The organism is Polynucleobacter sp. AP-Nickl1-40-C4 (genome assembly GCF_035012665.1).
Classification (GTDB): domain Bacteria; phylum Pseudomonadota; class Gammaproteobacteria; order Burkholderiales; family Burkholderiaceae; genus Polynucleobacter.
In genome coordinates this window covers 112,454-170,124 of the sequence record NZ_JAYGQR010000004.1, presented here as the reverse complement: position 1 = coordinate 170,124, position 57,671 = coordinate 112,454, and the positions used below count along the sequence as shown (strand labels likewise).

Here is a 57,671-nt window from a genome sequence, read left to right as displayed (position 1 = left end):
GTGTAGTGCAGGCCTTGTTAGAGGAGGCTAAAACATGCTCTTAATGTTGGCGCAATGGTTGCAAGATGATTTCGGATTCTTCCGGGTATTTAACTACATCACTTTTAGAGCGGTGATGGCAACGGTTACTGCATTATTGATTGGTTTAGCTGCGGGACCTTGGGTGATTCGTAAATTAAGCGCCCTGAAAATGGGTCAAGCAGTCCGCACTGATGGGCCACAAACCCATTTAGTGAAATCAGGCACCCCAACTATGGGTGGTGTTTTGATTTTGATCGGTATCTTTATCTCATGCATGTTGTGGGCCGATCTCAGCAATCGATTTATTTGGATTGTGATGATTGTGACTTTTGGTTTTGGTTTAGTTGGCTGGGTAGATGACTATCGCAAAGTAGTCTACAAAGATCCTAAAGGAATGGCTTCAAGAGAGAAGTTCTTCTGGCAAACACTAATTGGTTTATTTGCCGCTATCTATCTTGCATTCTCCGTTTCTGAAGTAAATAACCTAAAAGTATTGCAATTATTTTATGAATGGTTAAGAAGTGGATTTGCTTTAGATCTGCCTGCAAAAACCAACTTGCTGTTGCCCTTTATGAAAGAAGTGAGCTATCCATTGGGTGTGATGGGCTTCATTATTTTGAGTTACTTAGTAATCGTAGGCAGTAGTAATGCAGTGAACTTAACCGATGGTCTAGATGGCCTTGTCATCATGCCAGTGATCTTGGTAGGGGCTGCTTTGGGTGCTTTTGCTTATGTGATGGGTAATGCGATTTATGCAAAGTATCTCCTCTTCCCTTACATACCAGGCGCTGGTGAACTCATGATTTTCTGTGGAGCTATGGGCGGTGCTGGCTTAGCCTTCCTTTGGTTTAACACACACCCAGCACAAGTATTTATGGGTGATGTGGGCGCGCTCGCTTTGGGCGGAGCCCTTGGCACTATCGCTGTGATTGTTCGTCAAGAAATCGTGTTGTTTGTGATGGGCGGCATCTTTGTTGCTGAGACTGTTTCGGTAATGATGCAAGTATTTTGGTTCAAGCTCACTAAAAAGCATTTTGGAGAGGGTCGTCGCATTTTCCGGATGGCGCCATTGCATCACCATTTTGAATTGGGTGGTTGGAAGGAGACGCAAGTGGTTGTGCGTTTCTGGATTATTACCATCCTCCTAGTCTTAATTGGCTTATCTAGCTTGAAGTTACGGTGAACCAAAAGTAAATATGTTGATTTTAGAAAATACCTTTGCAAATGCAGCCTTCATGAGTGATGAAGGTTACCAAGCTCCGAACCGATTCCTTATCTTGGGATTGGGTGAGTCTGGAGTAGCTATGGCGAAGTGGTGCCTGCGAAATGGTGCCGAAGTCCGCTTAGCTGATACGCGTGAGCAATCCTCTTTTACTGTGCGTCAAAATGCTTGGCTGGAAGAGCTTCGGATTGCTGGCCTCAAAGATGTTTGTTTTGGCCCCCTGGATGAAAGCTTACTTAAGAATATTGACGTGATTGGTATTAGCCCGGGACTTTCTCCGGTGCAAGACCCAACCTATGCTTTCTTGGTTAAGGCTGAGCAGGCTGAAATCGATGTGTGGAGTGAGATTGAATTTTTTGCCCGCGCAATTTCTGCATTAAGTCGTATGGCACAAGCGCAAGAGTTGAGTTACGCAGCTGCAGTATTGGCTGTCACTGGTACTAACGGCAAAACAACTACCACCGCATTAACTGGGCAACTCTGTGAGCGTGCAGGCAAGAAAGTTGCTGTTGCAGGAAATATTAGTCCTGCAGCATTAGACAAGCTCATGAGCTGCTTGGATATTGCCGATCAAATCGTAGATATGCCGGATGTTTGGGTCTTGGAGTTATCTAGTTTTCAGTTGGTCTATACCCATACTTTGAATGCTACGGCAGCAACAGTGTTGAATATTACTCAAGACCATTTAGATTGGCATGGCGACATGCAAGCATATGTACAAGCTAAGTCACGGATATTTGGTATTGATACAGTTTGTATTCTGAATCGTGATGATTCTCTTGTAATGGGGCTGCTGTCTGAAGAGCAAAAAGCAGAGAGAGCCATTGTGACCTTTGGCTCAAATCGCCCAGATGAGCAAGGCGCTTTTGGAATTGAGCATGACTTACGTGCGGGCGGAATAGATTGGCTGGTATGGGCTGAAGTAGATGAGGATGTTGATCCCAAGCCTAAGCGTCGTCGTAAATCTGCAGTAGTTGAAGAAGAGGAGCCGTTGCGCCTCAAGCGCCTTATTCCAGCTGACGCCTTAAGAATACGTGGCAGACATAATGCATTAAATGCGCTTGCATCCCTGGCCTTAGCACGTGCTGCTAATTTACCTATGAATGCGCTGTTACATGGCTTGCGTGATTACCATGGTGAGCCACATCGTGTGCAAAGTATTGCGATTGTTAAAGATGTTGAATATGTAGATGACAGCAAGGGCACTAATGTAGGTGCGACTGTCGCCGCATTGAATGGCTTGGGTAGCAACGAGTCTGGCAAGCGAATTTGGTTGATTGCTGGTGGCGATGGCAAAGGCCAGGATTTCAGTCCGCTACGTGAACCCGCGTTACGTTTTGTGAAGGGCGCATTCCTAATCGGTAAAGATGGCGCTGCAATTGGCGAAGCTCTTGGCTCAGAAATTCAAAGTACAAATTGTGGCGATTTAATTTCTGCAGTTCAGGCTGCTGCCTCAAAAGCTCTATCAGGAGACTTGGTATTACTCTCACCAGCCTGTGCAAGCTTAGATCAGTTCCATGATTATGTTGAGCGTGCTCAAGTATTTGCTGCAGAGGTTGAAGAGCTAGGCATGCGCTTTGAAGGAGTCCAGGTATGAGCTTAAAAGAAAAATTCTTTCCTGAAAATCGACTTGGCCTAAATCGCTTCTGGAATTTTTCAAGGGGTGGAATCGATAACTTCCGCACTGGATTGCGAGATGCTGTTTCAGGTGTAGAGCAAACCCGTTCGCGCATGATGGAATATGACCAGTTACTTGTGTGGGCGGTCTTATCCTTGACCTTGATTGGCTTAGTCATGGTGTACTCGGCTTCCATTACTTTGGCCGATGGACCGAAGTATGCAAATTACAGTAGTAACTTCTTTCTCATTCGTCACGTGATTTCTTTGGTGATTGCGATTGGTGTCGGTATCTGGGCTTTTAAGATACCTACTAAAGTATGGGATCGTTATTCACCAGTCATTTTTGGGTTTACCGTTTTATTACTGATCGCCGTTCTAATTCCTGGTGTAGGCAAGGGTGTGAATGGTGCGAAGCGTTGGATTCCTCTGGGCTTGATGAATTTTCAGCCATCTGAGTTGATGAAATTTGCTGCTGTGATATTTGCAGCAAGTTATACCGTTCAACGCCAGGAGTATCTCCATTCCTTTGTGAAGGGCATGCTACCGATGGGTATTGCAGTTGCTCTGGTAGGTGGTCTGTTGATGGCTGAGCCAGATATGGGTGCATTCGTAGTAGTTGCCTTGATTGCATTTGGCATCCTCTTTTTGGGCGGTATTAATGCCAAGTTATTTGGCGGTTTGATTCTGGTTGGGTTGATGAGTGGTGCAACGATGATTGCGCTTTCCCCATTCCGTCGGGGACGCATGTTGGCCTTTATGGATCCATGGCAAGTAGATAACGCCGCCAATAAAGGCTATCAGTTAACCCATTCATTAATGGCATTTGGTCGTGGCGAATGGTTTGGTACAGGACTTGGCGGTAGCGTAGAAAAACTGCACTACTTACCAGAAGCGCATACCGATTTCATCATGGCTGTGATTGGCGAAGAGTTAGGATTTGTTGGTGTGGTGGTGGTGATCTTCTTGTTTTATTGGATCGTGCGTCGCGCCTTCTTAATTGGCCGCACTGCTTTGCAGTTGGATCGTAGCTTTGCAGGACTTGCAGCTAAGGGCGTTGCCATTTGGATTGGTTGGCAGGCTTTCATCAATATGGGTGTGAACCTTGGGTTGTTACCAACCAAAGGCCTTACTTTGCCATTGGTAAGTTATGGCGGCTCTGGAATTTTGATGAACGCAGTTGCCGTTGCAATGTTGCTGCGTATTGATTTTGAAAATCGCATCCTCATGCGTGGAGGGAAGCTTTGACTAAACCCTCAATCTTGGTGATGGCTGGCGGTACTGGTGGACATATCTTTCCAGGCCTCGCTGTCGCCGAATATTTGCGGATTTGCGGTTGGAAGGTCTCTTGGTTGGGTAATCAAGCTGGCATGGAGTATCGCCTCGTGAAGTCTTGTGATTTTCCATTTGAGGCAGTTCAGTTTAGTGGCCTGCGTGGCAAGGGATTAAAAGCAAAGTTGATGTTACCCATTAACCTCATACGCGCTTGCTATCAAAGCTGGAAAATTATGCGTCGTTTAAAACCGAATGTTGTTTTGGGTATGGGCGGTTACATTACTTTCCCTGGTGGTTTGGTATCTAAATTATTGAAGCGCCCATTGGTTCTGCATGAATCTAATTCGGTAGCTGGAAGTGCCAATCGTGCGCTGAGCAAAATTGCTATGCGGACCTTAACTGGGTTTCCAGATGCGATGGCGCACGCAGAGTGGGTGGGCAATCCTATTCGCGAGGAGTTTGATCATATGTTGGCACCTGCGGATCGATATGAAGGGCGCCAAGGGCCTTTATCTATATTGGTGGTAGGTGGTAGCTTGGGTGCTGCTGCTCTTAATGAAAGTATTCCGGCTGCGCTGTCATTAATTCCAGTAGAGTCACGTCCCAAAGTAATTCATCAGGCGGGCGACAAGCATTTAGCAGATCTACAGAAGCGATATGCCGACTTAGGTGTAGCAGCAGATATTCGTTCCTTCATTGATGACATGCCAGCTGCATATTCACAGGCCGATTTGGTGATTTGCCGTTCAGGCGCCATGACAGTTTCTGAAATAGCCGCTTGTGGCATTGCCTCTTGCCTTATTCCATTCCCATTTGCAATTGACGATCACCAAACTGCGAATGCACAGTTTTTGGCAAATGCGAATGCAGCGATTTTGTTACCGCAGCCATTACTAAACCCGCAAGATTTAGCAATCATGATTCAGAACTTTAATCGCACAGAATTAAAAGAGATGGCATTACGTGCGCATGCTTTAGCAAAACCACAGGCTACCCAGCGTGTAGCTGAGGTATGCGCAGATTGTGCGGGAGTAGGAATATGAAGCATATCGTTCAGCAAATTCACTTCGTCGGTATCGGTGGTGCTGGCATGAGCGGCATCGCTGAAGTACTGTTGAACTTGGGTTACCAAGTTTCAGGGTCAGACTTAGCGGATGGCGCAGTCACTAAACGCCTTAGAGATTTGGGCGCAGTCATTCATATTGGGCATGACCCTAAAAATATTGGTACGGCAGAGGCGGTAGTGATTTCTACTGCTGTTGCAGGCAATAATCCAGAGGTTTTGGCTGCACGCGCGGCGAAGGTACCAGTGATTCAGCGCGCAGTTATGTTGGGTGAGTTGATGCGCCTGAAACAGGGCATTGCAATTGCTGGCACACACGGCAAAACAACTACTACCAGCTTGGTTGCATCCGTTTTAGCTGAAGGTGGTCTAGATCCCACATTTGTGATTGGCGGCAAACTCAATTCCGCAGGCGCCAATGCGCGCTTAGGTCAGGGAGATTTTATTGTGGTCGAGGCAGATGAATCAGATGCCTCTTTCTTGCAATTATTTCCGGCCATGGAAGTGGTAACCAATATTGATGCTGATCATATGGATACCTATCAGCACGATATGGCTCGATTGAAGCAGGCATTTGTTCAGTTCATTCAGCGCATGCCTTTTTATGGTGTGGCAGTGCTTTGTATTGATGATGCTAATGTGCGCGACATCATTCCATTCGTATCTCAGTCCGTACTTCGCTACGGTTTATCGGAGGATGCAGATATTCGCGCAAGCAATGTTCGCGCTGATGGTACTCAAATGCACTTCAGAGTTGATCGCCGCACTGTGCGCAGGCATGGCAATAAGCCGGGCCCATTAAATATCACCTTGAATTTACCGGGCTTACATAACGTTCGCAACGCTTTAGCTGCTATTGGCATAGCAACAGAGTTGGGTGTGGGCGATGAAGCAATTATGAAGGCACTGTTTGACTTTAGTGGTGTTGGTCGTCGCTTCCAGCGTTATGGAGAGATTCCCTTGGTAGGTGGTGGTAGCTTTACCTTGATCGATGATTATGGCCATCACCCAGTAGAAATGGCTGCAACCTTAGCTGCAGCAAGAGGTGCCTTCCCAGATCGTCGCTTGGTATTGGCATTCCAGCCGCACCGCTTCACTAGAACGCGTGATTGCTTTGGCGAGTTTGTTCAAGTTCTCAAAAATTTTGATGCTTTAGTGCTGACCGATGTGTATCCAGCGGGCGAAGCAAAAATTCCGGGGGCTGACAGCAAGAGTTTGATGAAGGCCGCTATCACTGAAGACAAAAATTCTAAAGCCTTATTAGATTCGAGCGCAGTTGCTTATGCTGCAAATGTTGCGGAGATGTCAGAAAAGTTAAGTCAAGTTCTAAAAGATGGAGATGTCTTAATTACGATGGGTGCGGGATCAATTTCTGCTTTGCCACATACGTTGTCGGAGGCGAAGCATGTCTAAGGTAGGTGCTAATTTGATTTCCTGGGGTGATCGCGTTAAGTCCAGCTTGGCTGGCCTAGATCTTAAGTCTTTAGGCCGTGTTGGTGTTTTGCTGGGCGGTAAATCAGGCGAACGGGAGATTTCTCTTATGTCAGGCAATGGCGTATTAGAAGCTTTGCGCGTAAAAGGGGTTGATGCCCATGCTTTTGATACGGGTTTGCGTTGCCCTACCGAAATAGCAAAAGAAAACTTCGATCGTGTATTCATTTCCTTGCATGGCCGCTTTGGTGAAGACGGAACCATCCAAGGATTGCTGGAGTTGTTAGGGTTACCTTATACAGGTAGTGGTGTTTTGGCCTCTGCTCTAGCAATCGACAAAATTGTCACCAAGCAAGTCTGGATTAGTAATGGACTTGCCACTCCTGAGTATGAAGAGCTTACAGCTGATAGCGACTGGAATGCAGTTGTGAAACATCTGGGCTTGCCTTTGATTGTGAAGCCTGCGCATGAGGGATCCTCTTTAGGCTTAACAAAAGTGAAGTCAGTAGACGAGTTGCCAGCTGCATACAAGCTTGCTGCTGGGTTGGATAAAAAAGTGATTGCAGAGACTTGCATTATTGGCGATGAGTTAACTTGTCCGCTAGTTGGTCAAGGCAAGACGGCTGAAGCTTTACCAGTGATCAAAATTATTCCACCGCAAGCAAATTACGATTTTCATAATAAATATTTCTCTAATGAAACTCAGTACTTATGCCCTACTGGGCTTGCACCTGAGGTGAATGCCGCTGTTCAGGAGTTGGCCTTAGCGGCATATAAAGCCTTGGGTTGTCGTACATGGGGTCGCGCTGATGTGATGTTAGATCAAAAGACCGGCAAACCTTACTTGTTGGAAATGAATACTTCTCCTGGTATGACTTCCCACTCTTTGGTGCCAATGGCCGCCAAAGCTGCTGGTATTGAGTATGCCGATCTAGTGCTTTGGTTGCTTAGTCAAACGTTGCAGCAAAAAGAAGGTGCAGCTGCATGAGTAACTTCATGGACCGCTTCGGTGAAATTTTCTCTATGTTGATGTCTCCGCTTTGGAATCATGCGGAGCGCATGGAGAAGCTGAGTCGTTTCCTGCTGCGTTGCTTTGTGGTGATGCTCGTCATTGGTATTTTGGTTTGGTTAAGTCAGCGACCAGTGTTCGCTTTGAAGCAGATCCAGATTGAACCAGTTGCTGGCCAAACCTTGAAACACATTAACAAGCCTATTGTTAAGCAACAAGTTTTAGAAATAGTACAGGGTAATTTCTTCAGCGTTCGCTTAGAAGATGTGAAGCGAGGCTTTGAAAGTATGCCTTGGGTGCGACATGCCAATGTCCGTCGTGTATGGCCAAATGGTCTGGTGGTGAGTATTGAAGAGCAGAAGCCTTTTGGTACCTGGGGAGGCGCTGAGAGTCACGCGCTAATGAATACCCATGGCGAGCTCTTTACTGGACGCGTTTCTGAGGTGGGTGAGGATGTACGTTTAGTCGACTTCTCTGGCCCTGAAGATGCAGGTAAAGAGGTAATGAGTCTTTATGAAAAAGCCAACAATTGGTTTAAGCCATGGGGCGCAGAAGTCACTAGCCTTGCTCTGACTGAACGTTACGCATGGCATGTCAAGCTCTCAAACGGAATGAAAGTAGAGTTTGGCCGCGATGAGGAAAGCTCGGATAAAAATTTAACGGAAGAACGTGTGGCGCGTTTATTTAAATATTGGCCACAAGTACAAGAGAAATGGGCGAATCGAGTAGATGCAGTCGATTTGCGATATGCAAATGGTTTTGCGGTTCATCTTGCTTCTGCAAGTTTGAAAAAGAATGAAGTAGATGGCAAAAAAAGTGAGCTGAAGCAATGAGGAATGGTAATGAGTAAAGACAATCGCGATATTTTGGTTGGTTTAGATATTGGAACTTCCAAGGTTGTTGCCTTGGTTGCTGAGTTAGCTCCTGATGGTCAATTCAACGTAGTGGGTGTTGGTCAAACTGCATCCAAAGGATTAAAGAAGGGTGTTGTAGTCAATATTGAAGCTACCGTTCAGTCCATTCAGAAGGCACTTGAAGAGGCTGAAGTGATGGCTGATCGCCAGATTGTGCAAGTCTTTACAGGAATTGCTGGTAATCACATTGTGAGTTTTAACTCGAGCGGTATGGTTGCAATACGCGATAAAGAAGTTGGCTCTGGAGATGTCGAGCGCGTACTAGAAACGGCAAAAGCAATCAATATTCCAACAGATCAACAGATTCTGCATATTCTGGTTCAGGAATTCATTATTGATGGTCAAGAAGATGTGCGCGAACCAATTGGCATGAGCGGTCTTCGCTTAGAGGTGAAAGTCCATATTGTTACTGGCGCTGTAAGTGCCGCTCAAAATATTGTGAAGTGCGTACGCCGATGTGGCCTCGAAGTTAACGATCTCATCTTGCAGCCTTTAGCCTCAAGCTTGGCGGTATTGACCGAAGATGAGAAAGAGCTTGGTGTGGTGTTGGTTGATATTGGCGGAGGTACAACCGATATTGCAATTTATTGCCAGGGTTCGATTCGTCACACAGCAGTGATTCCAATTGCCGGTGATCAAATTACAAATGACATTGCGATGGCATTGCGCACACCAACGATTGATGCCGAAGATTTGAAAATTGCGCATGGTATCGCTCGTCAAGAGATGGCTGATCCAACCGCGATGATTGATGTTCCTGGTGTTGGTGACCGTGAGCCACGCCCGATGTCTAAACAAGCTTTGGCAGCAGTAATTGAGCCGCGCGTTGAAGAGTTATTCACGCTGGTAAGAGGCCTAGTTCGTGACTCCGGATACGAAGATATGGTTTCTTCTGGAATTGTTTTAACAGGCGGCACAGCATTAATGCCAGGCATGGTGGAGTTGGCCGAACAAGTCTTTTTGAGGCCTGCTCGTATCGGAACCCCTGAATACCGTGGCCATCTTCATGAAGTTTTACGTAGTCCCAGATATGCCACCAGCATTGGTTTGCTGATGGAAGGCCAAGCGCAGCTATTGCGCGGTCGTCGTGTTTCTCAATCAGGCGCGTTGCAAGGTGTTATCTCGCGCATGAAGGAATGGTTTGCAGGAAATTTTTAAGTTTTTTTCGTCGTCGTCAATGTAGTACGTATTTACCTAGGAGGGTATATGGAATTTGAAATGTTAGATCAAGAAACAGCTGGCAAGACCATTATTAAAGTGGTTGGAGTCGGTGGCGCTGGTGGCAATGCTGTCCAGCATATGATCCGTCGCGGTGTTAATGGCGTAGAGTTCATTTGCATGAACACCGATGCTGGCGCATTACAGCGTTCTGAAGCATCTGTGAATTTGCAACTGGGTTCTAGCGGATTAGGTGCTGGTGCCAAACCAGAAATCGGCGCAGCTTCTGCTGAAGAAGCGCGTGCTCGCATTGCCGATACATTGCAAGGCGCACACATGGTGTTCATCACTGCTGGTATGGGTGGCGGCACAGGAACTGGAGCGGCTCCAATCGTGGCTCAAGTAGCTAAAGAAATGGGCATTTTGACTGTTGGCGTCATTAGTAAGCCATTTGACTTTGAGGGTGTAAAGCGCTTGAAGGTTGCGGAGAATGGTGCTGCAGAGCTCGAGTCATATGTAGATTCATTAATTGTTGTGCTCAACGAAAAGCTCTTTGAAGTAATGGGTGAAGACGCTGAGTTTGACAAAGCATTTGCTTGCGCTGATGACGTGTTGCATAACGCAGTTTCTGGTATTGCAGAAATCATCAATGTTCAAGGTTTGATCAACGTTGACTTTGAAGACGTTAAAACAGTAATGGGTGAGCAAGGTAAAGCCATGATGGGAACGGCAACTGTTTCTGGTATGGACCGTGCACGCTTAGCTGCTGAAGCTGCAGTGGCATCACCATTACTCGAAGGTGTTGATCTATCAGGTGCACGTGGCGTGTTGGTAAACATTACTGCTAGCCGTTCATTGAAATTGTCTGAGACTCGCGAAGTCATGGCGGCGATTCGTGGTTATGCCGCTGATGACGCAACCGTAATCTTTGGTACTGTTTATGACGAGAGCCTAGGCGATGCCTTACGTGTAACTGTAGTTGCTACTGGTTTGAATAATCCTCAAGCACGTAAAAACAACCAACCTGAAGTAGTTTGGAGACAAGCTACTGGTACTCATGATGCAATGCCAACGATGGCAGACCTCAATAGCTTTGCCCCTGCTAGCGCATCAGCAGCAATGAGCAAAGTAAGCGTGGATTCTGCTTTAAGTACTAGCGCAGGTTTGGCTCTCACTGGAACAGGTAGTGCTCCAGTAATGGCAGCTCAACCTGCAAGTACTGGCGTTGACTATAGCCAATATGACTTGCCACGGGTTTTTCGTAGCTCTCGTGAAGCGACTCCTGCGCCTACATTAGGTGCGGATAGTTCTCCTCAGGCTAAATCCATGTTGGATAAAGGGGCTGATTACTATGAAATTCCAGCCTTTTTACGTAAACAAGCAGATTAATTAACTGCTTAATACAATAGGTAATTGCGAAATGCCAGCGCGGCGCCCCTCCGGACGACGAATCCCGCGCTTGCGTTGGCATGCTTACTAACAATTATTTATTGGAGATGTCATGATTGCTGTTGGACAAAAATTACCGAACGCTACTCTTTATGAATTTATGAATGAAGAGACAGAAGGCTGCTCCTTAGGGCCAAATGCTTTTGAAGTTGAAAAGCTGGCAGCTGGAAAAAAGATTCTGTTGTTTGCATTGCCTGGCGCGTTTACACCCACTTGCTCTGCAAAGCATGTGCCTGGTTATGTTGAGCACTATGATGCGATTAAAGCTAAAGGTGTTGACGAAATTTGGTGTGTTTCTGTAAATGACCCATTTGTGATGGGCGCATGGGGACGCGATCAAAAAGTTGGCAAAAAGATTCGCATGTTAGGTGATGGCAGTGCTGAGTTCACTAAAAAGCTTGGTTTAGAGTTGGACTTAACTGCTCGAGGTTTTGGTGTTCGCTCAGATCGTTATGCCATGATTATTGAAGATGGTGTGGTGAAGTCATTAGACCGCGAAGCTCCAGGTAAGTTTGAAGTAAGTGATGCCGCTTCCATTTTGAAAAAGCTGTAATTCAAACCCTTATATAACAAATACCCCCTGAATTTAAATACCCAAACATGATGAAGCAACGCACTATCGCCACTCCGGTTAAGACCGTGGGGATTGGCTTGCACTCAGGTCGCAAGGTGACGATTTCTATCAAACCTGCGCCAGTAAATTCAGGGGTTCAGTTTGTTCGGGTGGATACATCTGAACAGTCAGTTGTGCCGGCAACCGCTTTAGCTGTATGTGACACAAGATTGGCTTCTGTTATTCAGAAGGATGGTGTGCGTGTTTCTACAGTGGAACATCTGCTTTCAGCCTGTGCTGGTCTTGGTCTTGATAATTTATTGATAGAGCTTGACGGTGAGGAAGTGCCTATCATGGATGGTAGCGCCGCTTCATTCTTATTCTTAATTGAATCTGCTGGCATTGCAGAGCAAGATGCGCCACGTCAATTTGTAGTGATTAAAAAACCAGTAGAGGTTCGCGAGGGCGATAAGCTTGCGCGCTTAGAGCCATTCTTTGGGTTTAAGTTAGATTTCACGATTGACTTCAAGCACCCTGCGGTGGATAAAACAGGTCAACGTTTTGTGGTTGATTTTGCAGAACAAGCCTACCGCAGTGAAATTGGTCGGGCGCGTACTTTTGGATTTGCGCATGAAGTTGAAGCATTGCGCGAAATGGGATTGGCGCGTGGCGGTAGCTTGGATAACGCGATTGTTTTAGATGAGCACCGCATTTTGAATAACGAAGAACTTCGTTATGAAGACGAATTTGTGCGTCACAAAATATTAGATGCGATTGGCGATCTGTATCTCATCGGACACCCTATTGTGGGAGCTTATGTTGCAGAGAAATCTGGGCATGCTCTGAATAACGCACTTTTGCGGAAGCTTTTAGAAGACCCTAGCTCTTATGAAATCAGCTCCTTTGCTGAAAATAAGGCTCCAGGTGCCTACTCTCAAGAAAGTCAGCCCCTCTTTTTCTAAGGGCGCTGAAGTAGTTTTGAGCTACTTTGGTTTATTTTTCAGCAGTTTCTCAATGGAGGAGCGTAAACCAGAGTCTGGCCCTAACTTCTCCAATAACGATTCCCAGGATTTTTTGGCAACCTCATTTAATCCTCTTGGCTTTTCACGCTGATCTTGGCGAGGTTTAACTTCCCAGCTGGGTGGAGCGGGTTTAACTCGTACTTTGATTGCCTTACAAGGTAGCCCAGATTTACCTAACTCATTGATTAAACTGGGTAATATTTGCTGTAAGCGGCTGGCAATGCTGGCGCTACTGACCAGTAAAAATAGCTCATCTTGCGAGCCAGAGCGCCAACCAGCTTCAATTTTTGGGCTCAGATGGTCTAAATCAAGCTTCGTTAGGGCTGAGTTAATGGTTGTCTTGAGTTTGGCTAGATCTTCGGTTTTAGCCAAAATTCCCCCAAGACCATCAGATTCACGTAGGTAATCCATCCAGTCGTGAGCTGTGGGCTTGCGGGATGATTTAGGGCTAAAGTTCATAAAAAATGGGGTTGCGGGTGATAAACTCAAGGACTTAATTTTCTTCAATATCCCATGGTAATCGGTCTTCTTAAAACCCTGGTCGGCAGTCGTAACGACCGCCTCTTAAAACAGTATCGCAAAGTCGTTGCTAAGGTCGCCACTTTTGAGGCGAGCCTGCAATCTTTGGATGATTCTGCACTTGCTGCAAAAACTGCAGAATTCAAGTCACGCCTTGCCGCTGGAGAGTCCTTAGATGACATCGCTGCGGAAGCATTTGCGGTAGTTCGAGAGGCTAGCACGCGCGTTATGAAGATGCGCCACTTTGATGCGCAGATTTTGGGTGGCTTGGCTTTGCATCAAGGCAAGATTGCCGAGATGGGTACAGGCGAAGGAAAAACCCTAACAGCTACTCTTCCAGTCTATTTGAATGCTTTGGCTGGTAAAGGTGTTCATGTTGTTACGGTGAATGATTATTTAGCACAGCGTGATGCCGAATGGATGTCGAAGTTGTATAACTTCCTGGGCATGAAGGTGGGTGTGAACCTATCTCAAATGGACCACACTACTAAGCAAGAGGCTTATGCCGCTGATATTACTTACGGCACCAATAACGAATTTGGCTTCGATTACTTACGCGACAACATGGTTCAGGATTTGGATCAGCGCGTGCAACGTGGTTTAGCTTATGCGATCGTTGATGAAGTCGACTCCATTCTGATTGATGAGGCTCGTACTCCATTAATCATTTCTGGTCAGGCTGAAGATCACACTGATCTCTATATCAAAATTAATGCTCTGCCATCACATCTAGAACGTCAAATTGGCGAAGAGAAGGCAGATGGCACAGGTGTTGAGAAGCCAGGCGACTACTGGGTAGATGAAAAGTCTCAGCAGGTTTATTTGACCGAACAAGGTCATGACAAGGCTGAGTCTGTATTAGTTCAATTGGGTGCGCTCAATGATGGCGACTCTCTTTATGCGCCGCAAAATATTACTTTGATGCATCACGTTTATGCTGCTCTGCGCGCACACACGCTCTATCACCGCGATCAACAATACGTTGTTCAGGGTGGCGAAGTCATCATCGTAGATGAATTTACAGGTCGTTTGATGCAAGGTCGTCGTTGGTCTGATGGATTGCATCAGGCTGTAGAAGCTAAAGAGGGTGTGCAGATTCAGAATGAGAATCAAACTTTAGCGACGATTACTTTCCAAAATTATTTCCGCATGTATGGCAAGTTAGCCGGCATGACTGGTACTGCCGATACTGAGGCGTATGAATTTAAAGAAATCTACAACTTGGAAACAGTTGTGATTCCGCCAAATCGTATTAGCCAAAGAAAAGATAAGCAAGATCAGATCTATAAGTCATCTCGCGAACGCTATGACGCGGTGATTAAAGATATCGAAGATTGTTATGAACGTGGCCAGCCAGTATTAGTTGGTACCACTTCGATTGAAAACTCTGAGTTGATTGCGAATCTATTAGATCAGCGCAAATTACCGCACCAAGTTTTAAATGCAAAACAGCATGCTCGTGAAGCAGAAATTATTGCTCAAGCTGGTCGCCCAAAAATGATCACGATTGCTACTAATATGGCAGGCCGTGGTACTGATATCGTGCTTGGCGGCAACGTCGGCAAGCAGTCTTCTTTGATTGAGGCTGACGGCGCACTAGCTGATCCTGATAAAGCAGCCAAAATTAAGCAGTTGCAGGATGAGTGGCAAAGTATTCATGACCAAGTACTTGCTGCGGGTGGTTTACATATCATTGGCACCGAGCGACACGAGAGTCGTCGTATCGATAACCAGTTAAGAGGCCGTTCGGGCCGCCAGGGTGATCCTGGCTCCTCCCGCTTCTACCTTTCATTGGATGATCCGCTGCTACGCATATTTGCAGGCGATCGTTTACGTTCCGTCATGGAGCGTCTCAAGATGCCCGATGGTGAGCCGATTGAGGCGGGTATGGTGACGCGCTCTATTGAGTCTGCTCAACGCAAAGTTGAAGGCCGCAACTTCGATATTCGTAAGCAATTGCTGGAATATGACAACGTTGCCAATGATCAGCGTAAAGAAACTTACCGCCTCAGAAATGAAGTGCTTGAGAGTGCTGATATTGGCGAGTTAATTGCTAATTTGCGCGAAGATGTTTTGCGTTCCGTTTCCTCAGTTTATGTTCCTCTGGAGTCTATGGAAGAGCAGTGGGACCTAGTTGGACTGGAAAACGTTTTAGCCAGTGAGTGGGGTCTTGAACTTGACCTCAGAAATTGGGTTGAAGGTGCCGAGACTGTAGATGATGCAGAAATCGTTGATCGTGTATTGCAGGCCGCTAAGGAAGCTTATGATGCAAAGGTCGAACTCTCTGGGCGTGAATCTTTTGCAGGCTTTGAGCGCTCCGTGCTTCTGTATAGCTTGGATAGTCACTGGCGTGAGCACTTGGCTGCTTTGGATCATTTGCGGCAGGGTATTCATTTGCGCGGGTATGCGCAAAAAGATCCTAAGCAAGAATATCGTCGTGAAGCATTTGAGCTGTATGGTGAATTGCTCAATGTCATCAAAAATGACGTTGTGAAAAACATCATGACGGTTCAGATTAGGAGCTCAAGCGAGTTAGATCAGGCTTCGGAATCTATGAATGAGGACCTGGCAAAGCTTTCAGATGTTCAGTATCAACATGCTGACGCCGATAAGGAAGTAGCGGGCTCAACGGGTGATCGTGGCGCTGCAGTGGATATTCAGCCAGCCCCTCTTCGCGCAGGTCCAAAGGTAGGTCGCAACGATCCCTGCACTTGCGGTAGCGGAAAGAAGTATAAAAACTGCCACGGCGCCTTAGCTTAGATTTTTAATCTTCACGCGACACTACTTAAATGGCTCAGATTTATCTGGGCCATTTTTCTTAGTGGAATCCCTAATAATTTAATACCCCTAGAGACCCTGAGATCTGTCATGATTTGTAGGCGCAAAAATATTTGCTTTGTCTGCAAAATCTTAAATTTAAATAAGGGGGCGTTATGGCCGTGTCTTTTACTCTCAATGGTAAAGCTGTTAATTTCGATGGGGATCCTGAAACGCCAATTCTCTGGGTCTTACGAGACCATTTAGATGTCACGAGTCCAAAGTATGGCTGTGGCGCAGGACTTTGTGGTGCCTGTACAGTTCATCTAGAAGGTGCTGCTATCCGTTCTTGCTCCACCCCTATATCTGCTGCAGGCGGTAAGTCGGTTACCACTCTCGAGGGTTTAACGGCAAAAGTTGGGAAAGCACTTCAAGACGCTTGGATCGAGTTTGATGTGCCTCAGTGTGGATATTGTCAAACTGGGCAAATGATGTCTGCAGCCGATTTATTGGCAAAGAAAAAACAGCCTAGTAGTGATGATATTAAAAATGCCATGAGCGGCAATATTTGTCGCTGCGGTACCTATTCTCGTATCGAAAAAGCAGTCAAACGCGCTGCAGATAAATTGGCATAAAGGGTAAAGATCATATGAAAAATCAATCTTTAAAAAGCAACAGCCGTCGTCAATTTATTCAGCAAAGTGCCGCTCTTGGTGGTGCCTTTGTTATCGGGATGCATCTGCCGCTAGCAAGTGAAGCTGCTGTAGGAGATGCTGCAAAGCCTGCCTTAGCAAACGCTTGGGTACAAATTACTCCCAATAATCAAATTACCCTCATTTGTGCGCGCTCAGAGATGGGGCAGGACGTATATACCTCTTTACCAGCTTTGCTAGCCGAGGAATTAAATTTACCCCTCTCAATGATTCAGGTGCAGATTGCTGGAGTAGCCCCTATTTACATCAATGCGATGTTGGGTGGTCAAATTACAGGGGGCTCTACTTCAGTTCGTGAGGCCTTCGATAAATTAAGAACTGCTGGAGCTGCAACTCGTACGGTCTTAATTCAGGCCGCAGCTCAACGTTGGAACGTTTCAGTTGCCGACTGTCAGGCCATGAATGGCAAGGTAACGTATTCAGGTGGCAAGTCAGCCACCTATGGAGAATTGGCTGCAGATGCAGCTAAGTTACCTCTTCCAGAAAAGCCAGCCCTAAAGTCGCCTGCCAATTTTATGGTGATTGGCAAAGAGTCGATGCGCCGTTTGGATACACCGAGCAAAGTTGCTGGCAAAGCAGTTTATGGAATTGACGTCAAGATTCCGGGTATGGCAATTGCATCCTTAGCGCAATGCCCTGTTATTGGAGGTACGCCTATATCCTTTGATGCTTCCGCTGCAATGAAGGTAGCTGGAGTGATTAAAGTTGTCCAGATTTCGGATGGTGTTGCAGTATTAGCTAAAGACTTTTATACCGCGCGCAAAGGTAGAGATGCCCTGAAGATTACCTGGAACGAAGGGTCTAATGCCAACCTGAGCAATGCGGTTGTTCGTAAGTCATTGGAGGATGGTTTATCTAAAAAAGGGGCTGTGATTAAAACAGTGGGTGATTCCAATGCTGTCGTTGCAAATGGCAAGCCGCTGAGCGCCCAATACTTTTTGCCGTACTTGGCCCATTCCACCATGGAGCCTGTGAACTGCTCTGCCGATGTATCTAATGGCAAGTGCAGAATTATTGGCCCAATTCAGTTTCAGCAAGGTGGGCAGGCTGTGGCTGCAGCTGCGGCCGGCGTTAAGCCAGAAGATGTCACTATTGAAACCACCTTTCTGGGCGGTGGATTTGGCCGTAAATTGGAATTGGATTTCATTCGTCAGGCTGCTGAAATTTCTAAAGCAGCTGGCATGCCAGTCAAGATGCTCTGGACCAAGGAAGATGACATTACTCATGACTTCTATCGTCCTATGAGTATTCATAAAGTGGATGGAGTCTTGGGTGCTAATGGTCAGCTGGCTTCCTTGAAAGCCAAAATGGTTTCTCAGTCAGTGACAGCACGAGCCTTTCCTGGTTTTGTGAAGGATGGTTTTGATCCATTCATGGTGGAGGGCTCCAACAATATTACTTATGAAATACCTAATCTAGAAATTACTAATGTGATTACGGATACCGGACTTCGAGTGGGTTATTGGCGCTCAGTCAGTAATGCGTTAAATGCTTTTGCAATTGAGAGTTTTGTAGATGAGGCCGCTAAAGCCGCTGGCAAAGATCCTGTTGCGTATCGGATGGCATCTTTAGGCAAGCACCCACGAGCAAAGGCTGTTCTTGAGTTGGCAGTGAAAAAGTCTGGATACATTCCTGGTAGTAAGCGTTTTGGTGTTGCACAGATGGAGTGTTATGACACCTATTCTGCTTGCATACTTGAATTAGATTCTGCAGCTAAAGAGACCAAGGTTAAGAAAATTACGTTTGTTTCTGATTGCGGAATTACAGTGCATCCTGATCAAGCAAGGGCACAGCTCACTGGTGGCGTGATCTACGGCTTGAGCGCAGCCTTGAGCAATGAAATCACGATTGAGAATGGCCGGGTTCAGCAGAACAACTTCAATAACTACCCTAGCTTGAGACAAAATCAAGTGCCAGTAGTTGAGGTGCATTTGGTGCCAAGTCAGGAGAAGCCGGGTGGTTTGGGTGAGGTTGGAGTGCCTTTAGTGGCCCCAGCTCTAGTAAATGCAATCGCCGCAGCAACTGGCAAGCGGATTCGGGAGTTGCCAATCAAGGCATAGTATCTGTAATGGGGTTTAACCAATAAAGCGCGCCTAGAAGGTGCGCTTTATTTTTGAGCCTCATCTACAATTATCAGACTATGACTGTTAACTTACCCCTCCCCCAAAAAGCCGAACTAAAGCCTATCAAAGGTTTTGAGATGGGCATCGCCGAAGCTGGTATTAAGAAGGCAAATCGTAAAGATTTATTGGTAATGACTTTAGCGCCTGGTTCCCAGGTTGCTGGCGTTTTTACTCTAAATCGTTTTTGCGCTGCTCCAGTACAAGTTTGTCGCGAGCATTTGGCACAAGAGGGTCGAAATGGTGAAATTCGAGCTCTGGTGGTGAATACCGGCAATGCTAATGCTGGGACTGGTGCATCTGGCATGAAGCATGCCTTAGAAACCTGCGCAGCTTTGGCTAAGGATCTGAAGATTCATCCAGAGCAGATTCTGCCTTTTTCAACCGGCGTGATTCTTGAGCCGCTCCCGATTGAGAAAATTATTAGCGCTTTGCCAAGGGCGGTGGCAAACCTTAGCGAGGACAATTGGTTTGATGCGGCTGAAGCCATCATGACCACGGATACTCAGCCTAAAGCCACTTCAGCAACTGTACAAACACCTGCAGGGATGGTGACTATTACTGGTATCTGTAAGGGCGCTGGCATGATTCACCCCAATATGGCAACCATGCTGGGATTTATTGCTACTGATGTTGGATTTGCACCTGGCCTATTGAGTGGTCTTACTCGTGAGATAGCGGATCTTTCATTTAATGCGATCACTATTGATGGTGATACATCCACTAATGACTCTTTCATCATTATGGCGACGGGTCAGTCATCAGTGCAAATTCAATCGGCGAACGATCCTAGTTATGTGATCCTACGAGATGCATTAATTGCACTAGCTAGAAAGCTGGCGCAAATGATTGTGCGCGATGGCGAAGGGGCAACCAAATTTATGACGATCGAAGTGCTTGGTGGAAAGACTTCTGAGGAGTGCCGCTTGGTTGCTAAGGCAGTTGCCCATTCCCCTTTAGTAAAAACTGCTTTCTTCGCTAGCGACCCTAATTTAGGCCGCATCCTGGCAGCGATTGGCTATGCGGGTATCGCTGATTTAGATGTGAATCGCGTACAAATGTGGCTAGGAGATGTTTGGGTTGCTAAAAATGGTGGACGCAACCCTGACTATCTCGAGGCTGATGGTCAGAGGGTCATGCAGGCTCCAGAAATCACCGTCAAGATTGACTTGGGCCGCGGCAACGCTACACAAACTATGTGGACTTGTGACTTGTCGCATGAATATGTATCTATTAATGCAGATTACCGCTCATAAAAGACTCTCCGAAATATGAATGAAAAATTAGACCGTCTTTTAGACCATCTTGACACTTTTTTACCAAAGCCCTTGACTGAGGAACAGTGGAAATCTTCTACTGCATATAGATGGCGTCGACGCGATAGTATTTTTGGCAGCATTGGGTTTTTGCAGCCTGTAAAGTACGTTGCAGATATTACTTTTGAGGATTTACAGAATATCGATCGTCAGCGTGATGCCATCCGCGATAACACCAAAAACTTTATTCAGAAAAAGCCAGCTAATAATATTTTGTTGACTGGCGCCAGGGGAACTGGAAAGTCCTCATTGATCAAAGCGAGCTTGCATGAGTTTGCCAGTCAAGGCTTGCGGCTAGTTGAGGTTGAGAAAGAGCATTTGGCTGATTTAGCAGACATTACCGAGCTTTTGGCTGAGCGTCCAGAGCGCTTCATTATTTTTTGCGATGACCTCTCCTTTGAGGAAGGTGAATCCGGCTATAAGGCCATGAAATCAGCCTTAGATGGCTCTGTTTCTGCGCAAGTCGACAATATTTTGATTTACGCCACTTCTAATCGCCGTCATTTATTGCCAGAGTATATGAAGGATAACGAGACATACGTTCATAACGACGATGGTGAAATTCACCCTGGTGAAGTGGTTGAAGAAAAGATTTCTTTATCAGAGCGCTTTGGTCTTTGGTTGTCTTTTTACCCGCCAAAACAAGATGAGTATTTGGCGATCGTGGCGCATTGGTTGCAGCATTTTGGTTTAAGTGCTGCGCAAATTGAAGCGGCGCGTTCAGAAGCTTTGGTCTGGGCATTGGAGCGTGGCTCACGCTCAGGTCGCGTTGCTTGGCAATTCGCTAAGCATTGGGCTGGTTCAAAAGCTTAAGATCTTTTTGATGAGTGAAATCAAGCGCCCAGTTACTGAAGTGGCAGCAGGAATCTTGCTGGATTCTGATGGCCGCTATCTTTTAGGGCAGAGACCTGAAGGCAAACCCTACGCTGGTTATTGGGAAGTTCCAGGCGGAAAAATCGAAAAAGGGGAAACGGTTTTCGAGGCGCTGAAGCGTGAACTTCAAGAGGAGCTCGGCATTGATATTCAATCAAGTGAAGAACTTACTATTCTGGAGCATGATTACCCGCATGCCTATGTTCGCTTACATGTGAGCATTATTCGCGATTGGAGAGGGGTTCCCAAAGGTTGTGAGAATCAAGCCTTATCGTGGGAGTTGCTTGCTGCCGAAAAGCCCAGTGTTGAACCCTTGTTGCCGGCCGCCTGGCCCATGCTAGAAAGGCTAAGAGCCCTTTTGACTTAAAACTGGCAGAGGGTGAGTTTGAATGGCACGTCAGCACTTACCAACTGTGCTTTTTTATCGCGTTCGGACTTTAAGAAGCGAACTGAGAGTAAATATTTATTTGCGCTAATTTCAGAAAACAAAGCATCATCTTCTACGGCAATACGCATTAACTGATACACCTTGCCAGATGGAGCTTGCTGAAAAGATCCATTGTGTGCAACCACATCTTTAGCCTCGCCTGATTGACGTAACAGTCGTAAAAATAATTGGCATGCCTCATGCCATGGCAAGAGCGGCCCAACATATTTTTCAAGCAACTCACGTCGCTCAGATGATGGACTATTTTTCCAGGCATGATAGCTAGGCAAATCAATTGGACTGGTACCGCCTGGAATATTTAATCTGGTGCGAATCGCATTTAACCATTCACTTTCAGTAATCACAGAGTTGGGTCTGCCGGTTGATTGATTAATACTGCTAGCCACGGAATCAATTTCTGAAAGAGTTTGTGTCAGCGCCTCTTGATCAACCTTTTGTGACGACTTCAATCCATTAAGCGCATATTTTTGACGCTCAAATTCTTTGAGTAGTAAAGACTTGATGTCACCGCGTGCACCGATGTCACCAAGATCAAATAAAACAGAGATGGCATTGTGGTGCAATTCTGGGTCATCAGAGCGGACAAAGTGGTTGAAGCGGGCGAACAAATACTCCAGTCGAAGCATGCTTCGAACTAATTCGTTAAAGGGGTATTCGTAGACAATCACAAGCCCATATTCTATGACGAACTGGTTCGATCTTTCTGAATCTGTAAGATTTTTTCGTTCAACTTTAAAACTTCAGTTTTTAAGTTCTCAAGAGAGCCCTGATTCTCAATGACCATATCCGCCCTGGTAATACGCTCTTCTCTGCTGGCTTGAGCCTTCAGAATTCTCTCTACCTCGTTTTGGGGTAATTTGCTGCGCTGCATCACACGTTCAATTTGAGTTTCTTCTAGACAGTCCACTACTACGAGGTAATCCAAAAGGGATGCCCAATTGCCAGATTCAATCAACAGGGGCACTACAAAAACAAGGTAAGGCGCCTTATCTTCTATGAGCTGTTTGGCTTGCCGAATGGTTTCTTCCCGTATAAGGGGGTGGGTGATTGCTTCCAGAGACTTTCTAGCTTCGGGATTGGCAAAGACCAATGTACGCATCTTGACTCTATCTAGCGCTCCGCTTGAATCAACAAACTCAGAGCCAAATTGCTTTTGAATGCAGGGGATAGCCACTCCATTTGGGGCGGTGATCTGATGGGCGATGAGATCGGTGTCGACAATGCCTGCGCCCAGTTGAGCGAGCTGATCGCTCACAGCGGTTTTTCCTGAGCCAATGCCACCAGTAAGACCTACAAAGGGTACATGCCCTTTGAGGATGCCTAGACCAGCTTGCTCAGAAGGAGGGTTTGTAGGGTTTGTGGCCATAACAACTCAATAATGCCAGCAATAGCTAGAAAAGGGCCAAACGGAAAAGCTGAGCGATGACTTTGTTTGTTCCACTGCAGCCAGATAATGCCGCCAATCAGTCCAGTCAGGGATGCCATTAGCAAAATACTGGGTAATGCAAACCAGCCAAGCCAAGCACCCAAGGCTGCCAATAGTTTGGCATCACCCATTCCAATCCCATCTTGCTTTTTGACCGTCCGATAAAGAAGGTTGAGGAGCCAAAGACAGGAGTAGCCTAGGATCGCTCCAATAATTGCGTCTTGAGAAGAAATAAAGCGTTGATTTGAAAGGCTATTAAATAAGAGGCCCAGCAAGATGAGCGGTAAGGTGATGACATCAGGCAAACGAAAGGTGCGCAAATCGTAATACGCTAAGTACACCAAGATCGCTATCAGGGATATTCGGATCCAGTCGAGCAAAACAAAATTACCCATTAAACAATCTGTCCTAGGTTAAAGATGGGGAGATATAAGATTATGACCAGACTTCCAATAATGAGTCCAACGATAATGATTAACAGGGGCTCCAAGCTTTGGCTTAGGGTATTTAAGCGATTGCTTAATTGAGAGCCCAATATCGATGCGCGCTTTTGCAGCATTTCAGCGAGCGCACCACTTTCAGATCCTATTCGTAAGAGCTGCAATGTTTCCTGATCAAATAGTAGGTGCTTGGGATCTGCTTTTGTTATGGCATCTCCGAGTGACCAGCCGCGAGTGAGGTGTTTGAATATATCAGCGCTGAAATCATGGCTGAGCCAGTGGTTGGATGATTGTGCGGTAACCCTCAATGCATCTGGAAGGGGTAATCCAGACTTTAGGAGATGACCTAATGTCCGACACCAGTAGGTAAGCGTTGCCAATCTGAGAAGCTGGCCAATCATGGGTATAGAGAAGCTCAGTCGATCGCAATATTTTTGAATTTTGGGGATCCTAGACCAAGCAAGGCTAAAGAGCGCAGCAAAGCCAATGAGGGCTATCACTATTTCAAGGTAGAACGCTTCAAACCATGAGGATGCCTGAATTAACACTTTAGTCGGGGCTGGCAACTCGGCTTGAAAATGAGCAAAAACATCCTTAAAGACTGGCACGACCCAAATCATCATCACTATCACTAGAAGGCAAGAGCTAGTAAGAGTGATGGCTGGATAACTCATTGCCTGTTGAATTTTTCGACGCAATTCAATTTGAGCTTCAAGTTGCTGGCAGATGGTTTTTAGCGCCAGATGAAAGTCACCAGTACGCTCACTGACGCGTATGAGATTAATAAATTCCATAGAAAATAGATTTTCTTGAGCGCGCAAGCATTGAGAAAAACTTTCACCCTTTTTGAGCTGGGTGTGAATGCTAGTCACCCAAGGAATCCAGGCCTTTGGGGCGGTTGAATAAATAAGTTCAATCGCATTGAGGAGTGGTAGGCCTGCCTCTAGCAATGTTACAAGTTGCTCGGCAAAATGAAGTTGATTCTGCTTACTTAATGCCATGTGCCCACTTCTGCATCTAGGACTGCTTGATTAATAAGGCCTGATTGCATATGAATTAATCCGGCATCTCGCATGCTGAGGTATGAAGTAGACGAGTTAAACAAATGGGTTTTGCTTAGTACTTCATGAACCCCAATACGCCCAAGGTAGCCACTGCCTTTGCAGAATGAACATGGCACGTTATTTTTGATCTTAAATCCAAGACATTGTGCGCAAGTTTTGCGCACGAGACGCTGTGAGCTGACGCTTAAGAGACAGGACTCCAGAGATTGTTGATCTACTCCTAGATGGCCAAGTCTAGGAACTGCCCCACAAGCATTGCGGGTATGCAAGGTGCTGAGAACGAGATGTCCAGTTTGTGCCGCCTGAATAGCAAGCTGAGCTGTAGCGGCATCTCGGATTTCTCCAATCATGATGACATCCGGATCTTGTCGAAGAAGGGCGCGAATGATCGTTGGAAAATCCAACCCTGCCCGCGGGTGATAGGCCACTTGGTTGACTCCAGCAAGACGAATTTCAATGGGATCTTCTATTGAGCAAAGATTGCGATGATTTTGATTGAGCTGACGCAGGCAGCTATAGAGCGTTCGAGTCTTGCCGCTCCCAGTCGGCCCAGTCACTAAAATCAGCCCGTTGGATTGAGCAAGGGCTTGATGGAATATCTCGAGTTGTTCCGAGAGCAGCCCAATATCTTGAAGATCAAGCTCTTCTATACAACTGGGCAGTATGCGAACAACCGCCTTTTCCCCATGAAGAGTTGGCAAGATTGAAACCCGGCAATCAATATTGGGCTTGGAAAAGTTATGGCCGATGCCAAGCCGTCCATCTTGCGGCAGGCGTTTTTCTGCAATATCTAAGCGCGCCAGAACTTTGATGCGTGTGATGAGGCGATCGTGAAATTCAATCGGGTAATGCGACTGTATTTGTAGCAGGCCATCTACCCGAATACGAATGAGTGTGGATTGGGCCCCAGCCTCTATATGAATATCACTCGCTCTAGCATCTAGGGCATATGTAGCGATTTCATACCAAGTGCGAATGATCAGTGAGTCATCAGTGGTAATGCTCAATCTTGTTCTGGAGTCCGAATGGCGGGACGATAAAGCTTCACTGTTTTAACACCATGCTCGTCAAATTGAACAATTTCCATGACGATGCCAGCAATGCGAATGCTGACATCATGATCGGGGATGGCCTCGAGTTTTTCGAGAATGAGTCCATTTAAGGTGCGTGGACCATTTAAAGGGAGACTAAGGTTGAGTAAGCGATTCAGATCTCGTAGTGAGGCTCCACCTGTTGCTAGATAGGTTCCGTTCGGGAGCCAATGAGGATCAGTTGAGAGGTTGGAGAAAGACGTTGTAAATTCACCAATGAGCTCTTCCACGATATCTTCAAAAGTCACTAGCCCTAGAACTTCACCATATTCATTTACAACCAAACTTAAGCGTTGTTGGTTATCTTGGAAAAATTGCATTTGCTGCAATACGGGGGTACTGCTTGGAATGAAATAGGGCTCATTCAATAGCACCTTAAAGTCTTCATGCTTAAGGTCGGTATCACCCAGCAAAGACAAGGCCTTTTTGACAGAAAGGATTCCGACAATACGCTCAGAGTCACCATCGCAAACGGGTAATTTATTGTGATAGCAAGTCTCCAATTGTTGGACCACTTCATCAATAGGTCTTGAGAGGTCCAAAATCTCAATCTTGGACCTGGGTGTCATCACATCATCAACGGTAATGTTTTCCAAGTTGAACAGGTTGAGCAGGATGTTGCGATGATGATTGGAGACAAAACGATTTGACTCCAAAACAAGGCTGCGTAACTCTTCTTTACTCATAGCCCTGCTATCAGAAGAGGATTGCAGGCCAGATACCTTCATAAGACCAGAAACAAAGTTATTGATAAACCAAAGCAGCGGTTTCAATGCAAATGTGAGGGGCAAAATAAACCAGCCAACATTGGAGGCAATCTTTTCTGGAAAAGCGGCACCAATGACCTTCGGGGTAATCTCGCTAAAAATAATGATGAGTAGGGCGACAACTAAAGTAGCAATTGAGAGTACGAGACCGCTATCACCAAAAATATGCAGAGCAATCCCCGTAACCAGGATAGGAAGAACGGTATTGATCAGGTTGTTCGAAATCAGTAGCACTGACAACAAGGAGTCAATGCGCTTTAGGAGTCTCTCAGCTAGCGCTGCACCGGCATTGCCACCATTGGCCATTGCACGTAGACGGTGACGATTGGAGGACAGCATGCTGGTTTCTGCCATCGAGAAAAAACCAGAGAGTGCAAGTAAAAATAGGACTAGAGTAACTTGGCTGTAAAGCGGCCAATCGTCAAAAAAGGTGTCCATGAGGTCTGCCTGAAAAAAGTAAGGATGAGTCAATATAGCAAAGTGGCATTTCTCAAGCTATAGCCATGGAATAAAGGTCTGTCATCCCTCTTGTTTATTTATGTGAGAATCACTTGATATGGCTTCCATACCAACCCCTTTGAGCTCAAATGGCGCTAACTACTGTGTTATTGCAGCACCTTTCGGGTGTCTGGGCATTTCGACGGAAATGGTGGAGGGTAGCCTGATGCTTTCTAGAATGGATTATTTGCCAGCCAACACGGTTTTAATCGCTCCACAGAATCAACTGGCTAAAGAGGTTGCGCGGCAGTGTAAGGCTTACTTTCAGGACCCTCATTGGCAATTTGACTTACCCACAAAACCTGCGGGTACTGAGCATCAAAGAAAAGTGTGGGCTAGCATTCAAGATATACCTGCTGGTAAAACAAGAACCTATGGTGATGTAGCTAAAAAGATCAAGAGTGGGGCGCGTGCAGTAGGTACAGCGTGCGGTGCTAATCCCTACCCTCTAATAGCGCCTTGCCATCGAGTGGTGTCTGCTCAAGGTATTGGTGGCTTTATGAAAGAAAACTCCCCAGGCCTGTATCGCCAAATCAAGCTTTGGCTTTTAAGGCATGAAGGTGCTTTGTAGGTTTGCTTATCTAGCGAGTGATTTGCTGCTAAGACTGAAAAAAATCTTCATCACCACATCGCTTTTAACGGCCCACTTTGTAAAGCCATAGAAACTCATGACGGTGTTTCTGGAAAGTTTTACTTCATCTTTGCTATCGAATTCTTTGCGATCTGCAACCTTTGACAGAGTCATTACCGCTAAGCCAAAAGCCAAGAAGCAAAAACGTCTCATGCCCTGTTCCTGTTTAGGAATCAACAGAATGTAATGCAGAGATTCCCGGAGCTTTTTATAGGCCAGTCTTAGAAGTGCTTCATGACTAACATTGATTGGCTTCCAGGAGACCCCACGAGCCTTATCCTCTGGTGAGTCTTTAAGAATATTGGTCATTTGTAGCGCTTGACCAAATGCGATTGACAAATTTTCATGCCCCGCCATTTTTTCTTTGAAGGCTTGAGAATGATTGCTAAAGATAGTTGTTAGCAGTTCGCCGACTACACCTGCCACGACATAGCAATATTGTTCAAACTCAGCAAGATCTTGAAGGCCGGCTTTGTTTTGTCTTCCATGGAAAAAAGACATTCCTTCAGACATGATGGAAACGCAACGACTGACTGCTGCTTGATCCTGGGTAGAGCAGGTATGCAAAATTCGCAGAACAGTAGGTGTATGAGAAATTAAATCCAGCTCATCTTGATTGCTGTAATTTTTTAATGCATTGAGGCAAGGCGCAACAAATGTCTCAACTGGAGCCTTCTCAAGCACTGCATCTACAAATAGCGCCGAAAGAGATTGTTTGCTTTGTGCACTTAAATCTGCGGCATCCTCGATGGTGTCAATAATGCGGCACAGCAAATAGGTATTGCCAACGACCTTCTCGATGCTTGGGGGTAGAAGTGGGATGGTGAGGGCAAAAGTACGTGAGACAGATCCTAGAATGGCCTTTTGGTAGGCCAAATCGTTAATTGGGCTCAATGTCGGGGTTTGTTCAGGTGTTCTCACTCTTGAATTATGTCAGACCGATGCTCTACGTGGAGTGATCCAAATGGGTACTTTTTGCTAACTACCAAAAGTGACATAGCCATATAATTTCATCAAATTTCACAAGGAGTATTTGGGCGTGCTAATTTGGTTTGTCATTATTTACTGGGTTATCTCAGTCGGCATTGGCTTATGGGCAGCCCTAAGAGTCAAAAATACTGCTGACTTTGCTGCGGCTGGTCATAGCCTGCCTTTGCCTATTGTTACCGCTACCGTATTTGCGACCTGGTTTGGCTCTGAAACCGTTTTAGGAATTCCGGCCACTTTTTTAAAAGAAGGATTGGGGGGAGTGGTTGCAGATCCCTTTGGCTCCTCTCTTTGTTTAATTTTGGTGGGACTCTTTTTTGCTCGCCATCTTTATAACCGTCGCATGCTCACTATCGGTGATTTTTTTCGCGAGAAGTATGGCCGCACAGTTGAGGTTTTAGTAACCCTTTGTATTGTTGTTTCTTACTTGGGTTGGGTTGCTGCGCAAATTAAAGCTCTGGGCCTGGTATTTAATGTTGTGTCTGAAGGAAGCATTTCTCAGACGGGCGGCATGATGATTGGTGCCGCTAGTGTATTGATCTACACCTTATTTGGCGGAATGTGGTCGGTTGCTATTACGGACTTCATTCAGATGATCATTATTGTGGTCGGCATGCTCTATATCGGTGGTGAGATGACTTCGCAGACTGGCGGTATAGGCGTGGTGATTGAGCATGCAGCCGCTGCTGGCCAATTTAGTAACTTCTGGCCGGATATGAATTTAGCTTCGATCTTGGGCTTTGTTGCTGCCTTATGCACCATGATGCTGGGATCTATTCCGCAGCAAGATGTCTTTCAGCGAATTACCTCATCTAAGAATGTGAACATTGCTGTCCAAGCAGCTCTGCTGGGCGGCGTGCTCTATTTTATTTTTGCTTTTGTGCCGATGTATTTGGCTTACTCGGCAACCTTAATTAGCCCGGATTTGGTCAAGGAATATCTCTCCACCGATCCACAGATGATCTTGCCTAAGCTAATTCTCAACCATGCCCCACTCATTGCCCAAGTGATGTTCTTTGGCGCACTCCTCTCGGCTATTAAGAGCTGTGCCAGCGCTACCTTATTGGCGCCATCGGTAACCTTTGCTGAAAATATTGTGCGAGGTTTTTTCAAGCATTTATCTGATCATGATTTGTTAAAGGTCATGCGGATTACGGTTTTGTGTTTTGCTGTGGTGGTCACTTTCTTTGCGGTGAACTCGGAGCTTTCTATTTTTAAGATGGTAGAGAGCGCCTATAAAGTGACGCTGGTTGCCGCCTTTGTGCCATTGGCGTTTGGGGTGTACTGGCCTAGAGCTAACTCCTTGGGGGGATTATTGGCTGTAGTTGGAGGTTTAACCATCTGGATTAGTTGTGAGATGTTGGCTCCGAATGCCATTTTACCGCCCCAATTAGCCGGTCTATTTGCCAGCATTGTCGGCATGATTTTGGGAAGCCTGGTACCAAAAGACTCATTAAAAGCCGTTTAGAGCATCATTTGCTTAAAAATAATGCAAATAAGAAAATGTTGCACCGCAAAATATTCTCCTCTAATATGACAGTAATACAAAATTTTTTATTCTTATGGAGTTCCTATGAAAATCTGTGTGATCGGCGGGGGTGGCGCTATTGGCGGCTACTTAGCTGTCATGTTGGCGCGAGCGGGCAATGAGGTAACGGTTGTTGCGCGCGGTGCTACTTTGGCCGCAATTAAAGAGCGTGGTCTGGCTTTAATTATGGATGACCAACCAGAGCCTTTGGTTGCCCAAGTTAAAGCGGTGGAAAAAATTGGTGATGCCGAAACTCCTGATGTTGTGATTCTTGCGGTGAAGGCTCATCAAGTGGAGCCGATCATTGATGATTTGGCGGCCATCATGGGTCCCAAAACTATTTTGATCCCAATGCAGAACGGAATTCCTTGGTGGTATTTCCAGAAGTTAAGCGGCGAGTATCAAGATCATGCAGTAGAAACGGTAGATGCTGGTGGTGTTGCTAAGAATGCCATAAACCCAGACAACATTATTGGTTGCGTCGTTTATCCAGCAACCTTTACGCAGGCTCCCGGTGTCATTCGTCACGTTGAAGGTAATCGCTTCCCACTGGGTGAGTTGGACGGCAAGACTACTGAGCGCATTCAGAAGATATCGGAGATGATGGGCTCAGCTGGATTTAAGTCTCCAATTTTGGATGACATTCGTTCGGAGATCTGGCTCAAGCTTTGGGGCAATATGACTTTCAATCCAATTAGCTCTCTGACGCATGGAACCTTGGAAGGCATCTGCCAATACCCATTGACCAAAGAGTTGGCTCGCAACATGATGGCCGAAGCGCAGACGATTGCCGAGAAGTTGGGCGTGACTTTCCGTGTAGATATCGAGCGTCGTATCGCTGGCGCTGAAAAAGTGGGTAAGCACAAAACCTCGATGTTGCAAGACTTGGAAGCGGGCCGTAGCTTGGAGATTGATGCTTTGTTAGGGTCGGTGATTGAGTTAGGCAAGATCACCCAAACCCCAACACCTTGCTTAAATACTGTATTTGCTTTGACTAAGTACTTGGATGAAAACGTTCAGGCTTCTAAGGGAAGTTTGGCATTGCCATCGGTATCGGGCTACTAAAAAAGTAAAGTTTCTCCATATAAAAAACCCTTGCTACTGAACATAGCAAGGGTTTTTGTTTTAGCGCTAGAAGTTATTCGAAGTATTACTCGAAGCGATTATCTAGTTGGCCAACGCCATCAATAATGATGCTGACATTGCTGCCAGGCTTCATGGAACCAACGCCAACGGAAGTGCCACAGGCAATGATGTCTCCAGCTTCAAGCGGTACATCATGGGAAATCAGACTCACTAATTTTTCGGGCGCGAAAATCATATCCGCAATCGGATAGTTTTGACGCTCTTGATCATTGAGAATGGTTTTGATCGTTAGCTTACTCGGATCTACATCGGTAGTGATGTAAGGGCCGAATACGCCAAAGGTATTAAAGCTCTTAGAGCGAGTCCACTGTGCATAACCAGGGTCGCGGTTCAGGATTTCAATGGCGGTGACATCGTTGATGCAGGTGTAGCCAAAGATGGCTTTAGCTGCTTCCGCCTCATCTACTTCATGACAGCGTTTGCCGATCACAATACCAAGCTCCCCTTCATAAACGACTTTTCCGGAATAGGACTTGGGAGTTCGAATCACTTGGTTGGCTGCCAAGAAGGAGTTGTTACCTTTGAGAAAGTACAAAGGCTCTGTAGGTACGGCATGCTCAAGCTTCGTTACTAGTGCATGGAAGTTATCGACCATGGCAACCATCTTAGAAGGGGTGCATGGGATGTCAATCGTTACATCAGCAAGATTGAGCGATTCACCAGTGGGCTTAGGAGCTTTAAATAAATCACCTTCATACACTGCAATTTGGTCGCCCTCTACTTGCCCTAAACCACCTTTTCCTTGATGCTGAAATCTAAGCCACTGAGCCATAATGAGTTCCTATGATGTTAAATATTTGATATGCAATATCTTACAGGGATGAATTGATGTCTAAGGCTTCTGAGCTCATATTTGCACCAGAACAGGATCAGCCGATTCGCTATATAGATCGAACCCGCAGTTACTACTTGGGTTTGGGTTATGAGCATCCTTATGTATGGGCTCACTACGTTGATGTGCCATTTACTCCGCTGAAAAAGCCACTTGCACAATCTGTCTTGGGTCTCATTACTACCGCCGTTCCTCATGACCCCAGTAAAGGACCTCAAGGCCAGGGCGCTCCTTACAATGCTGCAGCCAAGTTTTATCAGCCCTATCAACAGTCGAGCGAAGGAAGTATCGATTTACGAATTGCCCATGTGGGGGTTGATCGCAAGAATGCCAATATGGAAGACGGTAATTGCTGGTTCCCACTGGACGCTGCTAAACGAGCGCTTACAGCTGGAAGGATAGGTGCGGTTTCAGAAAACTTCTATGGTTTACCGACCAATCGGAGTCAGCGCCACACACTAGAGGTTGATGCTCCTCGCATTTTAGAAATGCTGAAAGCTGATGGTGTGGATGTGGCGGTATTAATTCCGAATTGTCCAATATGTCATCAGAGCCAAAGTTTATTAGCGCGTTATTTAGAGACTGCAGGAATTTCAACAGTCGTGATGGGCGCCGCTAAAGATATCGTTGAGTATTGCGGAGTGCCGCGGTTCTTATTTAGTGATTTTCCCTTGGGTAATGCCGCCGCAAAACCAAATGACGTTTCTTCACAAGATTTAAATTTTGAGTTGGCCTTGCGGCTTTTAGAGTCAGCTCCTGCAGCCCGCACAACGGTTCAATCACCATTGGTATGGTCGGAAGATCCATCGTGGAAATTGGATTATTCCAATCTAGAGCAGTTATCACCGCAAGAAATTGCACGTTTGCGTGAAGAGGCGGAACAGGTGCGAATGACTGCGCGTGAACTCAGATTGAATACTTTGGGAACTTAAGTTTGTCTCGTAAGAGAGTAGGCACACAGAGCTTCTAATGCAGCACTGGCTTCGTTTGACGGGAAGTCTTTTAGGCAGGCCAAAGCGAGATCTGCTTCACGTTTTGCTGCAGCTTGGGTGTAATCTAGAGCGCCAGAATTTTGGACGGCGGCAAGGATTTGCGCAAACACATCATCTGGTAAATCTTGGTTTTGCTCAATTGCTGCGCGTACCAAAAGACGTTCTTCGTTACTACCATTCTCTAGTAAGTAAATCAGTGGCAGCGTAGGCTTACCTTCGCGTAAATCATCCCCAGCATTTTTTCCCATCTGTGCAGCATTAGCGGTGTAGTCCAGTAAGTCATCCATTAACTGAAAAGCCGTACCGATGTGACGTCCAAATGCAGCGGCTTGTTCCCGTTGTGTATCGGTGGCATTAGCTAAGATGGCGCCTAGCTCAGTAGAGGCCTCAAAAAGCTTGGCTGTTTTGTAGCGAATGACCTGCAAATAACTTGCTTCATCCACTTCTGGGTCATTCATATTGAGAAGTTGCAAAACTTCGCCTTCGGCAATCGTGTTGGTTGCGTCTGACAAAATTTGCATGACTCGAAGGTCATTTGGGCCAACCATCATTTGGAAGGCTCGGGAATATAAGAAGTCGCCCACTAGAACGCTGGCCGCATTGCCAAAAGCGGCATTGGCAGTCTCACGACCTCTTCTGAGAGTGGACTCATCCACCACATCGTCATGAAGCAGGGTGGCTGTATGGATGAATTCGACTACAGCCGACATTTCTAGGGTGTGGGGTGTTTCTTTACCATTGGCTAAGGCTTTGGCTACCAACATCAGTAGGGCAGGCCTGACCCGCTTGCCGCCAGCCTGGATGATATAGCTCGAGATTTGGTCAATTAAGGCGACTTTTGAGGCTAAACGCTGACGGATAACCTCGTCTAAGGCCTTGAAATCTAAGGCAATTGGGGCCAGAATTTGGCTTAAGTCATTGGTTTTGACAGTGCTCGTCATGCAAGATATAATAATCGGCTTAGCTGGTCCAGGGTGGATTAGCTTGAATGTAGATATTAATTGAGGTTTCAAACCATGTACGCGGTCATAAAAACCGGTGGCAAACAATATAAAGTTGCTGCAGGCGAAAAATTGAAAATAGAACAGATACCAGCGGAAATCGGCAGCGAAATCACTCTTGACCAAGTCCTCGCCGTTGGCGAAGGCGCTTCACTGAAATTAGGTGATCCATTGGTTAATGGTGCAGCTGTGATGGCCACTGTCGTCTCCCAGGGACGTCACGATAAAGTGACAATCTTTAAGATGCGCCGTCGCAAGCATTATCAAAAGCACCAAGGCCATCGTCAGAATTTCACTGAAATTTTGATCAACACGATTAAAGCCTAATTCAGGGTAGGAGAAAGATATGGCACAGAAAAAAGGCGGCGGCTCAACACGAAATGGCCGCGACTCAGAATCGAAACGCTTAGGCGTTAAGGTATTTGGCGGCGAGCATATTAATGCTGGCAGCATCATCATTCGTCAACGTGGCACACGTGTTCATCCAGGTGCTAACGTTGGTATTGGTAAGGATCACACTTTGTTTGCCTTGATTGACGGACAAGTGGAATTCGGCGTTAAGGGTGCCTTGAAGAAGGCCCAAGTTTCAGTCTTGCCTCGTTCATAAGGTAGCCTGACTGAGACACGTTTGATTCAGATTTATTCCGAATTTAACTCTTAGGAACAGGCCTCGCTAAGCGAGGCCTTTTTTATTCATGAAATTTATAGACGAAGCACGTATTGAAGTGATAGCTGGGCAAGGTGGTGCCGGGAGTGCCTCTATGCGCCGCGAAAAGTTCATTGAATTTGGCGGACCTGATGGTGGTGACGGCGGCAAAGGCGGCAGCGTCTGGGCAATAGCCGATCGCAATATCAACACTCTGATTGATTACCGCTACGCAAAAACACACACTGCAAAAAATGGTGAGCCTGGTCGTGGCGCCGATTGCTATGGTCGAGCCGGTGACGATATCGAGTTGCGGATGCCAGTTGGCACAATCATTGCCGACTATGAAACTGGTGAACCCATTGCTGACTTAACTACTCATGGTGAGCGCCTGTGTTTGGCGCAGGGCGGTGTTGGTGGTTGGGGCAATATTCACTTTAAGAGCAGTACGAATAGAGCGCCACGTCAAAAGACGAATGGCAAAGAAGGTGAACGTCGTAAGCTGAAGCTCGAATTAAAAGTATTGGCCGACGTTGGTTTATTGGGTATGCCGAATGCGGGTAAATCTACATTGATTACTGCAGTTTCGAATGCGCGTCCAAAGATTGCGGATTATCCATTTACCACTTTGCATCCAAATTTGGGTGTAGTGCGTGTGGGAGCTGAGCGCAGTTTTGTAATTGCTGATATTCCTGGTTTGATTGAAGGTGCGGCTGAAGGCGCTGGTCTGGGTCATCGCTTCTTGCGCCATTTGCAACGCACAGGGGTTTTGCTGCATTTGGTTGATATTGCTCCATTTGATGCGAATATTGATCCAGTAGCAGATGCTGTAGCGATTGTGAATGAATTGCGTAAGTACGACGAAGCTTTGGTTGAGAAGCCACGTTGGCTAGTCTTAAATAAAGTGGACATGATTCCAGAAGAAGATCGCAAGACGGTAGTTGCTGACTTTATAAAGCGCTTTAAATGGAAAGGCCCTGTCTTCGAGATCTCAGCCTTAACAGGCTTGGGTTGCGATAAGCTTTGCTATTCCTTGCAGGATTATTTGGATTCTGTACGTCGTGACCGAGATGATGCGGATGAGCGCGCTCAAGATCCGCGTTATCAAGGCCAGCTAGAAGATAAAAAACCAGATTAAATATTTCATTCGCCTTTTGCCATGAACGCTAAAAAAACTCAACGGATTGTTGTCAAAGTGGGATCTAGCCTAGTCACCAATAATGGTGAAGGCTTGGATCATGCTGCGATTGCAATGTGGGCTGAGCAAATGGCTGGGCTATTAAAGGCTGGTCATGAGGTATTGATGGTGAGCTCAGGTGCTATTGCTGAAGGCATGCAGCGTCTGGGTTGGACTAAGCGTCCACAAGAAATTCATCAACTGCAAGCCGCTGCTGCAGTTGGTCAAATGGGCTTGGTTCAGGTTTATGAAAGCTGTTTTGCGCGTTTCAATCTCCGCAGTGCTCAGGTCTTGCTAACCAACGCAGACTTGGCCGACTCTGAACGTAATGCAAATGCTAGAGCCACCCTCGATACTTTGTTGAAGTTGGGCGTAGTTCCCATCATTAACGAGAATGACACAGTAGTAACCGATGAAATTAAGTTTGGTGACAACGACAGCCTTGCCGCTTTAGTAACCAATTTAATTCATGCAGATCTTTTGGTGATTTTGACTGATCAAGGCGGTCTGTTTACTGCAGATCCACGTCAAAATCCAAATGCCACCTTGCTTGCGGATGCTATTGCGGGAGATCCTGCTTTAGAAAAAATGGCGGGCGGTGCCGCTAGTGAGCTCAGTAAGGGCGGTATGTTGACTAAGGTGTTGGCTGCAAAGATTGCCGTACAAACCGGCGCAGCTACCGTGATTGCCTCTGGGCGCGAACCTCATGTGCTTACTCGCTTAATGGCGGGCGAGAAAATAGGCACCTACTTGAGTACTAAGTAAGCGCCACGTACTTAGTACTCAGCTTTTTATTGAATACCGTTTGAATTGGTTGGCTTTTGCCCGCCAATAAAGCCATTCGGATTAAGAGAATGCAAAATGGTTTTGATGTTCTTTTCTTGATTGCTAAAGTTGCAAAAAGCCCCTTGCGCTAACGAAGCCTGATAGCGATTGGGTATATCGCTTTGAATATTTTTCCAGCTACCCAAAGGATTTTCTTTCCAAACACCGTTCTCTAGAGTGCCATAGAGACGCCACTGAAAAGAATCGCAGCGAATACCCTCATATTGCGTTTGTTGGCTTCCGCTGGGGCTGCTAATAACAACAATATATCGTGTGACACCATCTGCGCCAATTAGTATCGAGTCAGTATCCACTGCAAATTTAAAGATAGTGCGCTGAGAAACATAAAAAGGCAGTAAGGTAGCCTGGTTCGGTGGGCTTAAGGGCATAGTAGTTGTACCCTCCTTAAATACCATGGGTGCAAATGGATCTTCGCCACTAATGAGGGTATCTCCGCCGCATGCAGATAATGCAAGGCCGAGGATTGCGGTACAGCAGGAGAGGTAAAAGCGCTTCAAAGAAATAGTCATGTGGATTGATCGTTTGGGTTGTCGTCTTTCGGATGTTCGTGAGAGCTATCGTAAAAAGACTGAATTAAATCAAGAGGAGATCCCCAGGCAAGCTGGTGCATGCGCATGCCTCGAGAGAGGTAACGCGCTAATTCTGAAAGCGCGAGTTGATAAACTTCACGCTTAAAGCCAATGACGGCATCTAATTGAATCCAGAAGGGGACCCAGCGCCAAGCATCGAATTCGGGGTGTTCTGAAGCGCGAAGTTGGATATCGCTATCTAAACCTACTAGACGCAAGAGAAACCAAATTTGTTTTTGACCACGGTATGCTGCCCTATGGACCCGAGTGGCGTGTTGACGGCGCAAGTATTCCTCAGGGACGTCGTAGCGAAGCCAATCCCTGGTGCGTCCAATAATTTGGACATGCTCCGGCAGTAAGCCAACCTCCTCTTGCAATTCGCGGTACATAGCCTGTTCAGGGCTTTCACCATGCTGAATCCCGCCCTGCGGGAACTGCCACGAATGCTGCCCAACGCGTTTTCCCCAGAAAACCTCGTTACGGCTGTTGAGGAGGACAATGCCGACATTCGGGCGATACCCTTCACGGTCAAGCATGATCGTGCCTCAAATCCTTTAAAATCAACGATTTGATTATATCCATACATGAAAGCATCACAATCATTTCTCGCCACGCTAAAAGAAGCCCCCTCCGACGCTGAGGTGGTTTCGCACAAACTTATGGTGCGTGCAGGTTTAATTCGTAAGCTCAGCGCAGGCATTTACAACTATTTGCCGCTAGGTTTGAAGGTTATCCGTAAAGTAGAAAACATCATTCGCGAGGAAATGAATCGTGCTGGCGCAATTGAATTACTCATGCCAATGATTCAGCCTGCTGAATTGTGGCAAGAAACTGGTCGTTGGGAAAGGATGGGTCCGGAGTTGCTGCGCATCAAGGATCGCCATGATCGTGATTTTTTGATTCAGCCAACCTCTGAAGAGGTGATTACCGATTTGGCTCGCAATGAGATTAAGAGTTACAAGCAATTGCCAGTGAACTTTTATCAGATACAGACTAAGTTCCGTGATGAGCGTCGTCCGCGCTTTGGCATCATGCGTGGTCGCGAATTCAGCATGAAAGATGCTTACTCATTTGATCGTGATGTTGAGGGTCTCAAGAAATCCTATCAAATCATGTTTGATGCTTATACCCGTATCTTTAAGCGTATGGGTCTGCAGTTCCGTGCAGTAACCGCAGACAATGGCGCCATTGGGGGCTCTGGTAGTCAAGAGTTTCACGTGATTGCTGATACTGGTGAAGATGCGATTGTGTATTGCCCTAGTTCTGACTACGCAGCTAATTTAGAGGCGGCTGAGTCTTTAGCTTTAATTGCTACACGTGCCGCTGCAACTGCTGCGATGGCCAAAGTGCCAACGCCTGACAAGACAAATTGCGCAGATGTAGCGAAGCTCTTAAATATTCCTCTTGAGAGCACAGTAAAGTCATTATTGTTTGCTGCTGATCAAGAAAAAGGTCCGGCCAAACTATTTATGTTGCTGGTGCGTGGCGACCACGAGCTTAATGAAGTGAAGGCGAGCAAGATTCCTGGCATGACAGAATCACGCTTTGCTACTGAAGCAGAAATTAAACAAGCTTGCAATGCACCAGCAGGTTATTTAGGTCCTGTTGGGGTGAGTGCTGAAGTGACTGTTGTTGCTGATCGCACCGTTGCCAATATGGCTGACTTTGTCTGTGGCGCTAACGATGCTGGTCATCACTTGACTGGCGTGAACTGGGGTCGTGATTTGCCTGAGCCTTTGGTGCTGGATATTCGTAACGCAGTGATGGGCGATCCATCACCGGATGGCAAAGGGGTTGTGGATATTTGCCGCGGTATTGAAGTCGGGCATGTATTTCAATTGGGCACTCGTTATTCGGAAGCAATGGGTTGCACTTACTTAGATCAACAGGGCAAAGCTCAGCCAATGGTGATGGGTTGTTACGGGATTGGCGTTACTCGTTTGCTTGGTGCTGCCATTGAGCAGGGTCATGACGAGAAAGGCATTATCTGGCCAATCTCAATGGCGCCGTTCGAGGTGGTCATTTGCCCAATGGGTTACGAGAAATCAGAAGCAGTTAAAGCCGCATGCGATCAGTTGCATGACGAGCTATTAGCGGCTGGAATTGATGTGATTCTGGATGACCGGAATGAGCGCCCAGGCGCGATGTTTGCTGATTGGGAACTGATCGGAGCACCATTCCGCGTGGTGATCGGCGATCGTGGCTTGGCAGACTCTCAAGTAGAATTTAAGGGCCGGACTGATGCAGAGTCCCAGAACATGCCACTAAATGACATCAAAGCAAAAGTGATTGCTGCAGTTCAAGCAGCAAAGAGCTTAGTTAATTAATTATTTCTTAAAGAGCCCGCCAATACCCTTGGCGGCTCCTTTTGCAGCCATGGTGGCCATGGTGCGCGCCATTTTTCCACCCTTGAATTGCTTCATCATGGTTTGCATTTGCTCGAACTGAGCTAGCAGGCGATTGACCTCTTGCACTTCTACGCCGGAGCCGGCAGCAATGCGACGCTTACGACTGGCTTTAAGTAATTCAGGCTTTCTGCGCTCGCGAGGAGTCATGCTATCAATAATGCCGCGCATACGCGTAGTTTGTTTATCTGCATTGCTGAGATTTGCTTTGGAGGCAGCTTGCGCCATTTGGCTGGGTAATTTGTCCATCAAGCTCGCCATGCCACCCATCTTTTGCATTTGCATCAGTTGATCTCGAAAATCTTCTAGATCAAAACCACCTTTAGAAATCTTGCTAGCTAATTTTTCTGCTTTGGCAACGTCAACGTGTTGCTGGGCTTGCTCAACTAGAGCCAGAATATCGCCCATGCCCAGAATGCGATTGGCCATGCGTTCAGCATCAAATGCCTCTAGACCATCCATCTTCTCGGCGACACCGATAAATTTGAGTGGAACACCGGTTACTTGGCGTACTGAAAGCGCCGCACCACCGCGAGAGTCACCATCTAGCTTAGTTAGGATCACGCCGGTGAGTGGGAGCGCTTCATGGAAGGCTTTAGCGGTATTGACGGCATCTTGACCAAGCATGGCGTCAACTACGAACAAGGTTTCGATTGGATTGAGGCTGGCATGCAAAGTTTTGATTTCTTGCATGAGCGCTTCATCAATACCAAGACGTCCTGCAGTATCCACAATCACTACATCAAAGTAATGGCGGCGTGCCCAATCTAGGGCAGCTACAGCAATGTCATTTGGTTTTTGACTAATGTCGCTCGGAAAAAACTCGGCGCCAACCTGCTTGGTAACAGTTTCTAGTTGCTCAATCGCAGCTGGACGATAGACGTCACAAGAAACAGTCAGAACCTTCTTTTTCTTTTTTTCTTGCAACCACTTGGCGAGTTTGCCAACCGATGTCGTTTTACCCGCACCTTGTAAGCCGGCCATCAAGATGACTGCGGGAGGTTGGGTAGCGAGATTGAGTTCGCCACTTTGATTGGTGTCGCCCATCATGACTTGGGCGAGCTCACGTTGAACTACGCCAACCAAAGCTTGTCCAGGGCTGAGGCTTCCAACCACTTCCTCGCCAAGGGCTTTAAATTTGATTTGCTCAAGTAGTGACTTCACTACTGGCAGCGCTACGTCGGCCTCTAGCAGGGCTAAACGGATTTCCCGCAGCATTTCTGCAGTATTGTTTTCAGTGAGGCGGGCTTGGCCCCGCATTGTTTTAACAACGCGTGATAGGCGGTCGGTGAGGTTTTCTAGCATTTATCGATTAGACTTTCCAGATGGATATTTTAGGTTACTCAAGTTACGGATGGCTCCCTTCTGCACTTTATTTAGTGCTTTTGCTGGTTTTGAGCTTCAAAGCCAAGAGCGGCGTGGAGTCTGGACTCTCTAGCGCTCTGGTACAGGCTGCTATTTTTGTGATTTTGGTGATTCATGGGGTGCAATTGCATGACTCAGTTTTCACTCCCCAAGGCTTTGTATTTGGTTTTGCGCAAGATTTATCCTTGATTGCTTGGGTTGGCCTAGCCTTTTATTGGTTTCAATCTTGGTTTTTACCTATCTCAAGCTTACGTTGGATGTCCTTAATGTTTGCGCTCATTTGTGCATTTCTGCCGACTGTTTTTCCAGGAACCTTACTTTCACCTAAAGCGGTTTCAGATCCTTGGTTTAAGGGACACTTCGTGGTGGCTACTGTTTCAGTGGGCTTACTGAGTCTGGCGGCGATGCATGCCATGCTCATGAGCGTTCAGGATCGCGCGTTGCATCGTCAGTTGGCAATCATTCCGAATGGCCGCCTTGCTCATTGGTTGGAGGATCTACCTCCGCTCATGACGATGGAGAGTCTTTTGTTCAATTTGCTTTATGTTGGTTTTGCGCTTTTGAGTTTGACGGTCTTCTCAGGCCTACTCTTTTCGCAAACGCTGTTTGGCAAACCTTTAATGTTTGATCACAAAACCATTTTTGCTTTGGTCTCCTGGTTTTTGTTTGCCGGTCTTTTGATAGCGCGTTGGCGAGTGGGGCTGCGTGGCAGAGCTGCTATTCGATGGGTATTAAGTGCTTATACCGCTTTGTTGCTTGCATATGTCGGCAGTCGTTTTGTAGTTGAAGTCATTCTGCAGAGAGCTTAACCATTGTTTAAGTGGCTTTTATTATTTGCAGGGGCTGGCCTTTTTTATCTTTGGATTAAGGGTAAGAAGCAAGCACAGTTCAACGCAGAAAACTCCCCTAAACCCAATAGAAATAAGCCTGAGAAGGTGACTGTACCGGAGGTGATGGTGCAGTGTCAGTGCTGTAAGGTGCACTTACCTAAGTCAGAAGCATTCACTTGTGAAGACCGTTTTTATTGCTCAAAAGCACATCTTCATGCCCTAGATTCGGATGGTTGGGTTGGCGATGCGCAATGGAGAATTTCACCTAACCAAGACCTTAGACCAGAAAATGTTATTCCTGATCTAGTTGTGATTCATCACATTAGTCTTCCGCCAGGTGAATTCAGAAATCAATCGTCTAGTCAGCATATTGTTGATTTTTTCCAAAATAAGCTGGACCCTAACAAGCATCCTTATTTTGCTGAGATTGCCGATCAAAAGGTATCCAGCCATTTTTTGATTGCCCGCTCTGGAGATTTAATTCAGTTTGTCTCTACGCAGTACAAGGCTTGGCACGCTGGTGTTTCATCATTTTTTGGCAGGGAAAGGTGCAATGACTTTTCGATTGGTATTGAGATGGAGGGGGATGGCGATTCGCCATTTGAAGCTGCTCAGTATCAAGTCTTGGTAAATCTCATTGCGAAATTGGCAGTCACATATCCTCATTTGCAATTTGCGGGACACAGCGACATTGCGCCTGATCGCAAAACCGATCCTGGAATTTATTTTGACTGGAAAAAGTTCCAAAAAGAGACAAGCATTCCTCTTGAACGACTGCCTTTTGGTCTAAGCCCTAGATAGTCTTCCTTTTGTATGTGAGCGTACGCTTACTTTTTTAGCCTTTGTCTAAAACGGGCCAAAAAATTCGCACCAAAATGACCCCAAAATAAGTGGAAAACTTAGTAAAAGTACTAATAAATATTTGTCATAAATGGCTTACCAATTATCAAATATTTCCCTATACTTAGTGCCTAATGCACTTCAAGACACTAGATGTAGTGTTTGAATCCAGCAATACCCCATTGTTTTTTAACGATATTTTGTCCAAATAACTATATATATACGCAGGAGCAACATGACATACGCTAATCCACAGACAGCAGGCCAACCAGCTGGAGCGAATAACCCAGGAATGAGTCCTGCAGGGGCGGTAAACCAAGCTCCTTCTGCCAGCTTTGTGGCTGGTGGTGTTGGTGGCACGCAGGCAACCCAATTGTCTGATTACAAAATTATTCGCCGTAATGGCTCAGTTGTAGCATTTGAGCCATCCAAAATTGCGATTGCAGTAACGAAGGCATTTTTAGCGGTCAATGGTGGACAAGGTGCTGCATCAGCACGTGTTCGCGAACAAGTAGAGCAGTTGACCCACTCTGTTGTGCGCGCGTTGTTGCGTAGTCGCCCAAATGGCGGAACTTTCCATATCGAAGATATTCAAGACCAAGTTGAATTGGCTTTGATGCGTAGTGGTGAGCACAACGTTGCTCGTGCTTACGTTCTCTATCGTGAAAAGCGCAATCAAGAGCGTGCTGCTCAGCAAGAAGTTTCCCAGGAAGCGCAAACTGCGAATCAAGCTGGCGAGTCTGGCATCAAGGTAACTGACAACGGTGTTGAGAAGTGGCTTGATATGGCCGCTTTGCGTACTGTGATTGAGGCGGCCTGCGAAGGTTTGGGTACTCATATTGACGCTACTCCAATCATTACTGAGACTATCAAGAACTTGTACGACGGCGTACCAATGGCGCAGGTGTATGACTCCGCTATTTTGGCTTCCCGTACTTTGATTGAAAAAGATCCGGCATACAGCCAAGTAACAGCACGCATCTTGATGCACGTGATTCGTAAAGAAATCTTTGGCAAGGAAGTATTGCAAGGCGATACACAAGCTGAATACAGCACTTACTTTGCGAAGTACATCAATGAAGGTATCTCTGCTGAGTTGCTGGACCCACGCATGCGTGAGTTTGACTTGCCACGCTTGGCTGCAGCCTTGAATGCCAGCCGTGACTTGCAATTTAACTATCTCGGCTTGCAAACTTTGTATGACCGCTATTTCTTGCATATTGAAGAGCGTCGTATTGAAATGCCACAGGCTTTCTTTATGCGCGTCGCAATGGGTTTGTCTTTGAATGAGATGGATCGCGAACGTCGTGCAATCGAGTTCTATGAAATCCTCTCTACATTTGATTTCATGTCCAGCACACCAACGTTGTTCAACTCAGCAACTACTCGTCCACAGCTTTCTAGCTGCTACTTGACGACTGTAGATGATGATTTGGATGGAATTTACGAAGCATTGAAAGAAAATGCTTTGTTGTCTAAGTTTGCTGGTGGTTTGGGCAATGACTGGACTAACGTTCGTGCGTTGGGAAGCCATATCAAGGGAACTAACGGTAAATCACAGGGTGTTGTGCCATTCTTGAAGGTAGTGAACGACACTGCTGTTGCTGTGAACCAAGGTGGTAAGCGTAAGGGCGCAGTTTGTGCCTACCTGGAAACCTGGCACTTAGATATCGAAGAGTTCTTGGAGTTGCGTAAGAACACTGGTGACGACCGTCGTCGCACCCACGATATGAATACCTCAAACTGGATTCCTGACTTGTTCATGAAGCGTGTCATGGAAGGTGGCGATTGGACTTTGTTCTCGCCATCTAACACTCCAGATTTGCATGACAAATTCGGTAGAGCATTTGAAGAGGCTTATGTTGCCTATGAACAAAAAGCAGATCGTGGTGAATTGAAGCCATTCCGTCGCATTCCAGCGCAGCAATTGTGGCGCAAGATGCTCGGTATGTTGTTTGAAACTGGTCACCCATGGATTACTTTCAAAGATCCTTGCAACATTCGTAGCCCACAGCAGCATGTCGGTGTAGTTCACTCATCTAACCTGTGTACTGAGATCACCCTCAATACAAACGAGACTGAGATTGCGGTCTGTAATTTGGGCTCTGTGAACTTAACTGCTCACATGACTACAGATGCCAACGGCAAGATGATTTTGGATCACGAGAAGCTCCAAAGAACTGTTCGCACTGCAATGCGTATGTTGGATAACGTGATTGATATCAACTACTACGCAGTAGCTAAAGCGCGTAACTCCAACTTGAAGCACCGTCCAGTGGGAATGGGCATCATGGGCTTCCAGGATTGCTTGCATATGCAGCGTATTCCTTATGCTAGCGACGAGGCCGTGAAGTTTGCTGACTCTTCAATGGAAGCGGTTTGCTACTACGCATACCAAGCATCCAATGAATTGGCTGAAGAGCGCGGCGTTTACAGCACCTACAAAGGTTCCTTATGGGATCGCGGCATTCTCCCGCAGGATTCAGTAGCCATGTTGGCGGCCGAGCGCGGTGGTTATGTAGAGGTGGATAACTCCTCTACTATGGATTGGAGTGGTTTACGTGCACGTATCAAGCAACACGGTATGCGCAACTCCAATTGCGTGGCAATTGCGCCAACAGCTACGATTTCAAACATTATTGGTGTTTCAGCTTGCATCGAGCCTACATTCCAGAACTTGTTTGTGAAATCCAACCTTTCAGGCGAATTCACAGTGGTAAACGAGTACTTGGTGCGCGATTTGAAAGATCGCGGTCTTTGGGATGAAGTGATGATTGCTGACTTGAAGTACTTTGACGGCACCTTATCCAAAATCGACCGCATTCCACAAGATTTGCGTGATTTGTATGCAACTGCTTTCGAAGTGGAGCCAAGTTGGTTGGTTGAAGCTGCTTCACGTCGTCAGAAATGGATCGACCAAGCTCAATCACTCAACATCTACATGGGTGGCGCTTCCGGTAAGAAATTGGATGACACCTATAAGTTGGCTTGGTTACGCGGCTTGAAAACCACTTATTACCTCCGCACAATGGCTGCAACTCACGTTGAAAAATCAACCGTTGCTAGTGGTCAGTTGAACTCGGTTTCTAGCGGTGGTGGCGTAAATGGTACGGATGCGGCAGCTGCACAAGAAGCTGATGGCCCAGTTTGCACAATGCGCCCAGGCGATGCTGGTTTCGAAGAATGTGAAGCATGCCAATAAGCGATTTGCTTATTGATCAGAATAGAAGAATTAGGAGAAAGTTATGTTGAATTGGGAAGAAGAAGTCGCTCCAGCACTAGCGAAAGCTAGTCTTGCACCGCAGCCGGTTGCAGCGGAGCCACAACGCCCACAGGTAGATCAGATTGCTCAGGTAGCCCCTCAAGTTGTTTCTGCTGCCCCAGTGCAAGCTGCTGCGGCTGGTGGCGCTGCCTTGCGTGTCAATGCCGCTGATAAGCGCGTCATTAATGCCAAGACTGACGTTAATCAGTTGGTTCCATTTAAATATAAATGGGCTTGGGAGAAGTATTTAGCTGGTTGCGCAAATCACTGGATGCCACAAGAGATCAATATGAACCGCGATATCGCGCTTTGGAAAGATCCGAATGGCCTGACAGAGGATGAGCGTCGCATCATCAAGCGCAATCTAGGTTTCTTTACGACTGCAGATTCTTTGGCAGCAAACAACATTGTTTTGGGTACTTATCGCCACATTACTGCTCCAGAGTGCCGCCAATACCTGTTGCGCCAGGCTTTTGAAGAGGCAATTCACACCCACGCGTACCAATATATTGTGGAATCTTTAGGCTTAGATCAGGCTGAAATCTTCAATGCGTACAACGAAATTGAATCTATTCGCGCCAAAGATCAATTCTTAATTCCGTTTATTGATGTTTTAACTGACCCGAATTTTCAGACTGGCACATTAGAAAACGATCAAAAGCTGCTCCGATCACTCATTGTTTTTGCTTGCGTGATGGAAGGTTTGTTCTTTTATGTTGGTTTTACGCAAATACTTGCAATGGGTCGTCAAAACAAAATGACGGGTGCTGCTGAGCAGTATCAATACATCCTTCGCGATGAGTCTATGCACTGCAATTTTGGTATCGATTTGATTAATCAAATCAAGCTGGAGAACCCGCAGTTATGGACTTCCGCGTTCAAAGACGAGATCAAATCCATCTTCGAAAAAGCGGTCGAATTAGAGTACCGTTATGCCGAAGATACGATGCCTCGCGGAGTACTTGGATTGAACGCTCCGATGTTCAAAGGGTACCTAAGATACATCTGTAATCGCAGATGTTTGCAAATAGGACTTGACGCGATGTTCCCAAATGAAGAGAATCCATTTCCATGGATGTCAGAAATGATTGATCTTAAGAAAGAAAGAAACTTTTTTGAGACACGCGTTATTGAGTATCAAACTGGCGGTGCGCTAAGTTGGGAGTAGTAAGCAGTAAGTAAGCGCATAGCCGGCTAAATTGGAGATTAGACGGTTGGATAGTTTAAGAAGTCAGCAAAAACAGACTCAAATCCGAAAACCCTTGCTCAAGGGTGCCTGGGCTATTCTCTCCATTTTTTCCAGCACATTTAAGAAGCCGTTGTCCTTTGGGACCACGGCTTTTTTTCCAGGATTCATTAGCGTGCAGCACCTAGCATCAAGCCGCGCGCCGATGAATGGCTCGCTCGTCAGCTCCAAAAGGTTGCAAAACCAGGCGGAATTAGATGGTCGGGTCTTCTTAATGTAGTTTGTACTAATCCTCACGTGAAGGAGTATTAATATGGCAATCGCCAAGAAAAAACCTGCTGCAAAGAAACCAGCTGCTAAGAAAAAAGTAGCTGCTAAGAAGCCTGCTGCTAAAAAAGTAGCTAAAAAGAAGCCTGCTGCTAAAAAAGCTGCTGCTAAAAAGCCTGCTGCTAAAAAAGTAGCTAAGAAGCGTCCTGCTGCTAAAAAAGCTGCTGCTAAAAAGCCAGCTGCTAAAAAAGTAGCTAAGAAGCGTCCTGCTGCTAAAAAAGCTGCTGCTAAAAAGCCAGCTGCTAAAAAAGTTGCAAAGAAGCGCGTAGCAAAAAAAAAGTAAGTAAGCCTGCTGCGAAGAAAGCGGGCTCCGCTGTAAAAAAGCCCGCGGCTAAGAAAGCTGCACCAGCGACTAGTGCGTTGAATCCTGCCGCCGCTTGGCCCTTCCCAACTGGCACACGTCCTTAATCGGACGGGTGTTACTAGAAGGGGTCTCTCACGAGACCCCTTTTTTTATTTCCAGATTGAGAAATCAGTAAACCTAGGCGTCCTAGACTGTTTTTACTTAGAAACTAAAGCCGAATGCTGCTTTAAATTGCTCTGCGATCTGATCTTTGCTGAGTTGGTGATTTTGTGGCCCTTGATGGGTAATCTTGATTGAGCCCATGAGACTAGCGAGGCGGCCAGTGGTGTCCCAGTCCATGCCATTTTCTAGACCAAACAGCAATCCACCTCGGAAGGCATCCCCGCAACCTGTTGGGTCGACTACTTTTCCAGCCGGCACCGATGGAATAGCGATCACCTTGCCATCAACATAAATATCAGCCCCCTCAGCGCCTTTAGTAACGATCAGCGCCTTAACTCGCTCAGCCACTTTGGCCAAGCTCAAGCCCGTTCTTTGAGAAAGCATTTCTCCCTCGTAGTCATTTACTGCCAAGTAGCTGGCGATATCGACCAATTCCAGAAGCTCGGGGCCATTAAACATTGGTAAACCTTGGCCTGGATCAAAGATAAAGGGAATATTGGCATCGGCTAGTTGATGGCAGTGCTCCCACATTCCTTGGCGACCATCGGGTGCAACGATTCCTAATTTCGCTGGACCCTTAGCGTTCTTGCTACGCTCAGCCACAACTGCCGAGACTTGGTTCAGGTGGGATTCACCCATGGCGCCTGGATGAAAGGCGGTGATTTGGTTGTTTGCTTGATCGGTAGTGATCATGGCTTGTGCGGTAAACGCTTGATCGATCTGGCGAATATGGCTTGGATCAATTTTGAGTTGCTCAAGGCGACTCATGTAGGGCGTGGCATCACCACCCACTGTAGCCATGATGATTGGATCGCCGCCCAAAAGATTGAGGTTGTAGGCAATATTGCCAGCGCAACCGCCAAATTCACGGCGCATAGTTGGTACCAAGAAGGCTACATTCAGAATATGAATCTGCTCAGGCAGGATTTGATCGGCAAATTTACCTTCAAAGTTCATGATGGTGTCGTAGGCAATGGAGCCACATATCAAGCTAGCCATAAATTACTTTCTTTAGAAAAATTGGGTGTAAATGTAGTGTTTATGAATTAATTTAGGGGTAGAGTACTCGCACACGATAGCCCGCAGCATTCAGTGGAAGAGAAATAAGCAGCTCAAGCTGCAGCATTTCGCCGGAAGGAATTCCTTTTTTTAAAAAATCAGGATGAGATTCTTGCCAAACTTTAGGTAGCCACTCTTGTGGAGTGAATTGCAGTGATTTGATTTCAGATTCTTCTGCATCAGTTAAAGAAATTTCTAAATTCGGCGCTAAAACGGCAATAGCTAGACGATTCTGTATCTCCACTTGCAGCAGAGATTGATTTGCAGGGTTTTTAAGGCCTTCTCGAGCGTTTTCTGGCGCAAGTGCGGCTGAAGTTATTTTCCATGCAGAAAAATCGCTCACAGTGCGATCTAGACATCCTAGTGCACGACAAAGTTTTGCATCGATATGTTGTAAAACATGAAACGCACTAACGGAAATGGAATTTGATGTTCCATCAATGCGTGGTGCTAATGCGGGAAGCAATGAATTTCTGGAGAGATGCTCTCCAAAAATAAGGAGTAGCAAAAATAAAGCAGCTAAAAGGACTAACTTAAGACTTTTTTTTTGAGCAGGTGCAGCAAAAGTAGATTCAGAATTGCTTTGCTTGTCCTTGTTTAAGGTGCCGTGCAAGCAAACCCAGCCCTCACTCTCTTTCCAAACAGAGAGCTTGAGCCATTGGCTATAAGTAGCAATCACTTCTTCTGCTTGGCGGGCAAGTACACCAGATAAAACAATGCGTCCGCCTACCTTCATCTTGTTGACTAAGGCTGGCGCAAGAACTTGTAGTGGATTTGCCAAAATATTGGCCATCACAATGTCGTATTTGGTTTCGGCGGCCAGTTCGAGTGCGCCTTCGTTTGGCAAGACAAAGCGAATGATGGTGTTATTGATTTCTGCATTACTACGAGCAGCAACCATCGCTTGCGGATCAATATCGGTACCGATCACTGGTTTACAGCCCAGCTTTGCGGCGGCAATTGCCAATATGCCTGAGCCACAACCGTAATCCAAGAGACTTTGATTTTGCAAATGACTTTGTTGTTCAAGCCAAAGAAGGCATAAATGCGTGGTTGGGTGGCTGCCAGTACCAAATGCGAGACCTGGATCAACCGCAAGGCAGATCGCATTGGGATCAGTTGGTGCATCGTGCCAAGATGGCACTACCCAAATCCGTTCACCAATCTGAATGGGTGCAAATTGACTTTGGGTTAAACGAACCCAGTCTTGTTCTTCGACTGTTTTTTCTTGAGGAGGTGCTAGATGAAAGCCCGCCTCTTTAAGGGATGCAAGTAGTTCGGGAATAAATTCTGCACTGCCTGAAGCATCAATCTCTGGATTAAAGAGAGCGGTTACTGCTGATCTATCCCACGCTTGCACTTCTGGAGAGAGGCCTGGCTCACCGTAAAGTGGGTTTTCGTCATAGCCACCAGCAGCATCATCTTCAACAGTGACGGACAGGGCGCCCAAATCCAAAAGCGCGTCACCCAAAGGCTCGGCGGTTTCAGCAGCTACCGTGAATACCAGTTCACGATAAGACATGAAGCGCTTTCATCATTAGGATTTGCCGCGACTCGCAGCTTGCTCTTCTAAGCGATGCTCTAAGTAGTGAATGCTGGTGCCGCCTTCAATGAAGTTCGGATCTAGCATGAGCTCACGGTGGAGTGGAATGTTGGTTGTAATGCCGTCAATTACCATCTCAGAGAGCGCAATCTGCATGCGGCGAATGGCTTGCTCACGAGTATTACCGTAAGAAATCAATTTACCAATCATGGAGTCATAGTTTGATGGCACTACATAGCCGCTGTAAGCATGCGAATCAACCCGAATGCCAGGGCCTCCAGGCATGTGGAATGAACCAATTTTGCCTGGGCTCGGGGTGAACTTGAATGGATCTTCAGCATTCAGGCGGCACTCAATGGCATGACCACGGAAAACAATGTCTTTTTGGCGATAGCTGAGTTTCAGGCCAGCCGCAATACGAATTTGTTCCTGAACGATATCTACACCAGTAATCATTTCAGTCACTGGATGCTCCACCTGAACACGAGTATTCATCTCAATGAAGAAGAATTCACCATCTTCGTAGAGAAACTCAAAGGTACCTGCGCCACGGTAGCCAATCTTGCGACAGGCTTCTGCGCAACGTTCACCAATTTTGGCGATCAAGCGACGATCAATGCCTGGTGCCGGCGCTTCTTCAATCACTTTTTGGTGGCGACGCTGCATAGAGCAATCGCGCTCACCCAACCAAATCGCATTGCCATGAGTGTCGGCAAGAATCTGAATCTCAACGTGGCGAGGTTTTTCTAAAAACTTCTCCATATAGACTTCTGGGTTGCCAAAGGCACGACCTGCTTCTTCTCGGGTCATATTGACAGCGTTGATCAGCGCAGCTTCAGTGTGAACTACTCGCATGCCACGACCACCACCACCGCCAGCAGCTTTAATGATTACTGGATAGCCAACCTTTTTTGCTGTTGCAATAATCTCTTTTGGATTATCAGGAAGTGCGCCCTCTGATCCAGGTACGCAAGGAACACCAGCTTTAATCATGGCGCGTTTTGCAGAAACCTTGTCACCCATCAGGCGAATAGACGCAGCTGTAGGTCCAATAAAGGCAAAGCCAGATTTCTCAACCCGCTCTGCAAAGTCTGCGTTTTCAGAAAGGAAGCCATAACCAGGATGAATTGCTTCTGCGTCGGTAACTTCCGCTGCAGAAATAATCGCTGGCATATTTAGATAGCTAAGCGGAGATGGCGCCGGCCCAATACAAACCGCTTCATCGGCAAGCTTTACATACTTCGCTTCTTTATCTGCTGTGGAGTACACCACCACAGTTTTAATTCCCAACTCGCGGCATGCGCGTTGGATGCGGAGAGCAATTTCTCCCCGATTGGCAATCAGAATCTTATCGAACATGTCGGCTCTGAGTTAAGTAACAGTGAATTGGAATTGAACTAAAGGTAGTCAATTAAGCAATGATGAAAAGCGGCTGGTCAAATTCAACACCTTGACCGTTTTCACAAAGAATTTCTTTGATCACACCAGCGTGCTCGGATTCGATTTCATTGAGCAACTTCATTGCCTCAATAATGCAAAGTGTTTGACCTACTTTTACCGTGTCGCCAATGTTGACGAAGTTCGGAGACTCTGGATTTGGGGCGCGGTAGAAAGTGCCAACCATTGGTGAGCGTGCAATAGAGCCAGTTTCAGCCGCGGATGCTTCAGCGATAGGAGCTGTTGCAACAGGTGCGCTAGCTGCTGGTGCGGCTTGCATCGCAGGTGCTGGATTAGCGTAAACCATTTGGGCAGCTGGTGCAGGAGAACCTGCGTTAACAATGCGAACGCGATCTTCGCCTTCATTTACCTCTAATTCTGAAATTCCTGATTCAGAAACTAGGTCGATCAAGGTTTTTAGTTTTCTCAGATCCATACGAGTGCTTCCTCTCTTGTCATTCTTTAAATAGTTTTATTTCTGCAAGCGAGCAATAGCTGCTTGCAGGGCTAATTCATAGCCAATCGCGCCAAGACCACAAATCACCCCAGTCGCAATATCGGACAAATAGGAATGTTTACGGAATTCTTCGCGCTGATGAATATTGGATAAATGGACTTCGGTAAAAGGGATAGCTACCCCAGCCAAGACGTCGCGTAATGCAACGCTTGTGTGGGTAAAGGCGCCTGGGTTGATGATGATGAAATCAACCCCATCTTGTTTAGCCTTTTGAATGCGGTCAATTAACTCACCTTCATGGTTGCTTTGAAAGGTATCGAGATCAACAGACTGCGCTTTTGCCAGCTCGCCGAGCCTTTGGTGGATATCTTCTAGGGTAGTTTTTCCGTAAACATCGGGTTCCCGGGCGCCTAATAGATTTAGGTTTGGGCCTTGAATTACGAGAATTGAAGCTTTTTTCGACATAGATCCCTGTTTTTAGAGGCAGTTAAGCTTAAATTGCTAAATAACTTCATGCTCGATTGCTTATGAAGGGGAGTATACCTTTTTAAAGCTAGGAAAAGACCAAAAACTCGCTGCAAAAATAGGAATTTTCATCGCTTTAAGGAGCAGATATCAAAATAAATGCTTAATTTTTAGGCAGAAATTAATGGTTCGATAAATCCATTTATAGCTTAAAGCTACCTATAAAGCGGATTTAATTGCACTTCTGATGTCATCTTCGCTTATTTTGCCTAATTTGCTGTAGCTGGCCTTGCCCTTGGCATTGATGATGATGGTGTAAGGAAGGGCGCCCTGGGAATTTCCCAGCTGCTTAGAAAGATTGCTTCCTTCAAGACCCCCAATCACAATCGGATAGCTCACTGGGGTTTTTGAGAGAAATTCACGAATATTAGACGGTGAATCGATGCCAATGCCTACAAATAAGACATTTTGTTGCATGAATTCCCGTTGAAGCTTGTCCAAAGCGGGCATTTCTTCAACACATGGAGGGCACCAGGAGGCCCAAAAGTTCACCACCAGGACCTTTCCTTGCCATTCTTGGGTATTGACTGTTTTTCCATCCGGCGTTTGCCAAGAATTGGCAAAAAATGCTTTCACAGCGGGATCGCTGGCCAAGCCAGTTTTATAAATCCACTGGGAGGTGAGTACACCCCCAAGGAGTGCCAAAAGACTAATTGCGACGATGATGATCAATTGTCTACGGTTCATTGCAACTCCTTCGCTAAAATTCGCTAATGCATATACATATCTTGGGCATTTGCGGTACTTTCATGGGCGGCATTGCCGCAATCGCGAGGCAGGCTGGGCATCGCGTTACTGGTTGCGATGCCAACGTCTATCCCCCAATGAGTACGCAGCTTGAAGCTCAAGGCATCGAACTAATTGAAGGATTCTCACCCAAGCAATTATCTCAGTTTGAGACCATGCCTGATTTATTCGTGATTGGCAATGTGGTTTCTCGTGGTAATCCATTGATGGAAGCAATTCTCAATCAAGGGCTACCCTATATCTCAGGCCCGCAATGGTTGGGCGAACAAGTTTTGTATGGGCGACATGTTTTAGCTGTAGCGGGTACGCATGGCAAGACAACTACTTCAGCTATGTTGACTTGGATTTTGGAATTCAACGGTTACAAACCGGGTTATCTCATTGGTGGTGTGCCTCTGAATTTCACAGTGTCTGCACGTTTAGGCGAAAGTAAATATTTTGTTATTGAAGCTGATGAATATGACACTGCTTTCTTTGATAAGCGTAGTAAGTTTGTTCACTATCGACCACGTACGGCCCTATTGAATAACTTAGAGTTTGATCACGCCGATATTTTTGCTGATCTTGCGGCAATCGAAACACAATTTCATCATTTAGTGCGCACTGTTCCTGGCGATGGTTTACTGGTTGTAAATGGTGAGGAGCCTGCATTGGCGAGCGTGATCACGCGTGGCGCTTGGGCGCCTGTAGAGCGGTTCGGGCAAGAACTCACAAATGAATGGTCTTTAATTGCTCAAGAGGCTGATGGTTTCATCGTGCGCAAGGCAGGTAAAGAGGTAGCCACTGTGAAGTGGGCGCCTGATTCTGGTGTGATGGGTAGACACAATCAACTCAATGCACTTGCAGCGATTGCTTGCGCAAATCATATTGGCATCTCTCCAGCAGATGGTGCACGTGCGTTGGCGGAATTTAAGAATGTAAAGCGTCGCTTGGAAACGATTGGTGTTGCAAATGACATCACGATCTATGATGATTTTGCCCACCATCCAACCGCGATCACGACTACAGTTGATGGTCTTCGTCGCCGTGTTGGTAAAGAACGCATCTTGGCGGTGCTTGAGCCACGTTCAAATACGATGAAGCTCGGTGTGATGAAAGCTCAACTTCCTGGAAGTCTAGAGGCTGCTGACAAAGTGTTTGCCTATGGCGCTAATGCCGGCAAGGAATCATTGGGCTGGGATTTGGCAGATGTCTTATCTCCACTCAATATACAAGAACGGGGTAAAGCGCATGCCTTTGATGATCTTGAGGCATTAGTGAAGGCGGTTGCCCATGAGGCTCAGCCTGGCGATCACATTTTGGTAATGAGCAACGGCGGGTTTGGTGGCGTACACCAGAAAATATTAGAAGCCATTTCGGCGCAGTAAAAAAATTAATAACAAAAGCAAAAATAGAAAGCAAATCATGGGCAATAGACTAAAAGACAAAGTAGCCATCATTACCGGCGCGGCAAAGGGTATTGGTTTTGCTACTGCTCAGCGTTTTGCAGAAGAAGGCGCAAAAGTTATCATTACGGATATTGGCCTGGAGGCCGTTAATAGCGTGGCTGAAAAAACGCCTAATGCCGAAGGCTATGTCATGAATGTCACCGATCGCGCTAGCATTCAGTCAGTTGTAGACCAGGTAATGCAAAAGCATGGGCGGATTGATATCTTGATCAATAACGCAGGCATTACTCAAGATGCACGCTTAATTAAGATGACCGAAGCACAGTTTGATACTGTGATTGATGTCAATCTGAAGGGTGTATTTAATTGCACTCAGTTAATCGTGCCGCACATGCTGGAAGCTGGCTCTGGCGCAGTGGTCAATGCATCAAGCGTTGTGGGTCTCTACGGTAATTTTGGCCAAACCAATTACTCAGCTACTAAATTTGGTGTGATTGGTTTTACAAAAACATGGGCGCGTGAATTAGGGCCTAAAGGCATTCGAGTCAATGCGGTGTGCCCAGGTTTTATCGCCACTGAAATGGTTATGGCTATGCCAGCAAATATTGTGCAAGACATTGAAAAACGCAGTTGGCTTGGTCGTCTGGGTACCCCCGCTGAAATGGCAAATGTGTATTTATTCTTAGCAAGCGATGAGGCAAGCTATGTTAATGGAGTGGCATTAGAGGCCAGCGGCGGGATCTCGCTCTAAGCATGAATCTTTTATACGAAGAAGGTGGCGATATTAAGATCGCCACAGTCCAGTCTGCTTCAGGCGCTGGCGATGCAGAGTCTTGGCAAGCAACTAGTCTTTCTGGAAAAAAGATCAAACTCAAAGCCAAGGAAGTGTGGTTGCGTTTTGAAAAGCCTGAAGCTCAAATGGCTATGGATGAAGCCAGCACACTCACTGCGGATATTGATTTGCAGTTCCTTTGGGACTGTGCGCCTGATGAAGAGTTTGGCTTGGTTGATGTAGCGCATGAGTACTTTGGCTCACAAGCGAGCATTCCACAACAAATTGCGCTGGCTATTGCCTTGCAAGGGGCGCCAGTATTTTTCCGTCGCAAGGGGCGCGGACGGTTTCAGAGGGCTCCACTAGAGCAGTTACAGGCTGGTTTGGCTGCATTAGATCGCAAACAAAAAGAGCTCGAACAGCAATCCATTTGGCAGCAAGAGTTGGTTGCTGGTACTTTCCCTGAGTCACTGAAGTCTTCAGCCAAGCAATTACTTTTCTCGCCCGATAAAAATACCTCTGCCTATAAGGCATTGATCGCAGCCTGCACTGAAACCGGGGAGTCTCCGGCGCAGCTGATGATTCGTTGTGGTGCAATCGACTCTCCTTTGGCGTATCACCAGGGCTTGTTCCTGAAGGCGCATTTTCCGAATGGAGCGGATCACAACCTTGCTATCGGAGTTGATCAAGCAGCATATGCAGCTGCTATTGCTGAGCTGCCGCTTGCTCAGGTACAAGCATTCTCCATTGATGATTCGGGCACTACAGAGATTGATGATGCTCTATCCGTTACGGTAATCGAGGGCGGGCATCGAGTAGGTATTCACATCGCTGCTCCTGGATTGGCCATTACAAAAGATGATCCACTAGATCTAGTCGCTCGCAATCGCATGTCCACGGTGTACTTTCCGGGTGACAAAATTACAATGCTGCCCGATTCAGTAATTGAGCAATTTTCATTAGATGAGGGTATGCCTAGACCAGCCTTATCAATCTATGTGGATATTGATGCTGAGGGCATTGCCAATCGAGCGAGCTTGCAGATGCGTGCTGAGATGGTGCCGATGGCTGCCAATTTGCGCCTGGAAAATATTGAGCATCTCGTGAGTGAAGAGAGTCTGCTGGATGAGGGTTCTAACTACCCCTATCGCAAAGAGCTGGCGACTCTATGGCAAGCTGCTAAACATCTGCATGCAGGGCGTCAAGAGAAGCGTCTAGCAAATGGTTTGCGTGCTGAGCAGTTAGGTGTCATAGATCCAAATGCCCTGGCAAGAGACTTTCATTTTCAGATTCAAGATGTTGATGGGGTTCAGCGCGTAGAAATCGTGCCACGTCAACGCGGTTCTATTTTGGATACGATTGTTGCGGAGTGGATGATTTTCTGTAATAGCGCCTCAGGACAGCTTCTAGCAGATCATGGTCTTCCTGGATTATTCAGAACTCAAAAGGGTTGGGGTCCATTGCGTACTCGGATGCAAACAACCCCTGGACCTCATGAGGGTCTTGGCTTGGACTATTACGCCTGGTGTACATCTCCTTTACGTCGATATTCTGATTTGGTGAATCAGTGGCAATTAATTGCACTAGCAAAGCATGGTGTCACTGCCAAGATGGTTGCCCCATTCCCGCCGAGAGACGCTACCTTGATGGGTATTGCCGCTGACTTTGAATCTTGCTATCAAGCTTATGGCGAGTTTCAAGATCGCTTGGAAAAGTATTGGTGTTTACGTTGGATCACTCAAGACGGTGATTCGAAAACAGTGCATGTGCGCCATTTAAAAGAGGGTATGTCCAGAGTGGAGTTAGTACCTCTACATCTACCTATCCCTGAATTGGCCACCCATCCGCGCATGACCCGTGCGGAAGTGGTGATTGCAGGTGTAGATTTGCTGCAGCTAAGTGCTGGTGTTCGTGTGTTGGAGATCGAAGTTAAGGTCGACG

53 protein-coding genes and 2 pseudogenes (2 of these 55 running past the window's edge) are annotated in these 57,671 nt (G+C 46.4%); 35 read left to right on the top strand and 20 right to left on the bottom strand.

Going from position 1 to position 57,671, the window contains the following annotated elements; genetic code table 11:
• The 12 genes from VC182_RS06525 to lpxC form a co-directional block, all read left to right on the top strand.
• Window positions 1-44 carry the 3' portion of a UDP-N-acetylmuramoyl-tripeptide--D-alanyl-D-alanine ligase gene (locus tag VC182_RS06525; protein WP_323484876.1) on the top strand. It extends 1,405 nt beyond the left edge of the window, so 44 of the gene's 1,449 nt are visible here — the last part of the coding sequence; its start codon lies beyond the left edge, outside the window; the stop codon is at window positions 42-44.
• Window positions 35-1,204, top strand: coding sequence for a phospho-N-acetylmuramoyl-pentapeptide-transferase (mraY, locus tag VC182_RS06520; protein WP_072583395.1), 1,170 nt, complete (start codon window positions 35-37; stop codon window positions 1,202-1,204). Before VC182_RS06525 ends, mraY begins: the two co-directional genes overlap by 10 nt.
• Window positions 1,205-1,256: 52 nt before the next feature.
• Window positions 1,257-2,840, top strand: coding sequence for a UDP-N-acetylmuramoyl-L-alanine--D-glutamate ligase (gene murD / locus VC182_RS06515; protein ID WP_323484890.1), 1,584 nt, complete (start codon window positions 1,257-1,259; stop codon window positions 2,838-2,840).
• On the top strand, window positions 2,837-4,108 hold the full coding sequence (gene ftsW / locus VC182_RS06510) for a putative lipid II flippase FtsW (RefSeq protein WP_072583394.1): 1,272 nt from the start codon (window positions 2,837-2,839) through the stop codon (window positions 4,106-4,108). Before murD ends, ftsW begins: the two co-directional genes overlap by 4 nt.
• Window positions 4,105-5,178, top strand: coding sequence for an undecaprenyldiphospho-muramoylpentapeptide beta-N-acetylglucosaminyltransferase (murG, locus tag VC182_RS06505; protein ID WP_323484875.1), 1,074 nt, complete (start codon window positions 4,105-4,107; stop codon window positions 5,176-5,178). The genes ftsW and murG overlap by 4 nt, the downstream gene beginning before the upstream one ends.
• On the top strand, window positions 5,175-6,611 hold the full coding sequence (murC, locus tag VC182_RS06500) for a UDP-N-acetylmuramate--L-alanine ligase (RefSeq protein ID WP_323484874.1): 1,437 nt from the start codon (window positions 5,175-5,177) through the stop codon (window positions 6,609-6,611). The genes murG and murC overlap by 4 nt, the downstream gene beginning before the upstream one ends.
• Window positions 6,604-7,617: a D-alanine--D-alanine ligase gene (locus VC182_RS06495; protein WP_255538595.1), complete on the top strand. Its 1,014-nt coding sequence runs from the start codon at window positions 6,604-6,606 to the stop codon at window positions 7,615-7,617. The genes murC and VC182_RS06495 overlap by 8 nt, the downstream gene beginning before the upstream one ends.
• Window positions 7,614-8,471, top strand: coding sequence for a cell division protein FtsQ/DivIB (locus VC182_RS06490; RefSeq protein WP_323484873.1), 858 nt, complete (start codon window positions 7,614-7,616; stop codon window positions 8,469-8,471). The genes VC182_RS06495 and VC182_RS06490 overlap by 4 nt, the downstream gene beginning before the upstream one ends.
• Window positions 8,472-8,480: 9 nt before the next feature.
• A complete protein-coding gene (ftsA, locus tag VC182_RS06485) occupies window positions 8,481-9,710 on the top strand; it encodes a cell division protein FtsA (RefSeq protein ID WP_072583389.1) in 1,230 nt (409 codons plus the stop codon).
• A gap of 48 nt (window positions 9,711-9,758) precedes the next feature.
• Window positions 9,759-11,099, top strand: coding sequence for a cell division protein FtsZ (ftsZ, locus tag VC182_RS06480; RefSeq protein WP_323484872.1), 1,341 nt, complete (start codon window positions 9,759-9,761; stop codon window positions 11,097-11,099).
• A gap of 112 nt (window positions 11,100-11,211) precedes the next feature.
• The gene (locus VC182_RS06475; RefSeq protein ID WP_323484871.1) at window positions 11,212-11,712 is read left to right on the top strand and encodes a peroxiredoxin; all 501 of its coding nucleotides are present in this window, start codon (window positions 11,212-11,214) and stop codon (window positions 11,710-11,712) included.
• Between the two features lie 47 nt (window positions 11,713-11,759).
• On the top strand, window positions 11,760-12,674 hold the full coding sequence (gene lpxC, locus VC182_RS06470; RefSeq protein ID WP_216121546.1) for a UDP-3-O-acyl-N-acetylglucosamine deacetylase: 915 nt from the start codon (window positions 11,760-11,762) through the stop codon (window positions 12,672-12,674).
• A 21-nt stretch (window positions 12,675-12,695) separates the two neighbouring features.
• Here the strand turns inward: lpxC and VC182_RS06465 are convergent, their stop codons facing one another.
• Window positions 12,696-13,223, bottom strand: coding sequence for a hypothetical protein (locus VC182_RS06465; RefSeq protein WP_255561221.1), 528 nt, complete (start codon window positions 13,221-13,223; stop codon window positions 12,696-12,698).
• Window positions 13,224-13,247: 24 nt separating this feature from the next.
• On the opposite strand from VC182_RS06465, the gene secA reads away from it, so the two are divergent.
• The 6 genes from secA (at window position 13,248) to VC182_RS06435 (ending at window position 21,399) form a co-directional block, all read left to right on the top strand.
• On the top strand, window positions 13,248-16,013 hold the full coding sequence (gene secA / locus VC182_RS06460; protein ID WP_323484870.1) for a preprotein translocase subunit SecA: 2,766 nt from the start codon (window positions 13,248-13,250) through the stop codon (window positions 16,011-16,013).
• Window positions 16,014-16,186: 173 nt separating this feature from the next.
• Window positions 16,187-16,645, top strand: coding sequence for a (2Fe-2S)-binding protein (locus VC182_RS06455; RefSeq protein ID WP_215321369.1), 459 nt, complete (start codon window positions 16,187-16,189; stop codon window positions 16,643-16,645).
• A 14-nt stretch (window positions 16,646-16,659) separates the two neighbouring features.
• Window positions 16,660-18,783, top strand: a complete 2,124-nt coding sequence (locus VC182_RS06450; RefSeq protein WP_323484869.1) for a xanthine dehydrogenase family protein molybdopterin-binding subunit — start codon at window positions 16,660-16,662, stop codon at window positions 18,781-18,783.
• A gap of 80 nt (window positions 18,784-18,863) precedes the next feature.
• Window positions 18,864-20,099 carry a bifunctional glutamate N-acetyltransferase/amino-acid acetyltransferase ArgJ gene (gene argJ / locus VC182_RS06445; protein ID WP_323484868.1) on the top strand — a complete coding sequence of 412 codons (1,236 nt, stop codon included), beginning with the start codon at window positions 18,864-18,866 and terminating at the stop codon, window positions 20,097-20,099.
• Between the two features lie 15 nt (window positions 20,100-20,114).
• Window positions 20,115-20,972, top strand: a complete 858-nt coding sequence (locus VC182_RS06440; protein WP_323484867.1) for an ATP-binding protein — start codon at window positions 20,115-20,117, stop codon at window positions 20,970-20,972.
• 10 nt (window positions 20,973-20,982) lie between these two features.
• Window positions 20,983-21,399 (top strand): NUDIX domain-containing protein, encoded by a 417-nt coding sequence (locus tag VC182_RS06435; protein ID WP_072583380.1) that lies wholly within the window; start codon window positions 20,983-20,985, stop codon window positions 21,397-21,399.
• On the opposite strand, the gene zapD is transcribed toward VC182_RS06435, so the two are convergent.
• Genes zapD through VC182_RS06405 form a run of 6 tightly spaced genes read right to left on the bottom strand, consistent with a single transcriptional unit; the run spans window position 21,396 to window position 26,706 of the window.
• A complete protein-coding gene (gene zapD, locus VC182_RS06430) occupies window positions 21,396-22,148 on the bottom strand; it encodes a cell division protein ZapD (protein WP_072583379.1) in 753 nt (250 codons plus the stop codon). The genes VC182_RS06435 and zapD overlap by 4 nt on opposite strands.
• Window positions 22,149-22,159: 11 nt before the next feature.
• On the bottom strand, window positions 22,160-22,846 hold the full coding sequence (gene coaE / locus VC182_RS06425; protein ID WP_083564266.1) for a dephospho-CoA kinase: 687 nt from the start codon (window positions 22,844-22,846) through the stop codon (window positions 22,160-22,162).
• A complete protein-coding gene (locus VC182_RS06420) occupies window positions 22,801-23,301 on the bottom strand; it encodes a prepilin peptidase (protein WP_072583378.1) in 501 nt (166 codons plus the stop codon). The genes coaE and VC182_RS06420 overlap by 46 nt, the downstream gene beginning before the upstream one ends.
• The gene (locus VC182_RS06415) at window positions 23,301-24,347 is read right to left on the bottom strand and encodes a type II secretion system F family protein (RefSeq protein ID WP_323484866.1); all 1,047 of its coding nucleotides are present in this window, start codon (window positions 24,345-24,347) and stop codon (window positions 23,301-23,303) included. The genes VC182_RS06420 and VC182_RS06415 overlap by 1 nt, the downstream gene beginning before the upstream one ends.
• Window positions 24,338-25,417, bottom strand: coding sequence for a GspE/PulE family protein (locus VC182_RS06410; protein WP_216121560.1), 1,080 nt, complete (start codon window positions 25,415-25,417; stop codon window positions 24,338-24,340). Before VC182_RS06410 ends, VC182_RS06415 begins: the two co-directional genes overlap by 10 nt.
• On the bottom strand, window positions 25,414-26,706 hold the full coding sequence (locus VC182_RS06405) for an HlyC/CorC family transporter (RefSeq protein WP_323484865.1): 1,293 nt from the start codon (window positions 26,704-26,706) through the stop codon (window positions 25,414-25,416). The genes VC182_RS06410 and VC182_RS06405 overlap by 4 nt, the downstream gene beginning before the upstream one ends.
• Window positions 26,707-26,824: 118 nt before the next feature.
• On the opposite strand from VC182_RS06405, the gene VC182_RS06400 reads away from it, so the two are divergent.
• Window positions 26,825-27,337, top strand: a complete 513-nt coding sequence (locus VC182_RS06400; protein WP_072583374.1) for a methylated-DNA--[protein]-cysteine S-methyltransferase — start codon at window positions 26,825-26,827, stop codon at window positions 27,335-27,337.
• 6 nt (window positions 27,338-27,343) lie between these two features.
• Here VC182_RS06400 and VC182_RS06395 read toward each other — a convergent pair whose 3' ends face one another.
• The gene (locus VC182_RS06395) at window positions 27,344-28,318 is read right to left on the bottom strand and encodes a squalene/phytoene synthase family protein (RefSeq protein WP_323484864.1); all 975 of its coding nucleotides are present in this window, start codon (window positions 28,316-28,318) and stop codon (window positions 27,344-27,346) included.
• Between the two features lie 118 nt (window positions 28,319-28,436).
• Between VC182_RS06395 and VC182_RS06390 the strand changes: the two genes are divergently transcribed.
• On the top strand, window positions 28,437-29,852 hold the full coding sequence (locus VC182_RS06390; RefSeq protein ID WP_072583444.1) for a sodium:solute symporter family protein: 1,416 nt from the start codon (window positions 28,437-28,439) through the stop codon (window positions 29,850-29,852).
• Window positions 29,853-29,957: 105 nt separating this feature from the next.
• Complete coding sequence (locus VC182_RS06385; protein WP_072583373.1) at window positions 29,958-30,977, top strand: 2-dehydropantoate 2-reductase; 1,020 nt, start codon at window positions 29,958-29,960, stop codon at window positions 30,975-30,977.
• An 85-nt stretch (window positions 30,978-31,062) separates the two neighbouring features.
• Here the strand turns inward: VC182_RS06385 and VC182_RS06380 are convergent, their stop codons facing one another.
• Window positions 31,063-31,830, bottom strand: a complete 768-nt coding sequence (locus VC182_RS06380; RefSeq protein WP_072583372.1) for a fumarylacetoacetate hydrolase family protein — start codon at window positions 31,828-31,830, stop codon at window positions 31,063-31,065.
• A gap of 56 nt (window positions 31,831-31,886) precedes the next feature.
• On the opposite strand from VC182_RS06380, the gene VC182_RS06375 reads away from it, so the two are divergent.
• Window positions 31,887-32,822 (top strand): glycine/sarcosine/betaine reductase selenoprotein B family protein, encoded by a 936-nt coding sequence (locus tag VC182_RS06375; RefSeq protein WP_072583371.1) that lies wholly within the window; start codon window positions 31,887-31,889, stop codon window positions 32,820-32,822.
• Here the strand turns inward: VC182_RS06375 and VC182_RS06370 are convergent.
• The gene (locus tag VC182_RS06370) at window positions 32,819-33,823 is read right to left on the bottom strand and encodes a polyprenyl synthetase family protein (protein WP_072583370.1); all 1,005 of its coding nucleotides are present in this window, start codon (window positions 33,821-33,823) and stop codon (window positions 32,819-32,821) included. The two genes, VC182_RS06375 and VC182_RS06370, sit on opposite strands and share 4 nt — an antisense overlap.
• Window positions 33,824-33,898: 75 nt before the next feature.
• On the opposite strand from VC182_RS06370, the gene rplU reads away from it, so the two are divergent.
• From rplU to proB, 4 genes and pseudogenes are all read left to right on the top strand, one after another.
• A complete protein-coding gene (gene rplU / locus VC182_RS06365; protein ID WP_011902040.1) occupies window positions 33,899-34,210 on the top strand; it encodes a 50S ribosomal protein L21 in 312 nt (103 codons plus the stop codon).
• Between the two features lie 19 nt (window positions 34,211-34,229).
• Window positions 34,230-34,490 carry a 50S ribosomal protein L27 gene (gene rpmA / locus VC182_RS06360; protein ID WP_011902041.1) on the top strand — a complete coding sequence of 87 codons (261 nt, stop codon included), beginning with the start codon at window positions 34,230-34,232 and terminating at the stop codon, window positions 34,488-34,490.
• Between the two features lie 88 nt (window positions 34,491-34,578).
• Window positions 34,579-35,667 carry a GTPase ObgE gene (gene obgE, locus VC182_RS06355; protein ID WP_072583369.1) on the top strand — a complete coding sequence of 363 codons (1,089 nt, stop codon included), beginning with the start codon at window positions 34,579-34,581 and terminating at the stop codon, window positions 35,665-35,667.
• Between the two features lie 21 nt (window positions 35,668-35,688).
• Window positions 35,689-36,459 (top strand): annotated as a pseudogene (proB, locus tag VC182_RS06350) (glutamate 5-kinase); the annotation flags it as partial.
• A 38-nt stretch (window positions 36,460-36,497) separates the two neighbouring features.
• Here proB and VC182_RS06345 read toward each other — a convergent pair.
• Entirely contained in the window at window positions 36,498-37,061 is a 564-nt protein-coding gene (locus VC182_RS06345) for a CNP1-like family protein (protein ID WP_323484863.1), read from the bottom strand.
• Window positions 37,058-37,657, bottom strand: a complete 600-nt coding sequence (locus tag VC182_RS06340; RefSeq protein WP_072583366.1) for an RNA pyrophosphohydrolase — start codon at window positions 37,655-37,657, stop codon at window positions 37,058-37,060. Before VC182_RS06340 ends, VC182_RS06345 begins: the two co-directional genes overlap by 4 nt.
• A gap of 48 nt (window positions 37,658-37,705) precedes the next feature.
• Here VC182_RS06340 and VC182_RS06335 point away from each other — a divergent pair, with 48 nt between their 5' ends.
• Window positions 37,706-39,448, top strand: coding sequence for a proline--tRNA ligase (locus VC182_RS06335; protein ID WP_323484862.1), 1,743 nt, complete (start codon window positions 37,706-37,708; stop codon window positions 39,446-39,448).
• On the opposite strand, the gene ffh is transcribed toward VC182_RS06335, so the two are convergent.
• A complete protein-coding gene (gene ffh, locus VC182_RS06330) occupies window positions 39,449-40,831 on the bottom strand; it encodes a signal recognition particle protein (RefSeq protein WP_216121570.1) in 1,383 nt (460 codons plus the stop codon).
• A gap of 20 nt (window positions 40,832-40,851) precedes the next feature.
• Between ffh and VC182_RS06325 the strand changes: the two genes are divergently transcribed.
• The 5 genes from VC182_RS06325 to VC182_RS06305 all read left to right on the top strand — a co-directional run bounded on the left by VC182_RS06325 (window position 40,852) and on the right by VC182_RS06305 (window position 47,619).
• Window positions 40,852-41,700 (top strand): cytochrome C assembly family protein, encoded by an 849-nt coding sequence (locus tag VC182_RS06325; RefSeq protein ID WP_216121572.1) that lies wholly within the window; start codon window positions 40,852-40,854, stop codon window positions 41,698-41,700.
• Between the two features lie 3 nt (window positions 41,701-41,703).
• Window positions 41,704-42,522: a 1,6-anhydro-N-acetylmuramyl-L-alanine amidase AmpD gene (gene ampD, locus VC182_RS06320; RefSeq protein WP_323484861.1), complete on the top strand. Its 819-nt coding sequence runs from the start codon at window positions 41,704-41,706 to the stop codon at window positions 42,520-42,522.
• 331 nt (window positions 42,523-42,853) lie between these two features.
• The gene (locus tag VC182_RS06315) at window positions 42,854-45,763 is read left to right on the top strand and encodes a ribonucleoside-diphosphate reductase subunit alpha (protein WP_370623985.1); all 2,910 of its coding nucleotides are present in this window, start codon (window positions 42,854-42,856) and stop codon (window positions 45,761-45,763) included.
• A gap of 43 nt (window positions 45,764-45,806) precedes the next feature.
• Entirely contained in the window at window positions 45,807-46,991 is a 1,185-nt protein-coding gene (locus VC182_RS06310; RefSeq protein WP_323484860.1) for a ribonucleotide-diphosphate reductase subunit beta, read from the top strand.
• 331 nt (window positions 46,992-47,322) lie between these two features.
• On the top strand, window positions 47,323-47,619 hold the full coding sequence (locus tag VC182_RS06305; protein ID WP_323484891.1) for a hypothetical protein: 297 nt from the start codon (window positions 47,323-47,325) through the stop codon (window positions 47,617-47,619).
• Between the two features lie 222 nt (window positions 47,620-47,841).
• Here VC182_RS06305 and VC182_RS06300 read toward each other — a convergent pair whose 3' ends face one another.
• The 7 genes and pseudogenes from VC182_RS06300 to VC182_RS06270 all read right to left on the bottom strand — a co-directional run bounded on the left by VC182_RS06300 (window position 47,842) and on the right by VC182_RS06270 (window position 53,510).
• Window positions 47,842-48,801 (bottom strand): carbohydrate kinase family protein, encoded by a 960-nt coding sequence (locus VC182_RS06300; RefSeq protein ID WP_323484859.1) that lies wholly within the window; start codon window positions 48,799-48,801, stop codon window positions 47,842-47,844.
• Between the two features lie 52 nt (window positions 48,802-48,853).
• Window positions 48,854-49,474: a DUF3426 domain-containing protein gene (locus tag VC182_RS06295; RefSeq protein ID WP_323484889.1), complete on the bottom strand. Its 621-nt coding sequence runs from the start codon at window positions 49,472-49,474 to the stop codon at window positions 48,854-48,856.
• A pseudogene (gene prmA, locus VC182_RS06290) lies at window positions 49,463-50,383 on the bottom strand (50S ribosomal protein L11 methyltransferase); the annotation flags it as partial. The pseudogene prmA and the gene VC182_RS06295, both read right to left, overlap by 12 nt.
• Window positions 50,384-50,398: 15 nt before the next feature.
• On the bottom strand, window positions 50,399-51,763 hold the full coding sequence (accC, locus tag VC182_RS06285) for an acetyl-CoA carboxylase biotin carboxylase subunit (RefSeq protein ID WP_072583357.1): 1,365 nt from the start codon (window positions 51,761-51,763) through the stop codon (window positions 50,399-50,401).
• Window positions 51,764-51,815: 52 nt separating this feature from the next.
• Window positions 51,816-52,277 (bottom strand): acetyl-CoA carboxylase biotin carboxyl carrier protein, encoded by a 462-nt coding sequence (accB, locus tag VC182_RS06280; protein WP_216121578.1) that lies wholly within the window; start codon window positions 52,275-52,277, stop codon window positions 51,816-51,818.
• A gap of 36 nt (window positions 52,278-52,313) precedes the next feature.
• Window positions 52,314-52,763, bottom strand: a complete 450-nt coding sequence (aroQ, locus tag VC182_RS06275; protein WP_323484858.1) for a type II 3-dehydroquinate dehydratase — start codon at window positions 52,761-52,763, stop codon at window positions 52,314-52,316.
• A gap of 219 nt (window positions 52,764-52,982) precedes the next feature.
• Window positions 52,983-53,510 carry a TlpA disulfide reductase family protein gene (locus VC182_RS06270; RefSeq protein WP_323484857.1) on the bottom strand — a complete coding sequence of 176 codons (528 nt, stop codon included), beginning with the start codon at window positions 53,508-53,510 and terminating at the stop codon, window positions 52,983-52,985.
• 26 nt (window positions 53,511-53,536) lie between these two features.
• Between VC182_RS06270 and mpl the strand changes: the two genes are divergently transcribed.
• The 3 genes in view from mpl to VC182_RS06255 are tightly spaced (at most 37 nt apart) and all read left to right on the top strand, a layout consistent with a single transcriptional unit that may run on beyond the window.
• Window positions 53,537-54,937: a UDP-N-acetylmuramate:L-alanyl-gamma-D-glutamyl-meso-diaminopimelate ligase gene (gene mpl / locus VC182_RS06265; RefSeq protein WP_323484856.1), complete on the top strand. Its 1,401-nt coding sequence runs from the start codon at window positions 53,537-53,539 to the stop codon at window positions 54,935-54,937.
• A gap of 37 nt (window positions 54,938-54,974) precedes the next feature.
• Window positions 54,975-55,709, top strand: a complete 735-nt coding sequence (locus VC182_RS06260; RefSeq protein WP_323484855.1) for a beta-ketoacyl-ACP reductase — start codon at window positions 54,975-54,977, stop codon at window positions 55,707-55,709.
• 2 nt (window positions 55,710-55,711) lie between these two features.
• Window positions 55,712-57,671, top strand: the 5' portion of a protein-coding gene (locus VC182_RS06255; protein ID WP_323484854.1) for a ribonuclease catalytic domain-containing protein. The gene runs 65 nt beyond the window's last position; 1,960 of the gene's 2,025 nt are visible here — the first part of the coding sequence; its start codon is at window positions 55,712-55,714; its stop codon lies beyond the right edge, outside the window.

Excerpts from the sequence above, each read along its gene's own strand:
- ftsZ (WP_323484872.1), top strand. The coding sequence starts at position 9,759 with ATGGAATTTGAAATGTTAGATCAAGAAACAGCTGGCAAGACCATTATT.
- coaE (WP_083564266.1), bottom strand. The coding sequence starts at position 22,846 with ATGGCCACAAACCCTACAAACCCTCCTTCTGAGCAAGCTGGTCTAGGC.
- mraY (WP_072583395.1), top strand. The coding sequence starts at position 35 with ATGCTCTTAATGTTGGCGCAATGGTTGCAAGATGATTTCGGATTCTTC.
- lpxC (WP_216121546.1), top strand. The coding sequence starts at position 11,760 with ATGATGAAGCAACGCACTATCGCCACTCCGGTTAAGACCGTGGGGATT.
- argJ (WP_323484868.1), top strand. The coding sequence starts at position 18,864 with ATGACTGTTAACTTACCCCTCCCCCAAAAAGCCGAACTAAAGCCTATC.
- rplU (WP_011902040.1), top strand. The coding sequence starts at position 33,899 with ATGTACGCGGTCATAAAAACCGGTGGCAAACAATATAAAGTTGCTGCA.
- mpl (WP_323484856.1), top strand. The coding sequence starts at position 53,537 with ATGCATATACATATCTTGGGCATTTGCGGTACTTTCATGGGCGGCATT.
- VC182_RS06345 (WP_323484863.1), bottom strand. The coding sequence starts at position 37,061 with ATGACTATTTCTTTGAAGCGCTTTTACCTCTCCTGCTGTACCGCAATC.
- VC182_RS06325 (WP_216121572.1), top strand. The coding sequence starts at position 40,852 with ATGGATATTTTAGGTTACTCAAGTTACGGATGGCTCCCTTCTGCACTT.
- VC182_RS06375 (WP_072583371.1), top strand. The coding sequence starts at position 31,887 with ATGTCTAAGGCTTCTGAGCTCATATTTGCACCAGAACAGGATCAGCCG.
- VC182_RS06300 (WP_323484859.1), bottom strand. The coding sequence starts at position 48,801 with ATGGCTAGCTTGATATGTGGCTCCATTGCCTACGACACCATCATGAAC.
- VC182_RS06415 (WP_323484866.1), bottom strand. The coding sequence starts at position 24,347 with ATGGCATTAAGTAAGCAGAATCAACTTCATTTTGCCGAGCAACTTGTA.
- ftsW (WP_072583394.1), top strand. The coding sequence starts at position 2,837 with ATGAGCTTAAAAGAAAAATTCTTTCCTGAAAATCGACTTGGCCTAAAT.
- VC182_RS06420 (WP_072583378.1), bottom strand. The coding sequence starts at position 23,301 with ATGGGTAATTTTGTTTTGCTCGACTGGATCCGAATATCCCTGATAGCG.
- VC182_RS06340 (WP_072583366.1), bottom strand. The coding sequence starts at position 37,657 with ATGCTTGACCGTGAAGGGTATCGCCCGAATGTCGGCATTGTCCTCCTC.
- VC182_RS06450 (WP_323484869.1), top strand. The coding sequence starts at position 16,660 with ATGAAAAATCAATCTTTAAAAAGCAACAGCCGTCGTCAATTTATTCAG.
- VC182_RS06455 (WP_215321369.1), top strand. The coding sequence starts at position 16,187 with ATGGCCGTGTCTTTTACTCTCAATGGTAAAGCTGTTAATTTCGATGGG.
- VC182_RS06495 (WP_255538595.1), top strand. The coding sequence starts at position 6,604 with ATGTCTAAGGTAGGTGCTAATTTGATTTCCTGGGGTGATCGCGTTAAG.
- VC182_RS06335 (WP_323484862.1), top strand. The coding sequence starts at position 37,706 with ATGAAAGCATCACAATCATTTCTCGCCACGCTAAAAGAAGCCCCCTCC.
- aroQ (WP_323484858.1), bottom strand. The coding sequence starts at position 52,763 with ATGTCGAAAAAAGCTTCAATTCTCGTAATTCAAGGCCCAAACCTAAAT.
- VC182_RS06305 (WP_323484891.1), top strand. The coding sequence starts at position 47,323 with ATGGCAATCGCCAAGAAAAAACCTGCTGCAAAGAAACCAGCTGCTAAG.
- rpmA (WP_011902041.1), top strand. The coding sequence starts at position 34,230 with ATGGCACAGAAAAAAGGCGGCGGCTCAACACGAAATGGCCGCGACTCA.
- ffh (WP_216121570.1), bottom strand. The coding sequence starts at position 40,831 with ATGCTAGAAAACCTCACCGACCGCCTATCACGCGTTGTTAAAACAATG.
- accB (WP_216121578.1), bottom strand. The coding sequence starts at position 52,277 with ATGGATCTGAGAAAACTAAAAACCTTGATCGACCTAGTTTCTGAATCA.
- VC182_RS06405 (WP_323484865.1), bottom strand. The coding sequence starts at position 26,706 with ATGGACACCTTTTTTGACGATTGGCCGCTTTACAGCCAAGTTACTCTA.
- VC182_RS06385 (WP_072583373.1), top strand. The coding sequence starts at position 29,958 with ATGAAAATCTGTGTGATCGGCGGGGGTGGCGCTATTGGCGGCTACTTA.
- VC182_RS06400 (WP_072583374.1), top strand. The coding sequence starts at position 26,825 with ATGGCTTCCATACCAACCCCTTTGAGCTCAAATGGCGCTAACTACTGT.
- murD (WP_323484890.1), top strand. The coding sequence starts at position 1,257 with ATGAGTGATGAAGGTTACCAAGCTCCGAACCGATTCCTTATCTTGGGA.
- obgE (WP_072583369.1), top strand. The coding sequence starts at position 34,579 with ATGAAATTTATAGACGAAGCACGTATTGAAGTGATAGCTGGGCAAGGT.
- VC182_RS06435 (WP_072583380.1), top strand. The coding sequence starts at position 20,983 with ATGAGTGAAATCAAGCGCCCAGTTACTGAAGTGGCAGCAGGAATCTTG.
- VC182_RS06440 (WP_323484867.1), top strand. The coding sequence starts at position 20,115 with ATGAATGAAAAATTAGACCGTCTTTTAGACCATCTTGACACTTTTTTA.
- VC182_RS06475 (WP_323484871.1), top strand. The coding sequence starts at position 11,212 with ATGATTGCTGTTGGACAAAAATTACCGAACGCTACTCTTTATGAATTT.
- VC182_RS06490 (WP_323484873.1), top strand. The coding sequence starts at position 7,614 with ATGAGTAACTTCATGGACCGCTTCGGTGAAATTTTCTCTATGTTGATG.
- VC182_RS06270 (WP_323484857.1), bottom strand. The coding sequence starts at position 53,510 with ATGAACCGTAGACAATTGATCATCATCGTCGCAATTAGTCTTTTGGCA.
- VC182_RS06260 (WP_323484855.1), top strand. The coding sequence starts at position 54,975 with ATGGGCAATAGACTAAAAGACAAAGTAGCCATCATTACCGGCGCGGCA.
- accC (WP_072583357.1), bottom strand. The coding sequence starts at position 51,763 with ATGTTCGATAAGATTCTGATTGCCAATCGGGGAGAAATTGCTCTCCGC.
- VC182_RS06380 (WP_072583372.1), bottom strand. The coding sequence starts at position 31,830 with ATGGCTCAGTGGCTTAGATTTCAGCATCAAGGAAAAGGTGGTTTAGGG.
- VC182_RS06370 (WP_072583370.1), bottom strand. The coding sequence starts at position 33,823 with ATGACGAGCACTGTCAAAACCAATGACTTAAGCCAAATTCTGGCCCCA.
- VC182_RS06315 (WP_370623985.1), top strand. The coding sequence starts at position 42,854 with ATGAGTCCTGCAGGGGCGGTAAACCAAGCTCCTTCTGCCAGCTTTGTG.
- VC182_RS06310 (WP_323484860.1), top strand. The coding sequence starts at position 45,807 with ATGTTGAATTGGGAAGAAGAAGTCGCTCCAGCACTAGCGAAAGCTAGT.
- ftsA (WP_072583389.1), top strand. The coding sequence starts at position 8,481 with ATGAGTAAAGACAATCGCGATATTTTGGTTGGTTTAGATATTGGAACT.
- secA (WP_323484870.1), top strand. The coding sequence starts at position 13,248 with ATGGTAATCGGTCTTCTTAAAACCCTGGTCGGCAGTCGTAACGACCGC.
- murC (WP_323484874.1), top strand. The coding sequence starts at position 5,175 with ATGAAGCATATCGTTCAGCAAATTCACTTCGTCGGTATCGGTGGTGCT.